Genomic DNA, 53,170 nt, shown 5'->3' with positions numbered 1-53,170 from the left:
CCGGAGCCGACATCGACGACGATGCCGGCACCCTCATGGCCGAGAATGGCCGGAAACAGGCCTTCAGGATCGGCGCCCGACAGGGTGAAATCGTCGGTGTGGCAGATGCCCGTCGCCTTGACCTCGACCAGCACTTCGCCGGCCCGCGGTCCCTCCAGCTGCACGGTCATCACTTCCAGCGGTTTTCCTGCCTGAACGGCAACGGCGGCGCGAACGTCCATCTTGATATCCTTCCTCTTAAATTGAATTCTGATGCTACATATTCCGATAGACCGGCTTCTCAGCGATCTGCTTCGCTGCGTGACCGCCGAGACTTCATGCTCTCGCCTTCGGCCTTTTCGTTCATCTCAGGCTCGTCGTTGCCAAGCACCCATCACGTCTCCCGCTCAACCTGGCACCAGACCGCAAGCAGAGGCCGGGCTGTGCATCTTATCGCGAAAGATTGGCCGGCGTCGTTCGCAAAGACCGTGCCGACACCGGCGGAGAACCACTCGGAATCGCCAAGGCGGATTTCGCCCGGCGACAGCAGAATGAAGGCGCGCGGCTGCGTCTGAACATGATCGGGGAAACGGGTGTAGCGATCCATATAGATCACGCCGACCCTGAGATCGGCGCGTTCCTCCATGCCGCCGGGGCCGACCACGACCGCATGGGAATGCGTATCGCCAAAATTCAGGCTTGCAAACGGACCGGAGCGGCCGCGTCTCCAGAGCAGTTTGTCGGCGAGACTATGGAACTGGCTGGCGATCGCCTCGTATTTCCGTCCCGATTTCGCAAGATGGCCGATGGCGTCATCAAGCCCTTCCGGCGCGCCGGGAAGAGACCCGCCCTCCGGGCGCACCTTGCCGGTCTTGAGCAGTTTCTGGAGAACCTTGCCCGCGACGAAGCTGGCGACGGCAGGAGCCTCCGCCGACAACATCAGCCCGCCGACATCGTTGAGGAATTCCTGCAACGGCCGAGAACGTCTTTCCCTGCCGATGTCGTGTAGCCGTATGTATGCCGGCTTCTCGTCATCGTTCAGGAGAAGGTCGGCACCAGGTTTGATTGGACGTCCCACGACGCGCGCCACGTTCGGTCTCCCCCGCTAGAGTGCCTTTTGCAATTCCGGCAGGGCGTCGAAGAGATCGGCGACCAATCCGTAGTCGGCGACCTGGAAGATCGGTGCCTCCTCGTCCTTGTTGATGGCGACGATCACCTTCGAATCCTTCATGCCGGCCAGATGTTGGATGGCGCCTGAAATGCCGCAGGCAATATAGAGCTGCGGCGCCACCACCTTGCCGGTCTGGCCGACCTGCCAGTCGTTCGGCGCATAACCGGCATCGACGGCGGCACGCGATGCACCGACGGCAGCACCGAGCTTGTCGGCAAGCGGCAGGATGACCTCCCTGAACTTCTCGGCAGAGCCGAGTGCCCGGCCGCCGGAGATAATGATCTTGGCAGAGGTCAGTTCCGGACGGTCGGAGGCCGACAGCGCGTCCCTGACAAAGGTCGACAGCCCCGGATCGGAAACCGCCGGGATCGCCTCGACGGTGGCCGAACCACCTTCCGGCGCGGAGGCAAAGGATGCGGTGCGCACGGTGATCACCTTTTTGGCATCGGTCGCCTGCACCGTCTGGATGGCATTGCCGGCATAGATCGGCCGTTTGAAGGTGTCGGACGAGATCACCTCGACGATCTCCGAGACCTGGGCGACATCGAGCAGGGCTGCCACCCGCGGCAGCACGTTCTTGCCGACCGAGGTGGCGGCCGAGATGATCGTGTCGTAGCTKCCCGCCAGCGAGACGATCAGGTCGGCCAGCGGTTCGGCSAGATTATTGGCSAGTTCGTCGCTTTCGGCGAGCAGCACCTTGGAGACRCCGGCAAGCTTGGCGGCGGCATCGGCAGCRGGYTTGGCAGCCTTGCCGGCAACSAGMAYRTGMAYRTCGCCGCCRATCTTGGTTGCRGCCGTCAGCGTCTTGGCGGTCTGGTCGGACAGGCTTTGATTGTCGTGGTCAGCCAGAAGAAGAATRGTCATGATGATGGTTCCTGTTCCAACCTGATTACAGYACGCCGGCTTCGTTTTTGAGCTTGTCGATGAGTTCGGCRACCGACTTGACCTTGACGCCGGCCTTGCGGCCCGACGGYTCCTCGGTCTTYAGGACYTTGAGGCGCGGCGTGGTCGASAYGCCGAAATCATCAGGGCTCTTCTTGTCGAGAGGCTTCTTCTTCGCCTTCATGATATTCGGCAGCGAGGCATAACGCGGTTCGTTCAAGCGCAGATCCGTGGTGACCACCGCCGGCAGCTTGATCTCGATCGTCTGCAGGCCGCCATCGACCTCGCGGGTCACCTGAGCCTTGCCATCGCCGATCTCGATCTTCGAGGCGAAGGTCGCCTGGGGCATGCCCAGCAGCGCCGCCAGCATCTGGCCGGTCTGGTTGCTGTCGTCATCGATCGCCTGCTTGCCGACGATGATCAGGCCGGGCTGTTCGGCATCGGCGACAGCCTTGAGGATCTTGGCGACAGTGAGCGGCTCGATCTGATCGTCGGTCTCAACCAGGATCGCCCGGTCGGCGCCCATGGCAAGTGCGGTGCGCAGCGTCTCCTCGGCCTTGGCTGGACCGATCGAAACGACGACCACTTCCTCGGCCTTGCCGGCTTCCTTCAGCCGCAACGCCTCTTCCACCGAGATCTCGTCGAACGGGTTCATCGACATCTTCACATTGGCAAGCTCGACACCCGTGCCATCCGGCTTCACCCGGATCTTCACGTTGTAGTCGACAACCCGTTTGACTGGGACGAGTATCTTCATGGGCAACCCCCCTTTATTTCTAAACTGCTGGCCGTCAGTTCGGCCGTTCGGCAAGCAATGCCCAGAAGGCGAAGAACGGCGTGTCAAGCGACCTCATGGCATGTTTGATGCCAGGGACATTATAGAAGGATCCGCCGATACCTGGCGAAAACCAGTCCCCTTCCCCCTGCTGGAACTCTCCCTCGGAAAGCACGAGATAGACTTCCTCAGGCGCATGGTCGTGATCGGGATAGCGCACGTGAGGCGCCATCAACGTCACGCCGATCCACAGGTCGCTCCGCTCCTCCAATCCTCCCGGGCCGATAATCATCGCATTGGCATGCCCATCGACAAAATTGTCGCTGGCCGTGTGGTCATACTTGGTGCGCCGATGCCATTCAAGCATTGGCTCGATGCCTTTGAACCCCTCGATCAAACGCGTCAGCGAAGGATAGGACGTATCGACGGAAAGCGCCACATCAAGGAGAGCGCACACAGGCAATCGGCCTCCCTCCCCCGCACGCGCCGTTCCCGGGCGCTCCAGCGCAGCAGAAATCTGACGAATCGAGCGGCGAGCCTCCGGGGTATTCGTGAACTGGTCGAAAGCCACAAAAATTGCATCCAGGAAAATCTGGAGGCTTTCATTGCGTAAACTCATGACATCACCTCCCGAGACGATCGGCCGACAAGCGGCCACTCTTGCAATCAGATATCTTTCGCGATGCGCAACCCGTCATAGACGGCTGCATGCGTGTTGCGTGCGGCAACGGCATCGCCGATCCGGAACAGCTGGAACTTGCCATCAGGATTGCGGATCACGGACTGAGGTTCTCCGGAAAGAAGCTGATCGTGCGACATTTCGCCGAGATTGCTCGAGCTGGGTTTCAGTTCGAAATAGAGTTCATCGAGCGGAATGGTCCCATGATTGACGACGATCTGGTCGAAGCTCTGCTGCTTGGCAATCCCGCCGTAATCGCTGCCGACATGGGCGACGAGCTGGTTGCCGCTCTTTTCGACGGCTTCCAGACGGTAGGTGACGGTGAAGGTCACGTCATGCTTCTGCAGAGACCGCATATAGGGCACGAGATTCATGGCCATGACCTCGGGCGCGAAGGACCGGTCCGGCGTCATGATCTCGACCTTGGCGCCTGCCTTGGCGAGAAACTCCGCCGCCTGCAGGCCGGCATGATCGCCGGCGTCGTCGAAGATCAACACGTTGGTTCCAGGCTTCACGTCGCCGGAGATGATGTCCCATGACGAAACCACCAGCTCGTTGCCGCTCGCCAGGACCTCGGTATGCGGCAGGCCGCCGGTTGCGATGATGACGACATCGGGATTCTCGGCCTCGATGGTGTCCGCTTCCGCCCAGGTGTTGAAGTGGAAGGTGACGTCGTATTTCTCGCACTGGCTCATGCGCCAGTCGATGATGCTGATCATTTCCTTGCGGCGCTCGCTTTGAGCGGTGAGCCGGATCTGACCGCCGGGATTGTTCGCCGCTTCGAAAACGACGACCTGGTGGCCGCGTTCTCCGGCGACGCGCGCCGCTTCCAGACCGGCCGGGCCGGCGCCGACGATGACGACCTTTTTCTTGGCGTCGGCCTTCGCCACGATATGCGGCATGGTCAGTTCGCGGCCGGTGGCGGCATTGTGGATGCAGAAGGCCGCCCCGCCCTGGTAGATACGATCGAGACAGTAATTGGCGCCGACACAGGGACGAATATCGTCTTCCCGCTTTTCGATGATCTTGCGGACGATATGCGGGTCGGTCATGTGGGCGCGGGTCATGCCGACCATGTCGACCTTGCCGGAGGCGATCGCGTAGCGCGCGGTGGCGACGTCAGGGATTTTCGCCGCATGGAAGGTCGGAAAGTTGGTTGCGGCGCGAATTTCGCCGGCGAAATCGAGATGCGGCGAATTCGCCATGCCCTGGATCGGGATCACGTCGGTGAGGCCCGCATCGGTATCGATGTGGCCGCGAATGACGTTCAGGTAATCGATGAGGCCGCTTTCCTTCAGGCGCCGGGAGATTTCCAAGCCTTCGGCTTTGCCGGTACCGCCGGGAAGACATTCGTCGGCGGTATAGCGCACGCCTAGAATGAAGTCGTTCCCCACTCTTTGCCGGATTGCCCTGAAGACGTCGAAACAGAAGCGCAAACGGTTATCGAGCGATCCGCCATAGGGGCCGTCGAGCTCGTTGGTGAGCGGCGAGGTGAACTGGTCGATCAGATGGCCGTAGGCCTCCAGTTCGACACCGTCCATGCCACCCGCCTTCATGCGTTCGGCAGCGTCGGCGAAATCCTTGATGATGCGCTCGATGTCCCAATCTTCCACCTTCTTCGGGAAGGCCCGGTGGGACGCTTCGCGCTGATGCGATGGCGCCACCACAGGCAGCCAGTCGCCCTTGTCCCAGCGTGTGCGCCGGCCGAGATGGGTGAGCTGGATCATGATCGCCGCTCCCTCTTCATGCACGGCGTCGGTCATCTCCCTGATCCAGGGCACGATCTCGTCCTTGTAGGCGAGCAGGTTGTTGAAGACCGGCGGGCTGTCCCTGGAAACCGCGGCCGAGCCGGCCGTCATCGTCAAGGCCACGCCGCCCTTTGCCCGCTCCACCGTATAGGCGCGATACCTCTCCTTCGGCATGCCGTCTTCCGGATAGGCCGGCTCGTGGGAGGTGACGATGATGCGGTTGCGCAGTTTCAAATGCTTGAGCTGGTAGGGCTGCAGAAGGGGATCGTTCGACATGGGCCGTGGTTCCGGATTAAAAACGTCAGAGCCGACGCTAAGCACAATGTACATATGTGTCAATGTTGAAAACATCTGGGTCGTCATTTTCGACACCAATGTACATTTTCCTTGTGCGCTGCCGTATAATTTGATAGGAGATAGCTTATGGATCAGGCTCTGAACGACACTGGCTGGCGGGGATCACAAGAGGGATGGCTGGAAGCAGCTTACCACTCGCTGCTGGATTCCGGCGTGGATTCGGTGAAAATTCTGCCGCTGGCGAAGAGGCTCAATCTCTCGCGCACGAGCTTCTACTGGTTCTTCAAGGATCGGGAGGAGCTGTTGGCCGGGCTCGTGGCGCGGTGGCGCGACAAAAATACCGGCAACATCGTCAAGCAATCCGAAGCCTACGCGGAATCGCTCGCCGAGGCGATGCTCAACGTCTTCGACTGCTGGCTCAACAATGATCTGTTCGACGCCAGGTTCGAATTTGCCGTGCGCAGCTGGGCGCTGCAGTCCGACGAGATTCTCGCCGAGGTCCGGCAAGCCGATCAGCTCCGGCTGGAAGCCCTCAAGCGCATGTTTATCCGGTTCGGGCTACCAGAAGCGACATCAGATGTCCGAGCGCGAACAACTTACCTCGTGCAGATCGGATATATCTCCATGCAAGCTAAGGAGGAACTCGCCGTCCGCATGAAACGGATTCCCGAATATATCGCGATCTACACCGGCGAAGTGCCGCAGCAGAGGGAGCTCGATCGCTTCTTCTCCCGGCATGGCTATAGGCCGGGTTAGGGAAAGCCGAGATGAGCGTTTCCTTGAGGATCGGTATAATTGGTGGCGGCGGTTGGCTTGGCGGAGCAATCGCCGGCTCGATCCTCGATGCCGGCCTGGTCGAACCTCAAAAACTCTCCCTCTCCTATCGCAGCGAAGAGCCGCGCCGCTTCCCGAATTCTTTCTTGACCACCGACAATCAGGCGCTTGCCGACCGTTCGGACGTGATCATTCTTTCCGTCCGCCCTGATGACTGGCATGCTCTTGATGTCGATGCCGGCGGCAAGCTCGTCATCTCAGTCATGGCGGGCATCCGCCTGGACGCACTTTCGGACCGCCACAACACCGGTCGCGTCGTCCGCGCCCTGCCGAATGCCGCCGCCGAATTGGCCAAGTCCTATACACCCTGGATTGGCGCGAGCGATGTCACCGAAGACGACCGGGCGCTCGTCCGCGCGATTTTTCAGGCATGCGGATCTGAGGACGAGGTCGCAAGGAAAAGCGACATCGATTACCTCACCGGCCTGTCCGGGTCCGGACCGGCTTTCCCGGCATTGCTCGCCGCCGCCATGATGAGCGATGCCGTCGCCCATGGCCTGCCGGCGGAGATTGCGCGGCGCGCCGTCAACACGGTGATGACAGGCGCCGGTCGCCTGCTGGAGCGCCGCGACGAATGTCCCGATGAGGTTGTTCAAACCTTTGTCGGCTATCGCGGAACCACGGCGGCGGCCATCGAAGGCATGCGCGCGGCCGGGTTCGACGCTTCGGTTGCGGAGGGACTATCGGCAGCATTCAAGAAATCGGTGAGTATGGGAGACGCTTCCTGACAACCGTTGGAGCGGGTCCTGCGGCGCCCCGCTCAGCAAAACTGGCCGCTAAACAGAGGGAACGAGAATGAAAAAACTACTCGCATCGACATGTCTGACGTTTGGCCTGATGGGCGGGGCGTCTTTCGCCAGCGCCGCCGAATGCGGCACTGTGACCATTGCCAGCATGAACTGGCAGAGTGCGGAGGTTCTCTCTAACCTCGACAAGCTCATCCTGAACGAAGGTTATGGCTGCGCCGCCGAAATCACCGTCGGCGATACCGTCCCGACGATTACCTCGATGGCCGAAAAGGGCCAGCCGGACATCGCGCCGGAAGCCTGGATCGACCTGCTGCCGGATGTCGTCAAGAAGGGGACGGATGAAGGCCGGATCGTCCAGGTCGGCTCTCCGCTGCCCGATGGCGGCGTACAGGGCTGGTGGATTCCCAAATATCTGGCCGACGCCCATCCCGATATCAAGACCATCGGTGATGTGCTGAAGCATCCGGAACTCTTCCCCGATCCTGAGGATTCGAAGAAGGGCGCCATCTACAACGGGCCGCAGGGCTGGGGCGGCACCGTGGTGACCACGCAGCTCTACAAGGCCTTCGAAGCCGAGAAGGCAGGCTTCACCCTCGTCGACACCGGTTCAGCTGCCGGCCTCGACGGTTCGATCGCCAAGGCCTACGAACGCAAGGAAGGCTGGGCCGGCTATTACTGGGCACCAACCGCGCTGCTCGGCAAGTATCAGATGGTCAAGCTGGAAGCCGGCGTGCCGAACGACGCTGCCGAATGGAAGCGCTGCAATACCGTCGCCGATTGCCCCGATCCGAAGCCGAATGCATGGCCGGTCGATCACGTGGTGACCCTGGTTGCCAAGCCTTTTTCGGAAAAGGTCGGGCCTGAGGTCATGGACTACCTGACGAAGCGCTCCTGGAGCAATGAGACGGTCAACAAGCTGATGGCGTGGATGACCGACAACCAGGCAACCGGCGAGGATGGTGCCAAGCACTTCCTGAAAGAAAACAAGGACCTGTGGACCAAGTGGGTCTCGCCTGAGGCAGCTGCGAAGATCGAAGCTGCTCTTTAAGACCGACTATTGCGGTGCGCCTAAAGCGCACCGCCTCTCGCTGCCGATAAAATCAAAAAGACTGCCGCGGCTCTTTGAAGAAAAAGGGGAACCGAATGGAATGGTTTTACAAATTCCCGCATATGGATGACGACGCCCTTCGCAATCTGAAGAAGGCGATCGATGACGGCTTTCGCACATTTACCCGCACCTATGGCGACGCAATCGAAAGCCTCTTCTCCCCGCTGCAGCATTTCCTCATCGCCGCCGACCGCTTCATGACGCAGACGCCGTGGCCGATCATTACTGCAATCATCCTTGTCATCGCATGGTTTGCGAGCCGCAGCCTGAAGATCGTCTTCGGCTGTCTCGTCACGCTGCTGCTGATCGGCTATTTCGACATGTGGGACGATACGATGCGGACGGTCTCGATGATCTTCGTCTGTACCGTGCTCTCCATTGCCATCGGTATCCCGATGGGGATCTTGATGGCGCGTTCCGACCGGCTGCAGCGCATCATCAATCCGATCCTCGACGTCATGCAGACGATGCCGAGCTTCGTCTATCTCATCCCTGTCGTCATGCTGCTCGGCATCGGCAAGGTGCCGGGACTGATCGCAGTGGTCATCTATGCGATACCGCCGATGATAAGGCTGACCGACCTCGGCATCCGCCTGGTCGACAAGGACGTGCTGGAGGCGGCCGACGCCTTCGGGACATCGAGTTCGCAGAAACTGTTCAAGGTCCAGCTGCCGTTGGCGCTTCCCACCATCATGGCCGGCATCAACCAGACCATCATGATGGCGCTCGCCATGGTGGTCGTCGCCTCGATGATCGGCGTCCAGGGCCTGGGCCAGCCGGTTCTGAAGGCCATCGCCAACCAGTACTTCACGCTGGGTATTTTCAACGGCCTTGCCATCGTCGGCATCGCCATCATCTTCGACCGGGTCAGCCAGGCGTATGGCAAGAGGCTCCAGAAGCATCGGGAGATCGTCCATGGCTGATCAACGTTTCGGCGGCATCAAGATCCGCCACCTTTACAAGATCTTCGGTCCCAACCCTGCCGCTCATGTCGATGCCGTCAAAAAGGGATTGTCGAAGACCGAGCTCAACGAAAAGCACGGCCACGTGCTGGGCCTGAAAGATATCAATGTCGAGATACCCTCGGGCCGCATCCAGGTCATCATGGGCCTTTCGGGTTCGGGCAAGTCGACGCTCATCCGCCACATCAATCGTCTGATCGATCCGACCGCTGGCGAAGTGCTTGTCGACGGCGTCGATGTCGTGAAAATGAACGAGACCGAATTGCGGACGTTTCGCCGGCACCAGACGGCAATGGTGTTTCAGAAGTTCGCGCTTCTGCCGCATCGGAATGTTCTCGACAATACCATCTTCGGCCTCGAAGTGCAGGGCATGGAGCGCTCGAAAGCCGCCGACGTCGCCATGCGCTGGCTGGAGCGGGTCGGCCTGAAAGGTTTCGAGAGCAAATACCCCAATCAGTTATCGGGCGGCATGCAGCAGCGCGTCGGGCTGGCCCGAGCCCTCTCGAACGATGCTCCCGTTCTGCTGATGGACGAGGCCTATTCGGCGCTCGATCCTTTGATCCGCACGGATATGCAGACGGTCCTTCTCGATATTCAGAGGGAGATCAAGAAAACCATCGTCTTCATCACCCACGATCTCGATGAAGCCCTTCGCCTGGGCGATCAGATTGCGATCCTGCGCGATGGCGAAGTCATCCAGCAGGGCACCAGCCAGGACATCGTTCTGCGTCCGGCCGACGCCTACATCGCCAACTTCGTCAAGGAGGTCAATCGAGGCCGGGTCATCCAGGTCGATGCCGTCATGACACCCTTGCATTCCGGTGCTGCGCCCGGCGGATTGACGATTGCATCAGGTACGACCGTCGAAGAGGCTGTGCGGATGTTGGCATCGGCGCCGGACGACGATGCCAGGGTGCTTTCACCATCAGGAGAAGCTTTGGGGCTTGTCACCTTCCGCCAGCTCGCGGGTGCAATGGTGAACTCGCAGGAGGTGGCTCCCCGACGCGATAGCGCCCTTTCAGTCGCCCTCTGAAGTGCGTCGCAATCAACATGCCGCCATCTCTGCAGCGGCCAACTGGCTGGGTGAGGAACTGTGTTCGCACGGTTGCGATGTCGTCGAAATCGGAGACTGCGCCGCGCCAGGCACCTATGCCTTCTATGAGGGTAGACGAGCCGCATTGGAGCTGTGATGGCAAAGCAGAGGATGAGAATGCCGATCGACGAGCTCCGCCAATTGGCGCTCGAAGCCTGCCTCGCCTGCGGCAGCAGCCCGGCCATGGCGAAGGCGCTCGTCGATGCAACGCTTTCGGCCGCCTGCTTCGGTCGTACCGAGCTGGGTTTTCCGCATTTCGTCGATTATCTCACCAGCCTGCGCGACGGGCGGATCAACGGAGACGCCAAGCCCCGCTTCGACCACGTGCTGCCGGCCCTGATTTACGCCGATGCGGACGGCGGCATAGCGCAGCTCGGGTTTGACCTGATTTACGACGACTTCGTAAAGCGCGTGAAAACCTTCGGCATTTCAGTCTTCACGCAAAGAAACAGCTATACCGCCGGGGAACTGGGATATTACGTCCGGCGCCTCGCTGAGGACGGGTTGATAGCCATCGCCGCCGCCAACGGACCGGCTTTGATGGCCGCCGCCGAAGGCGGGGAGCGCGTCTACTGCACAAATCCGCTCGCTTTCGGCGCGCCTTTGCCGGAACCCTTGCCGCCCCTCGTCATCGACCAGGCGACGAGTGCGACGGCCTTCATAACTCTTGCCGAGGCGGCAAGGGAACAGTCGCCGATTGCGCACGGCATAGCCATCGACGAGACCGGCGCAATCACCACCGATCCTGTCAAGGCGATGCTCGGCGCCCTCCTGCCCTTCGGCGGCTATAAGGGCGCCAACATCGCTCTTATCGTCGAGATGCTTTCCGCGGGTCTTTCCGGGGCCGCCTGGTCGCTCGATGCGGGCCACTTTTTCTCGGGCGAGCACCCGGTGAATGCGGGAATGACCGTGATCGCGCTATTCCCCGCGGCCGTGGATACAGGTTTCCCGGAGCGCGCCGAGGCCCAATTGGAACGGCTGCGCTCCAAGGGAGTCCGTATCCCCGGAGACAGAGCAATGCCCGCGAGCGTCACGGAAACCGATAGTCTTGACGTCGATATAGGCGTGTTAGAAACGATCCGTCGCTTGTGCCTTCGGTGAGAAAATCATTGCTCAGCTCAAAGAATCGAATGCATCGTGCCCGGCGGCAGCATGCCGAAGTTCCCATCGTTCGTGCTAAATGAGAAATTGAAGATCTCTATCCACTCTGCGCAGGCCATGACGCGGAACACGCGGCTTCCACGAAGCGCTTGCCTATACATTTTGCGCAAGGTCAGTCCAGACTGCGTCACGAAAAGCCGGTTGGCCGACAATATCGGGGCCTGACAATTGCTCCATAGCTAAGGAACAGTAAGATCAATCTCGACCAAGGCCATGATGGTTGACGGTCCCAAAACCAAGCCCTTCCATCCGTTACCCCCAAAGGATGAAAGGGATCATACATACGCACTCCATCCCGTGCGTATGCTTGCATGCCTGTCTGCCTGCCGAAGGCCATCTTTAAGCGGTCCACTAAGAACCTTCGGCAGGCGACTGCGCAGCTCGCGAATTGGGGCGCTCTCTATCGGCTACAGCTGTAAAATCGCTCCTTCAGCGTAATCGTTTTATCAGCGGGTTGTCATCATCGCCGGCAGCGTGACGTCTTGCCAATGGCCGCGGGTTCTGTCAGTTCCTGATCTGGATGGGAACTAATGCATTCAACGGGTTGGTCTTTTTGACGTCTACCATACCCGAATTCGGCCTGCATCAGCTGGCACAAGCCGCTGATCTCGATGCCGGTATGACGCGGAGATCCACCTGCTCCGTTGCAAGCTGCTGCACTCTATCCAACAATCGTCTAATATACGTCCTAGGCCGCTCATCCATGCCGTCTACAGGCTCTGATGAAGCGCCGCAGCGCAGGACGACCATCCATGACGACTGGCAAGGCTGGCAGAGGTACGTGCACCAATCCGACACTCTCGCCGGCCGCGCGTCACGCTGGCACCTGCGAGCGCTGGAGAAAAGCATGTCGAAACAGTCACATCGAACAATGGGAGCAGCATGACGGAAAATAGCACTGCGCCATTCTCATTCCGATTTAGCGGTTCGTCCTTCGACAACATGGTCGAAACGCTCGGGGGGGCTTTTGGCGCATTTGATGCCGAGCCTGTCGGCCGCGCCCAGGACTTCCATTGGGGATTGGATTTCTCGGTATGTGACACCGCCGTCCTGCTCACCGGTTATCATGAGGCGGAGTTTCAGTTCAATATCGAGCCGACCGTCGATACGGCCGAATACCTGTCGATCGTCGTGCCGCGCAGCGGCGGCATGGGGGTAACCTATGGGTCCCGCGTCGCCGAGGCCGGGCAAGGAAAACTGCTTCTTTATAACAATTTCGAGCCCAATAGCGTCATCATGCATGGGCGATCGAACGTCATCGACGAGTTGCTGATCAACTGGCCTCTCATCCTGCAAACGATCGGCCAGACGTTCGAGATGCCGTTCAGCGGCTCCCTTGACCTGCTGCCCGAACTGGATCTGTCCAAACCGGAAGGCCGGTTGATCAACAATCTCACGGAAACGATCATCTCAGGCATGCGCGACGATGGCCCCTTGCTGCAGTCGCCGATCGCCATGGCGCATATGACGCAGGCGCTCGCCGATCTGGTTGTGCGCCTGGTGCCGCACCGGCTGTCGCATTTCCTGGAGAATGGCCCCGCCCTGATCGCCCCGCGACATGTGCGCCGGGCGATCGAATTCATGCACGCCAATATCGATCAGCCGATCACAATGCCGAAGGTGGCCGAAGCGGCCGGCGTATCCAGCCGGGCGCTCGAAACCGGTTTTCGTGCCTTCAGAGGAACCTCTCCCGCTGCCTATCTGCTGACGCTTCGGCTGCGTGCCGCGCGCCAGGATCTGCTCGATCCCGAGAGCAAGGAGACCATGAAGGCCATCTGCCTCAAATGGGGCTTCTTTCATTTCGGCCGGTTTTCCGCAGTCTATAAGACGACATACGGAGAATACCCTTCCGACACCAGGAAGCGCGTGATGCGGCGATAACGCATGGGGGTTTACGTCTCGTCTCGCGGCGGCAATGTGTAATGCACTCTCATTGTCCTCAGATCCCGCTTCACGATCTGCAGCATCCCTTCGCGTTCCGCCAGGGCGTTGAGCTCCCTGAGCACGAGAGAATGCGCGATCCCCAGCATGCGCGCAAAGGTGCGACTGTCACGGGCAATCCCCAAATCTGCGGCGACAAGGAGACCGGCCTGGATGGGTGTCAGCCTGTTATCCCTGCCTTGCGCCGCAGCGACGAGGGCGAGAAAGCGATCGGCCTCCGACGCTTCTTCGCTCACGCGGCTTTTCGTCGGCGGAAGGATACCATGATCGATTTCGAGGTGGGCGTATCGCTTTCCCTACCCGCGCTGCCAAGCGGCACGAGCACGTTCAGCTCGGGATAATATCCCGCTATGCTTCCCCTCGGAATATCATAGGGCACAAAGCGGAAATCCTCTGCGACACGCTCGATGCCGTCATCATGCTCGCCGATCACGTCGACCCGGTCGCCGGCCTTGGCATTCATCGCCGTCAGGTCGGCTGGGTGAATGAAGATGACCTGCCGCTCCCCATAGACGCCGCGATATCGGTCATCGAGACCATAGACCGTCGTATTGTATTGATCGTGCGATCGGAACGTCTGCAGGGCGAAACGCCCCTCTCCCTTTCGCGCCCGCTGATGCACCGTCTCCTCCGGAAGCGCCTCCGAAGAAAATGACGCCTTGCCTGCCGGTGTATGCCACTCCCGATGGGCGGCCGTGTTGCGCAGGTGGAAACCGCGCGGCTTGCGCAGGCGCGTATTGTAGTTTTCGAAGCCGGGAATGGTCGCCTCGATGTGATCGCGGATGCGGTCGTAGTCGTCGGCGAGCTCTGCCCAGTCGACCACGACGGAGCCGACCGTCGCCTGTGCAATGCCGGCAATGATGGCGACTTCCGAGAGGAGATGCGGCGAGGCAGGGCGATTGATACCGGCAGAACCATGCACCATGCTCATCGAATCCTCGACGCTCACGAGCTGTGAGTTGCCCGCTGCATTCATATCCATCTCGGTGCGCCCGAGGCACGGCAAGATAAAGGCCGTCTCGCCGGGCATGAGATGCGAATGATTGGGTTTGGTTGCGATGTGCACCGTCAGCTTCAGCCGCCGCAGCGCCTTTTCAACGAGTGCGCTGTCAGGCGTGGCGCGCGCGAAATTGCCGCCAAGCCCGATGAAGGCATCAGCCGAGCCGTCGAGCATCGCTCCGATCGCGGCAAGGACATTGTGGCCATGTTCGCGGGGAACGGTGAAGCGGAAGTGCTTTTCCAGCGCATCGAGGAAATCCTCCGATGGCTTTTCGTTGATGCCGACGGTGCGGTCACCCTGCACGTTGGAATGGCCGCGAACCGGGCAAAGGCCGGCACCCGGCCGGCCGATATTGCCGCGCAGGAACATGAAATTGGCGATCTCGCGGATCGTCGCCACGGAATGCAGATGCTGGGTTACACCCATCGCCCAGGTGCAGATGACCCGCTCGGCGTTGACATAGACATCGGCCGCCCTCTCGATCTCCTGCCGGCTCAGTCCCGATTGGTCCTCGATGTCAGCCCAGTTCGTCGCCTCGACCGCTGCCTTGTATTGCGCAAAACCCGCGCAGTGTTCGGCGAGAAATGCATGGTCGAGTACGGAGGGCAGACCGGCGGCGACCGCTGCATCCTCTGCAGCCAGCACGACCTTCGCCATCCCGCGCACCGCAGCCATGTCGCCGCCGAGTTGCGGCTGGAGATAAAGGCTGGCGATGTCGGTCGAACCGCCGCGCAGCATCTCGATCTTGTCCTGCGGGTCGGAGAAGCGCTCCAGGCCGCGTTCGCGGATGGGATTGAAGACGACGACGCGCGCGCCGCGGATCGCCGCCCGGCGCAAGTCGCCGAGCATCCGTGGATGGTTGGTGCCCGGGTTCTGCCCAATCACGAAGATCGCGTCGGCCTCTTCGAAATCCTCCAGCAGCACGGTGCCCTTGCCCACGCCGACCGCCTGGCGCATGGCGATGCCGCTTGCCTCGTGGCACATGTTGGAGCAGTCGGGAAAATTGTTGGTGCCGTAGACGCGCACGAACAGCTGGTACAGGAAGGCGGCCTCGTTGCTCGCCCGGCCCGACGTGTAGAATTCCGCCCGATTGGGATTATCGAGGCCCGTCAGAATGCTGCCGATCTCGGCAAAGGCATCCTCCCACGCGACCGGCAGGTAACGGTCGCTCACCGCATCGTAGCGCATCGGATGGGTGAGGCGGCCGTTGAGTTCCAGTTCATAGTCCGTCAGCCGGCGAAGCTCAGATACCGTATTGTCAGCGAAGAAGGCGGGCGTTGCCCGCTTTTCCGTCGCCTCCCAGGCGACGGCCTTCACGCCGTTCTCGCAGAACTCGAACGACGATCCGTGCTCCGGATCGCCCCAGGCGCAGCCCGGGCAATCGAATCCATCCGGCTGGTTCGCCTTCAGCATCGTCCGCGCGCCTGAAATGGGCATGCCGCTTTGAAGCAAACGCTTGCCGCAGCTCTTCAAAGCGCCCCAGCCGCCGGCTGCCGCCGATTTCTTACCAATGAATTTTGTGTCCATGCGCCCTGTATTGTCGAAGCGAGGAAAACATCAAGGGCGCACGAGCGATGGCTCGATAGGAAAAACCTATCAAGGATCTAACCGGCGTCCTTCATGGCATGCCGTTCGTCGGGCGAATGTGCCAGGATGCGATTGCGACCTTGGGTCTTTGCGTCGTAGAGGGCGGCATCGGCCTCGGTCAGGAGGCGGTTAGGGTTGACCCTCAAGGTGGCTCCCGTCGCGCAGGATATGCCGATGCTGGCGGTCACCCGTCCGAATTCGCTGCCGGAATGAACGATATTCTCCTGGCTCAGCAGACGTGCGAATTGCTCGGCAACGATCATTGCCCCTTTCGCACTGGTTGCTGGGAGCAGAACCACGAATTCCTCTCCGCCGTAGCGAGCGACGATGTCTGCCGGCCGGCTTACCGACTGCCGCAGACACTTGCTGACGACACGCAGGCATTGGTCTCCGGCGGGATGGCCGTAGGTATCGTTATATGCCTTGAAGCGGTCGATATCGACCATCAGAAGGCTGAACGGCGTGTTTTTCCTGGCGCTGCCTGCGGTCTCACGGGCGAAAGCTTCGTCGAAGGCCCGGCGATTGACCATGCCGGTGAGCCCATCGGTCTCGGCCAGATTCTTCAGCTGCTCCGCCGACAGCCTGAGCGCGATTTCCGCCTGCTTCGTCGCAGTGATGTCCGAGACAACGGCCATCGCCGTGCCGTCTTCCGCAAGCCTTGTCCGGATGCTGCGCCAGTCGCCGTTGTGAAGTTGAATCTCTTCGTCCTTGTTGCTGTGCAAGGTAGCACTGGCGGCCTTGATCCACTCTTCGCGGTCATTGTCCGGAATACCGGCCCGCTCGCCTGTTTCGGCGACGCGGCGAAGAATGTCGCTGATATGCGCGCCAACCACGCGGGCGTCTCCGGACAGCGGAAACGCGGTGCGATACTGTTCGTTACAGAAAACAAGAAAACCCTTGCTGTCGTACATCGCGATACCATCGGACATGCCGGCCATCGCATGCGACAGCAGGTTCTTGCTTTCGCGCAGTTCCCGCTCCAGAGCAGCACGCTCCGTCACATCACGCGTTACCCCGGCAAGGCCGATCACCCGCCCCTGTCTATCCCTCAGCGGCACCTTGGAGGCGAGCAGGTATCTGCCTTCGATGCGCTCGGTGGAGTCGATCAGAGGCACGCCAGTGTCCATGACCTGCTGTTCGAGATAATACAATTCTTCGGCGAGCGGCCGTGACAGAAGATTGAAATCCGACAATCCGGTCATCTCTGCCGTCGTCTTGAAACGATAGAGGCGGATCATATTTTCATTGACGGTGATGAACCGGCTGTTTCGGTCCTTCACGTAGAGATAGTCGGGCGACTGCGAAAACGCGGTCACCAATATGCTTCGCTCCAGGTCCCATTGCTGTGTCTTCAACAGCACGAAACCACAGAGCACGGTCGCCAGGCAGTTCAAAACGGTCATGGGCAGACCGATGATGGCCAATACACGGGCGTGCACCAGAGTGGGAAGCACCGCCATCAAAACAACAAGCGCGGCGCCGAGCGCGAGGCTCAGCAGTGCAATGTCCATGAACCCGGGAGATCTCTTCCGGATCCAGAAATTGGCAGCCAGGCCGATGCCGGTCGCGACAGCAATTGCGATCAGACCATCGACCATTGCCGTGCCGCCGACACAGAAGCGGAAGGCCATCGCCAGCGACGCCGCAAAGGCCGCCGCGATCGGTCCACCAAACATGCCCGCCAAAGCAAGCGGCGAGAAGCGCATGTCGATATAGATGCCGGGATTGACTTCGACGGCCAGCAAAATGGATCCGATGGAGGCGCCGCCGGCTATGATTCCGAAGGCGATTTTTTCCTGTATGGCCGAACGACGCTGAAATTGGATCGAGAAATGCGCCCATAGCGAAATCGCCAGGCACACGAATGACAAGTTGCCACCGAATTGCGTCCAGATGCCATTCACTGCGTTGGATCCACCTTCCAATACATGTACCGAACCAATCATAGGGCAACACTGGTTTGAGCTTCGTTAAATTGAAGACCTATCAGGCTATACTCGTTTGCTTATGCGTCTCCAGCCCGGTCGGCAGCAATACGGCGACAGGAAAGCGGCGACTGCCGCGACGATGCGGTATGGGCACGCAGGGCCTGCTGCCAGATTTGATCACATGAGAAATAGGCGAAACCGGAATTAAAGGTCATGCTCCAGGACGGCAGGAGACATCATGTCCGCTACGCCTGCCGTTCAACGGCTAGCACCTGATGCATAAGGCATGTTTAACAACGGCATCCTCTGCATCAGGACACGTAGCCCAATGACGCAATATCGCGTTATCCGGATAAGTCTGCGCAATCGGGCCATTCCTTGAGGTGAAAGCAGTCGCGAACCCACAGCGCCCGCGTCATGCCGTCAGCAGCCGAGGCTGCCGACGGCATCGCCGCCACTTCTCTTCTACTTGCAGATCGCCGCCGCCAAGAAGCCGCGCATCGCCTCGCCATAAGGCGGCCGCATCATGTATTCCGCTTCGACCATCCTGCTCTGATGATAGACGGCGCGCGGGTGCGAGAAGGCGAGGAAGCCGAACTTCCCATGATAGGCTCCCATGCCCGAATGGCCGACGCCGCCGAAGGGCAGGCCTTCCGCCGTGACGTGGCTCATGCAGTCGTTGACCGTCACCCCGCCGGAGGTCGTGTTGTCGAGGACGCGGCGTTCCTCTTGCTGATCCTGGCTGAAGTAGTAGAGAGCGAGCGGGCGCGGCCTGGCATTGATACGGTCGATGACGTCGGCGATATCGCGATAGGGAAGGACCGGCAGCACGGGTCCGAAGATTTCCTCCTGCAGCACGCGCATGTCTTCTGTGGGATCGAGGATCAGCGTCGGAGGTATACGGTGGGCCGATTGCTGGGAGAAATTCTCTGCCGCCGGGTTGATCTCGACGACACGAGCACCCTTGGCCCTGGCATCGTCGATCAGGCCCTGGACGCGGGCGAGATGGCGGGCATTGACGATCGAGGTGTAATCAGGATTTTCCTTCAGTGTCGGATACATCGCGCCGACTGCCGCGACCGCGTGTCCGGCAAAGGCCTCGACGCTTTCCTCGGGCACATAGACATAGTCCGGCGCAAGGCAGATCTGGCCGGCGTTCAGCGTCTTGAAGGTCATGACGCGCCGCGCCGCGTCTGCGAGATCGGCCGCGCGGCCGACGATGACGGGTGATTTTCCGCCGAGCTCAAGCGTCAGCGGTGTCAGGTTTTCCGCCGCCGCGCGCATGACATGATGGGCGATCGCAGTTCCGCCGGTGAAGATCAGATGGTCGAAGGCAAGTGATGTAAAGGCCGTGCCCGTCGCCGGCCCGCCCTGAACGACTGATATTTCCGTTTCGTCGAAAGAGCCGGCGATGAGTTCCGCCATGAAGGCTGATGAAGCCGGCGTCACCTCCGACGGCTTGATCATGGCGCGGTTGCCGGCGGCAAGAATGCCGGCGAGCGGCGCAAGGGCGAGCTGATAGGGGAAATTCCAGGGGCTCAGGATCCCGACAACCCCTTTCGGCTGATAGACCACTTCTGCCACCGCATCCGGGAACAATGCCTCGTGCTGCTCGGGCTTCAGCCATTCGGCCAGATGGGCCTTGGCATATTTGAGCGAACCGACGCAGGTGAAGACGTCGAGAAGCAGGCTCGCCTCGACGCTGCGGCTGCCGAAATCCTCCGACAGGGCCGCGGCAATCGCATCCTTATGGTCGACGAGAAGGGCGATGACGCGGTCGATGCGATCGATGCGGGTCTCAATGCTTGGCGGCCCTTCCCTCAGGAAAGACGCCCTTTGCCGGTCAAGCAGCGCCTTCATCGCATCGGGACTGGTATCGGTGGCGATTGGGGTGACGGTGTTCATTGTTTCCTCCCTCGAACGGTGTCAGACGGCCGGCTGGCGCACGACCGGTTTCAGCACGATGCCCTTTTCCGAATCCTCCACCGCCTGGTTGATGTCGGCAAAATCATAGAAGGTGACGAGCCTGTCGAAGGGAAAGCGGCCCTGCCGATGCAGGTCGATCAACAACGGGATCAGCACGTCCGGATTGGAATCGCCCTCGACGATGCCGCGGACCCGGCGCCCGCCGGACAGGATATGGGTGAGGTCGAGCGTCAGCGTCGCGCCATGGGGCGAGGCCCCGACGATGCCGCAGGTGCCGCGCGGCGCCAGCACACGCACGCACTGGTCGATGACCGCAGGCACGCCGGAGGCATCGATCGAATAATCGACGCCGGCGCCGGTTAGCGCCATGATCGCGGCAACCGCGTCGCTCGCCCTGCCGTTGACGATATCAGTCGCGCCGAGCTCCGCTGCAAGCGCCAGCCGCGTCTCGTTGACATCGACGGCGATGATCCGTGAAGCACCGACGATCCGCGCCGCCATTACCGCGGCAAGACCGACGGAGCCCATGCCGAACACCGCGAGCACTTTTCCCGGTTCGATCTTGAGCGCGTTCATCACCGCGCCGGCGCCGGTCTGGATGCCGCAGGCGAGCGGCCCGAGCAGTGCCAGATCCGCATCCTCAGGCACTTTCACGATATTGCGTTCATGGCACAGGGCGTGGCTGGCGAAGGAGGATTGCCCGAAAATATTGCCGTGAACCCGCTCTCCCTCGCATGAGAGCCCGCTCGAACCGTCAGCGCGCGCACCGAAGAAATTGCGCGGGAAGAATTCGTGGCAATAGGTCTCCTCGTGATCGTTGCAGCTCGGGCAATGACCGCAGGAATTGAAGGTCATGACCACGTGATCACCGGGCTTGACCTTGGCAACGCCCCGCCCGACACGCTCGACGATGCCGGCGCCTTCATGGCCGAGCACGACCGGCTGCGGCACCGGCAAGTGCTGGTCACGCATGACGATATCGGTGTGGCAAACCCCTGTTGCCACGACGCGAACCAGGATTTCACCCTCACGCGGCTCCTCCAAATCGAGCCTTTCCAGCGAAAACGGCGTATGGGGCGCACGCGCCACCGCGGCATGAATTTTCATTGCTTTCCTCCTCCCGATGATCGGCTCGTGAACGGCCCGGCATGCCAGGCCCGTCCTCAGCGGCCGCGCTTGTAGGCGCCGAGCCCCGGCTGATAGGTCTTGTCGTCGAGGAACTGCTTCAGCCCCTCGTCGCGCCCCTTGGTCTTGTCGAGAAACAGCATCTGCTCCAGCTTGGCGTAGATGTAATCGTCGGCGAGATCCCATGGCAGGTTGCGCACCCGCTTGTAGGTGTCCTTGGCGGCCTTCAGCGTCACCGGGTTCTTTTCGAGCAGGCTGGCGCAGATCTTGCGGACCCGGATTTCCAACTCCGCCAGCGGCACCGCCTCGTTGACGAGACCCATTTCGGCGGCCTTGCGCCCGCCGAACAGTTCGCCGGTCATGATGTAATAGAGAGCGTCGCGATGGCGCATCACTTCGGCGACCGCACGGGTGACGTTGCCGCCCGGCAGAATGCCCCAGTTGATCTCGGAGAGGCCGAAATTTGCCTCCTCGGCGGCGATGGCGAGATCGCAGGAAACCAGCGGCGTGAAGGCGCCGCCGAAGCACCAGCCGTTGACCATGGCGATCGTCGGCTTTTCGAAATACATCAGCCGGCCCCACCAGTTGCCGGACTGGCGCCGCGCCTTCAGCGTGACGTCACGCGGCTTGTCGTCATTGTCGCGGAAATATTCCTTCAGATCCATGCCGGCCGACCAGGATTCGCCGGCGCCGCGCAGGACGAGGACGCCGCAGCGCTCGTCGCCCTCGAGCTCGTCGAGCACCTCGAGCATCCTAATATTCAGGGCCGGATTCATCGCATTGCGCTTTTCCGGACGATTGAGGGTCACGAAGGCGATGCCGCCATCGAATTCGACCAGAACCGGCGATTTGTCTTCAGTCATAGGGTCACTCCATTGGTTTCGGCGTGAATGCCGGGGCCGCTTCACAGGGGCTGTCGTTGAAGGGTTTCGTCGGAATGGAACTGGCGCAGGACATGTTTCTGCACCTTGCCGGAGGCGGTTCGGGGAATGGCCTCGACGAAGAGGATGCGCGCCGGACGCTTGAAGGCGGCGAGCCTAGCCGCGCAATGGCCGGCGATCTCATCGCCCGTTGCCACGGCACCCGGCCGCAGCACGATATAGGCGAGGCCGCATTCGCCCCATCGGATATCGGGAATGCCGACGACCGCGGCGTCGAGGATATCGGGATGACTTGCGAGTGCCGCTTCGACCTCGGCGGGATAAACATTCTCGCCGCCGCTGATGTACATGTCCTTCAGCCGGTCGACGATGCGATAGAAGCCGTTCGCTTCGCGTCGGCCGAGATCACCGGTGCGGTACCAGCCGTCGGCGAAGGCGGCAGCGGTTTCCTGAGGCTTGTTCCAGTAGCCCGGCGTCACCGCCGGCCCGCGCAGCCAGAGTTCGCCGATCTCGCCTTCGTCAACCTCGCGGCCGTCCTCGCCGACGATACGAATGTCGAGCAATGGCGCGGGAAGACCGACGCTGCCGGGATTATCCTGCACGGCGCGCCGGTCGATCGGTATATGCAGCACCGTTCCCGCCTCGCTCATGCCGTAACCGTTGACCAGCGCAACGCCGTCATCGAGATAGCTTTCGATCAGCGCCTGCGTCAGCGGTGCACCGCCGACGAAGAGCGCATGCAGGCCGGCGAGCGCCGCGGCGCTATAGGCAGGGTCGTTGCGCAAGGCGAGCACGATCTGCGGCACGGCGAAATAATGGGTGATGGCACGCTGCCGGTCGGCAAGGGCTGCGAGTGTGCGCGCCGGCGTGAAGCGATCGGAGACGACGAGTGTGCCGCCCAGCATCAATGTGGTTCGTGCGACGGCGATCAGACCGATCGTGTGGAAGAAAGGCAGGTCGCATAGGGCGACGGATCTCGGCCCGATCTCGCCGACCACGGAAAAATTGATGGCGGCGAAAAAGGCGTTGCGGCGGGTGATGACGACGCCTTTCGGCTGTCCCGTCGTGCCCGAGGTGTAAAGAAGGACGCAGGGTCCATCGGCATCGGCGGGCACGGGAGCGGCCGGAAGGCTCGCCTCGATCACCGCGGCGAGACCGGCCGAACCGTCTGCCGTCGATATCACCGCCATCTCGGGATCGGCGTTCGCAACGCTGGCCACCGTTGCCGCGAACTCCTCGTCATGAACGAGCAGAGCCGGCGCGCAATCGGCAAGGATCGGCCGAAGCTCGGCGGCGTTGAGGCGCCAGTTGAGTGGCACGTAGATGGCGCCGGCACGCTGGCAGGCAAAGGCAAGCACGATCGAATCCATCGAGTTGCGCGCCAGCATGGCGACACGCGCCCCATCGCGGCGCACTCCGAGCACATCGCTCAGGAAGCCGGCGCAGCAGGCGATCCGCGCATCGAGCTCGGCATAGGTGAGCTGCCTGTCGGTAGCGATTTCGAACAGAGCCGGACGGTCCGGTGCGACGCCGGCGCGGTAAAGGATCGGATCATCCGTCACCAGCCCGCAATCCGCCGACGAAGCCATCCCGGAAAAGGAATGCGCCATTTTCTCCTCCCATGCCTACCGCTCCCCGCAACAGGCATCAATTTTGTATGTAACACATACTAATATCTTTTCCCCGCGATGCAAGAGGCTGTTTGAGGCAAATCCGATCGATCGAATGGCGCGGGGAAATCCGCACTACGGATATTGACTAACCTGCTGATTTTGATGGTTATGGCGCCTGGACGAGGCGAGAACGAACGATGGCGATAAAATCACCGCAGGACGATTTCGAGGGCGAAGATGCGCCCGCGACGCCAGGCCTCGACGTCGGCCGGCTGGGCGATCTCTTGGGGTTTCATCTACGCATGGCGCATGTCGCAATCTATCGCGACTTCGCCGAAACCATGGAGGAGCTGGCGCTGACGCAGAAGCAGCTGGCGGTGATAGAACTCGTCGCCGGCAATCCGGGCGCATCGCAGATCGACCTTGCCAACACGCTCGGCACCGACCGGGCAACGATGATGGCCCTCGTCAACCGGCTGACGGCCCGCAACCTGATCGAGCGCCGTCCCTCCGCGGCGGACCGCCGGCGCCAGGAGCTTCATCTGACGAAGGCCGGACGCGCGATGCTCGCGCGGGCGCGTGCGCTGATCGACAAGCACGAGCGGCGTTTCACCGACCTGTTTTCGCGCGACGAACTGGATGCGCTGCTGGTGGCGCTGAAGCGAATATACAAGGGGAAATGAACCCGCTTCGCTGGGCAGCAGGCAGCTCCAAGCCTATAGATTTCTATTGGGAAGTTCCCGTGTTATGATCCCGATCCTGGCGTCGTCCGCCGTGGGTTCTGCACACGGAGACTTGTCTAATGAGCGAAGTGGACGTCCTTTTTGCCTCCCTGCGACAGGCGGCTGACCCGCCGACGGTTGAGTGCATCGAGAAGGTCGTCACGCATGGCTCGGATCGCGAGCTTAATCGCATCAATGCGCTCGCTTTCGCCGATAAGCACCATCTCGATCAAGAGAAAACCATCGCCGCGTTTCTCCATGCAGCCCGCATAGGCGCGTTCGAGATGACCTGGAATGTCCTTTGCCCAGGATGCGGCGGCGTCCTCGACAGCGGCGCAACCCTCAAAACCGTCGTCCACGAGACGTACCATTGCGCGCTCTGCGCAGCCGGATACGAGCCGACCCTCGACGAGATGGTCGAGGTCACGTTCACGGTCAGTCCGCGCGTGCGCAGGATTGCCGCTCACGATCCCGATCGGTTGCCGCCGCTCGAGTACTATCGCCAGATCTTCTTCAGCTCCGGAGTGGACCTGCCTGACGATCTCGAAGCGAGGTTTTCGCGCATCCAGCTGGAGATGATCGAGTTGGCTCCGGGCGAGAAGGCCTTCGTCTCCCTGCAACTGCCGGCGCAGTTCGTCATCATCTTCGATCCGGTGACACACTCGGCGCAGTTCATCGACGTGCAGGGTGAGCCCACCGACGAACGGCAAACCCTCTCGATGATCATCAGTCGGACGCATGCGCTGAACGAAACGCTGACCCTGCGCCCGGGCTCACTGCGGCTCACCCTCGAGAACCACACCGACCGCAGAGTGGTGCCGAACGTCTGCATCGCAGGAGACGAACTGCACGACCTCTTGGGCCGCAGGCGGCCTTTCCTGACAGCCAAGCGTCTGCTGACGAACCAGAGCTTCCGCGACATCTATCGGACCGACACACTCGACGTCGACCAGCGCCTCAAGATCACCAGCCTGACTTTCCTCTTCACTGACTTGAGGGGCTCGACCGCTCTCTATGAGCGCGTCGGAGATCTTGCCGCTTTCGATCTAGTGCGAGCGCATTTCCGGGTTCTTCATGAGATCGTCGCCACAGAGGCCGGAGCGGTCGTGAAGACTATAGGCGATGCCGTAATGGCGACCTTCCCGAGCCCGGACCGTGCGGTAGCGGCCGCACTCAAGATGCGGGAGGCGATGCTTCGCTTAAATGCCGAACACGGCAGCGACGACCTTCTGCTGAAGATCGGCATCCACGAGGGCCCATGCCTCGCAGTCAACCTCAACGACCGGCAGGACTACTTCGGCCAGACGGTGAATATCGCCTCCCGCGTCCAGGGCCTTGCCGATCCCAATGTCATCATGACGACGGAGGCGATCGTCGAGGATGCCCAAGTTTCAGAGATCCTGCGTGACAGCGGCATCTCATCGGCCTCCCGGATGGCGGAGCTTCAGGGCATCGGGAGAGAGGTGAGGATTTTTGCGCTGTCGTGAGTTTGGTCTTCGTGGTCAAATTAACTTCAGCAGTTTCCGGTAACGGTCGGCCCTAAGTGGACTTTTTTCGTTGTCGAAGGACACGGCTGCTTTGCGCCTAATTTTGCCGTTGAAACAGACCTTGCACCTGCCGGAAAGCAGCCATTGTCTAGTTTCAAGGTAACGGCATCTTTGCGCCGCCGATAGCGGAAGCAGGCGTCGTGGCCTTCATGTCTCGGCGAAGCTGCTTAAATGTTTTGCAAAGCATCCTGTCTTCATTCTGGGCTACGGGCTCATCGCCACCACGATGCAAGGCGGTTCAGCGGAAAAGTCATGTAAGACTGGGGCTGATTGACGCGTTTTGTGAAGCGTCTGAAGAAGCTTGGCACTGCGATCGAGACCGCCGTTCTCGCGCAGCGCATATCCGTCGATCAAGTCCTCGAACGCGTCGGAATTGTCCCCACCCGCTGTCACATCTCTGGCAGGCCGGCCTTTCGGAAGCCGTCAACAAAGTGGTCTCGTACAGATGCATCGCGCAGCGGCTGGGAGCTGAGCCAATGCCCAATCGTGAAATGAGGGTGGGCGATCAGGAACAATTCTGCTTCTCGCAGCGCCTCCTCATGGTGGCCCAACTGTGCAAGCGTAGCGGCCAGGAATTTGCGTGAGTTGGTACGATACGTGTCTTCCCTGCGGAGTGTAGCGGCTGCCGCCTCATAGTCACGCGCGGCGTATTGCGCTTGCCCAAGATGACAAAGATACCAGCACGCTGGATAGGGATTGAGCCGCAGAGCTTTTTCGATCTGCGCAAGTCCGTCGGCAACCCTGCCGTCCAGCACTGATACGTCCGACATGGCGGCCCAGGTGTCGGCGTGGTTGGGGTCCAGCTCCAGGGCCTTGGCGAAGGCGGCCTCCGATTCCTCCCATCGCCGCTCATAAGCCAAAATGGTCCCCAGAACGTAACGGCAGCCGGCATCGTTGGGATCCAGGTCGACCGCCTTCTGCGCGGACGTCACCGCCATCCGACGGTTGGGATCTTCGGGCTCGCCGAAATGAGTCCAGGCAAGCCAACGATTATAGGCGAGCAGACCAAGCGCCTCGGCATATGATGGCTCGAGCTTGACCGCGCGTTGGAGCAGCATATAGGCCTCACGCTCAGTTTGCGGCGACTCTTCCGTCAGGAGGCGGGCGCGCACACACAGGTCGTACGCCTCAAAGTTCTTCGGCCGATTGCGCTGCGGCGGGATGGTCAGTCGGCCGACGAGGGCTTCAACAATCTTGGCGTTAACTTCATCCTGTAATTCGAAAACATCTTCCACCGTCCTGTCAAACCGGTCGGCCCACAAGTGCCGGCCGCCAAGCGCGTCGACCAATTGGGCATTGATGCGGACACGGCCCATTGCGCGTCTGGCGCTCCCCTCCAGGACGTAGCGGACGCCGAGTTCCTGGGCGACCAGCCGTACGTTGACCGGCTTGCCCTTGTAGCCGTACACGGAATTGCGCGCGATGACGAACAGGCCAGCCGTTCGGGAAAGGTCAGTGATCAGGTCTTCGGTCAAGCCGTCGACGAAAGGCGCGTCCGCTTCATTCCCACTCATATTCGTGAACGGCAATACAGCGATCGAGGGCATTTCGGGCAGCGGCAATATGCTCTGCAGCGCATCCGGCCAATGCCACACGTGGACTGGGCGAGTCAGGTTCTTCAGGTAGCGTTCGCCTGCATCGAAGAACCGGTCGCCGATCTTGCCGACGATCTCGCCGTGAACGCTGGCTGAAATGCAGATACCTCCCGGCGCGGCCTGCGTCTCGAGGCGCGCCGCGACATTGACCCCGTCGCCGAGGACGTCTGAACCGTCGTCAATGACATCACCCAGATTGACGCCGACACGCAAAAGCAGGCGCCGGTCGGAGGTCTCAACAGCGGTGGTGGCCCGTTGCATTTCCAACGCTGCTGCGACCGCTTCCACCGCGCTACTGAATTCGATCAGGAAGCCGTCGCCCACAACCTTGAAGATGCGGCCGTTGTGGCGCATCACAGCCGGCTCGATAACGCCAGAACGGAGTTTCCTGAGGTTCGCCAGCGTTGCGCCTTCATCAGCCTCCATCAGGCGTGTATATCCCACCACATCGGCAACGACGATGGCGGCAAGGCGACGCTGAATAGATTGATCCGTCATGTGAGGACAAGCCTAATGACCAGATTAGCAAGTTATTGTTCAACCGCAGGTGAGTCAACAAATCGTAAGAGGTAATATCCAGGCGATCTCCACCTTCCGGCCCCAAATCTGTCATGCCTTCACGCCGGGGCAACGACCGCTTCTTGGCGCATCGCAGGCCTACGCCGGCTTGGAGTTCCGCATCAGCATGATCTCCGATCCAAGTCTGGCAAATTCCAGCCTTGACCAAATGAGCCCGAGCCTAAGGCCAATCGGCGTAACCTGAGGACAGCATGCTGTTTTCCGAGCCGGCCGACGCGCGGGCGATCTCGCGGTAGCCGGCGGGTGAAAGGCCGGTCTTGCGTTTGAAGAAATGGCTGAAATAGGTCGGGTCGCGAAAGCCGAGGCTGTCGGAGATTTCCTGGATATTGCGGGCCGAACGCTCCAATCTCAGCTTTGCCTCCTGCACAACGCGCTCGTGCAAGAGCTGGATCGGCGAGCGGCCGAGCGCCCTTTGGCAGATGGAATGCAGCCGGTCGGCCGTGACGCCCAGCTCTGCGGCATAATCGCTGATCGGCCGGTGCCGGCGGAAGCCGGCCTCGACCAGCTGCCGGTATCTCTGCAGGATCGATCCGGTTTCGCCCTGCCCGCGCTGCTCGCTTCTCTCACCATCGGAACCGCGCCACAGCGCCATCAGAATGAGCCTGATATAGGCGGATGCGACCATCCAGGAGGAGCGGGTGGGATCGCCCAATTCCCGCACGAAGCCCGAAATCAGCGGACTGATTTCGGCCACAGCTGAGGGATCCAATGCCTCGACCAGCTTGCGCTGCTCGGTGAAGATGCGCAGCGAATAGGATTCCACCTTGTCGCCGATCGCATCGACCATGATCTGCGGCGAAGCTCCGACCAGATGGGCCGCGGTTCCGGCTGATATCGACAGGTCGCATCGCGCCTGCGGAGGCAGGAAGGCAAGCAGCGGCCCGTGTAGCGGCCGATGGTCGCCATTGTCGAAATGAAGCTCCCCGCTTCCCTCGCCGAGCAGAAGGAAATGATGGAAATCGGCATAGAGTCCTTTTTGAAAACGGATACGCCGGTGCGACAGCGACGGCCCGTGCCACTCGCCCCTGGCATAGTGATGAATCCCTCCGTCCGTTGCCAAGCTTCTCCTCCACTCCCCAAGTCAAACAATGCTGTAATCGCCGGATAATTACAATATTAACCCAATAAATCGCATTCCATCCGCGCCAGATCGGCGTAACCTTTTCTCATCAGCCTTTGGGAGGAGGCTCTTCAACAGATGCAGGAACCGTCAGGCGACCCTCGTGGCGCCGCGTCCGCTCGTTTTCTCCCATGGCAACAACGCAAACCGGCATGTGGCGCCAGTACGTGGCGCCAATGCCTGGCAAATGGATGGAACAGTGTTCGCGGCAAAGCTGATGATCAACAACGAGGCGATGGATGCTTCCGAAGGGGCCACCTTCGAACGCATCGATCCGCTGACCGGCGACGTCGCAACGATCGCTTCGGCAGGATCCGTTGGCGACATGACAAGGGCAGCCAATGCGGCCGCGGCCGCTTTTCCGGACTGGTCCCAGATCGGCCCGGGCGAACGGCGCAGGCTCCTGAATGCCGCAGCCGATATCCTCGAGGCCCGCACGCCCGAACTCATTGCCGCCATGACTGGAGAAACTGGCGCCACCGCGCAATGGGCGGCGATCAATTGCGGCCTTGGCGCGGATATTCTTCGCGAGGCGGCGGCGATGACCACGCAAATATCAGGCGAGCTCATTCCTTCAGGCATTCCGGGAAGCCTCGCCATGGCGGTCCGCCAGCCGGCAGGCGTCTGCGTCGGCATTGCCCCCTGGAATGCACCTATCATCCTCGGCACCCGCGCCGTTGCCATGCCGCTTGCCTGCGGCAACACGGTTATCCTGAAAGCCTCCGAACTCTGCCCGAAGACCCATGGCCTGATCGGCGACATCCTCTGTGACGCCGGTTTCCCGCGCGGCGTCGTCAATGTCGTTTCCAATGCGCCGAGCGATGCCGCCGCCGTCGTCGACGCGCTGATCGCCCATCCGGCCGTGCGCCGCATCAATTTCACCGGCTCCACCCGTGTCGGCAGGATCATCGCCGAATCCGCGGCAAGGCATCTCAAGCGCTGCCTGCTTGAGCTCGGCGGCAAGGCGCCGTTCATCGTCCTTGCCGACGCCGATATCGATGAGGCCGTGAGTGCTGCCGCCTTCGGCGCCTTCATGAACCAGGGCCAGATCTGCATGTCGACCGAACGGATCATCCTCATGGACGAGATCGCCGACGGCTTCGTTGGCAAATTCCGAACGAAGGCCGCAACCCTTGTCGCCGGCAATCCCAAGGACGGCAACACGCCGCTCGGCACGCTGATCAACACTGAGGCCGTCCGGCGTGTCAGGTCGCTCGTCGATGATGCCCTGCAGAAGGGCGCGGTTCTCGTCTGCGGCGGCCAGGCCAACGGCACGCTGATGGACGCAACCGTCATCGATCACGTGACGCCTGCCATGCGCATCTACCGCGAGGAGAGCTTTGGACCGGTGGCGGCGATCATCCGGGTCGGTAGCGTCGACGAGGCTGTGACGGTTGCCAACGACAACGAATATGGGCTGTCGGCGGCCGTTTTCAGCGCCGACGTCAATACAGCACTTGCCGTTGCCATGCGGCTCGAATCCGGCATCTGCCACATCAACGAAGCCACAGTTTCCGACGAGCCGCAAATGCCCTTCGGCGGCGTCAAATCAAGCGGCTACGGCCGCTTCGGCGGCAAGGCCGCGATCGATGAATTCACCGAGCTCAGATGGATCACCATGGCCTCGGGAAAACGGCACTACCCGATCTGAATTGAGATCGGTCGGGATGAACACTGGGAACGGGCTGGGAGGCCCGCATCAAGAGGGAGGAATGAATTCATGAACGGCATTTTCCGCAGCGGAAAATTCAACGCGGCATCGCTGAGCCGCCGCTCTTTCATCGCATCGACCGTGGCGGGCGGTGCAGCGCTGGCGCTTTCCCGCCGCACGGCCTTCGCTCAGAGCGGCGATACGCTGAAGGTCGGCTTCATCAGTCCGCGCACCGGCCCTCTCGGCGGCTTCGGCGAGACGGACGGTTATGTGCTCGAACTGGCGCGCAAGGCGCTGGCGAACGGCCTGCAGGCGGGCGGCAAGACCTGGAAGGTTGATATTCTCGACCAGGATACTCAGTCTGACCCTTCACGCGCAGGCCAGTTGGCAAAGGACCTGATCAACAACCAGGCGATCGACCTGATGCTCGCCGTCTCGACGCCCGAAACCATCAACCCGGTGGCCGACGCCTGCGAAGCGGCCGGTATTCCCTGCCTCTCGACGGTCATGCCCTGGGAAGCCTGGTATTTCGGCCGCGGCGCCAAGCCGGGCGCGCCGTCGCCCTTCAAATGGACCTATCATTTCGGCTTCGGCGTCGAAGAGTTCCACAAGGCCTATGTGTCGCAGTGGAACCTGATCGAGACCAACAAGAAGGTCGGCGTCATGTATCCCAACGACGCCGACGGCAATGCGATCCGCACCCATCTGGCGCCGGCGCTTGCCAAGGCGGGCTTCACCATCGTCGATCCGGGAGCCTATGAAACCGGAACCACCGACTTTACCGCGCAAATCGCTCTCTTCAGGCAGGAGGGCGTGGAGATCTTCAATTCGTTCCCGATACCGCCTGACTTCGCCGCCTTCTGGCGCCAGGCTGCGCAGCAGGGCCTTACCCAGCAGATCAAGATCTGCCAGATCGCCAAGACGGGCCTGTTTCCCTCCGACATCGAGGCGCTCGGCGACCTCGGCCTGAACATCGGCAGCGCCGCCTATTGGCACAAGGCCTTCCCCTACAAATCCACGCTGACAGGCGTATCCGGAACCGAACTCGCCGACGGCTATGAGACGGCCAGCGGCAAGCAGTGGACGCAGCAGCTCGGCGCCAGCCTTGCGCTTCTCGACGCCGGCTTCGATGCACTGAAGGCCAGCACGGACGTCAAAAGCAAGGAGGCCGTCGCCGAGGCGATCAGCACGCTGAAGACCACCACGATCGCCGGCAAGGTCGATTTCACCAGCGGCCCCGTCGCCAACGTCTCTCCCGGACCGATCATCGGCACGCAATGGGTGAAAGCGGCGGAGGGCTCGAAATTCGCGCTCGACTACGTCGTCACCGAAAATGCCACCGACCCCAATGTCCCGGTCGGCGCCAAGCTTACCGCTTACAATGGATAACCAAGTGCAGCGACAGGAAGCGCAAAGGCGGCCGGGGGGAGCCTTTCTCTCGGCCAAGGGGATCCACAAGCGGTTCGGCGCGCTTGTGGTGCTGGAGAATCTGGATTTTTCCATGGGCGATGGCGAGGCGGTCGGCATTGTCGGGCCGAACGGCGCGGGCAAGACGACCCTGCTCAACGTGCTCGCCGGCGCCTTCCCGCCGAATGAGGGAAGCATTACCTTCGACGGCGCCAACGTCACGAGCCGGACGGCGGCGGAACGCTGCCGCTCCGGGCTCGTCCGGACCCATCAGATTCCCAAGCCTTTCAGCGGCATGACGACCTTCGAAAATGTCTTCGTCGCCGCATCGCACGGCAGTGCCGCAAGCCGCGACGAGGCCTATGAGCGTGTGGTGGATTCACTTTCCCTTTGCGGCATGCTCGGGGTGGCTAACCGCCCTGCCGACACGCTCGGTCTGCTGGATCGCAAACGCCTGGAGCTTGCTCGTGCGCTTGCCACGCAACCGAGGTTATTGCTGCTCGACGAGATCGGCGGCGGCCTGACCGATGGCGAGGCGAGCGAGCTCGTCGAAACCATCCTCGAATTGCGCCGCCGCGGCATCGGCATCGTCTGGATCGAACATATCGTTCACATCCTCCTGCAGGTGGCGGAGCGACTGATCTGCATGGATGCCGGCAGGATCATCGCCGATGGCGAACCGAAAATGGTCATGAGCAATGCGGAGGTGGTCAAGGCCTATCTCGGAGGAACACCCGCATGAGCCTTCTCTCCATCCGCGACCTCGACGTTCGCCACGGCCTGCTCCAGGCAGTGCGCGGGGTCAGTTTCGATATTGGCAAGGGCGAGGTGCTGGCGCTGGTCGGCGCGAACGGCGCGGGCAAGACGACGCTGCTCAGATCGATCGCCGGCGCCCATCTGCCATCCTCCGGCAGCATCCTTCTTAACGACGAAGATCTGGCCGCCGTCCCGTCCCACAAGCGGATCGCCAAGGGCATCGCTCTGGTGCCGGAAGGCCGGCGCCTGTTTTCACAGATGACGGTGGAGGAAAACCTGCTTCTCGGAAAGACCTCCGGCCGCAAGGGCGATTGGGACATCGATCGTGTCCTCGACGCCTTTCCGAACCTGAAACCCCGCCGTCACGCCAAAACCGGACACCTCTCGGGCGGGGAACAGCAGGCGACCGCCATCGGCCGGGCGCTGATGAGCAATCCCGATATTCTTCTCCTGGACGAGGTCTCGCTCGGACTTTCGCCTCTGGTCGTCGATCGCGTCTATGCCCAGTTGCAGTCACTGCTCACGTCGGGGACGACCATCGTGCTCGTCGAGCAGGATCTCGCCCGCGCCATGAGCGTGGCGAGCCGTGTCATCTGCATGCTGGAAGGACGCATCGTCCTCGACAGGCCGGCGGCGGCCGTCACGCGCGAGCACGTCACCCAGGCCTATTTCGGATTGCACCGGGCAGCCGGCGAAAGGAGCGCATCGTGATCAACACCCTGCTCCAGGGCATCCTGCTCGGCGGCTACTACGCCGTCATCGCCTGCGGACTGTCCTTCATGTTCTCGGTGATGCGGATCATCAATCTTGCGCATGGCAGCCTGGCGGTCGCAGCCGCTTACGGACTGTGGCTGCTCGCCGCCAAATTCGGCATTCCGCCCTTCGCCGGCCTGCTGATCGTGCTGCCGGTCATGGCGGCCGTCGGCTGGCTGTTACAGCGCTTCATCCTGGAACGAAGCGCCCGCGGCGGCACGCTGCTGCCGATCCTGACGACCTTCGGCCTGTCGATCGTCATCGACAACCTGCTGTTCGAGCAGTTCGGCGCCGACACCCGCTCGCTCGCACCGTTCATCGGCAACCTGTCCTATGCATCCTGGCAGCTTCCGGGCCACATCTTCGTCGGCAAGCTTGCCGTCCTGATGATGGTGACGGCGATGCTCATTCTCGGCGGGCTGCAGTTCTTCCTGAGCCGCTTTGCGCTTGGTCGCGCGATCCGCGCCACGGCCGAGGATCCCGATACGGCCGGGCTGGTCGGCATCGATGCCCGCAGGGTAAACGCCGTCGCCACGGCGATCACCATGGTCACGGTCGGGATCGCCGGTGCTTTTCTCGGGATGCGGGCAACCTTCAGCCCCTATGCCGGCGGCCCACAGCTTCTCTTCGCCTTCGAGGCGGCCGTCATTGGAGGAGCGGGATCACTATGGGGGACGCTTGCCGGCGGCATCGTTCTCGGTCTTGCCCAATCGCTCGGCGCGCAATTGCATCCGCAAGGCTTCCTGATCGGCGGCCATGCCGTGTTCCTGCTGGTGCTTTTCGTCAGGCTGTCCCGGTTCGGCATGCCGGTTCTCGATAAATTTGGCGCCTCTCTCAAACTGCGCACCCGTCTCCGGAGCCCGACATGAGCCCCAACGCGACCCTTGCCTCCACCGGAATATCGATAGAGCGCTGGACGAAATCGTCGCGGGTGGCGCTTGGCTGCATGGCCGCGGTGCTCGCCCTGCTGATGTTTGCCCCCGCCGTGCTCGGCGCCGGTGCGATCGACCGGATGACAGCCCTGTTCATCTACGTGATCCTTGCCGCCATGTGGAATGCGCTTGCCGGTTTCGGTGGGCTCGTCTCGGTCGGCCAGCAGGTGTTCTTCGGCCTCGGCGCCTATTTCACCATCCGGCTGGCCGATGCGGGGCTCAATCCCTTCGTCGCGCTGTTTGCCGCCGCGGTCGTGACCGGCGTCCTGTCAATCCCGCTTTCGCTGTTCATGCTGCGCCTGAAGGGCGGCGAGTTCGCGATCGGCATGTGGGTCATAGCCGAACTTGCCCATCTGCTCGTCAATCTCGACCGGCTGATCCAGGGGGAAACGGGAACCTCGCTGATTTCGCTCAATGTCTATGACGGCAACATGCGGCGGGCAACGATCTACTGGCTCGCCTTGATAGCCATGGCCGCCCTGCTCGGCGCTCTCTTCCTCCTGATGCGCAGCCGCGCCGGTGCCGCCATGCAGGCGATCCGCGACAATGAGGAGGCGGCAACCTCGCTCGGCGTGCGCGTGATCGCCACCAATCGGCTGCTCTTCGTGCTCGCCGCCTTCGGCATCGCGGTCGCCGGAGGCCTGTGGCTGGCGACCGCCACCACCTTCCAGCCGAAGACCTATTTCAGCGTCCAATGGACGGCCTACATGATCTTCATGGTGCTGGTCGGCGGGATCGGCAAGTTCGAAGGCGCGATCCTTGGCGCCATCCTGTTCTTCGTGATCGAGACCTTCTTCGGCGCAGCCGGCGTCTGGTACCTGATCGGCCTCGGCGCCACCGCCGTGATTTTCTCGCTCTACCTGCCGCGCGGCCTTTGGGGCGAAATCGAGCGCCGTTTCGATTTTCAACTTCTGCCCGTCGGCTATCGGCTGAAATTGCCCGGTCCGCATAAAATCCAATGGGAAGAATGAGCCGGCTTGCGTCCGGATCTCTTGCGAAAGGTGACGTTCATGCTTTTTGGTAAAACGATCCTGGTGACCGGCGTGGCTTCCGGCATCGGCGCCCGCACGGCGGAACTGGCCGGCCAGATGGGCGCCGAGGTCATTGGCGTCGATGTCCGCGAGCCTGCCAGTGGAAGTGCCGCCTTCATCAAGGGTGATCTGTCCACCGCATCAGGCGTTGCCGACATCGTTGCGCAGCTTCCGGTGCGCCTCGACGCGCTCGCCAATGTCGCCGGCCTTTCCGGCAGCACCGGCGTCGTCTCGACGCTCGCCGTCAATTTCTACGGGCTTCGCGCCCTCTCCGAAACCGTGGCACCCCGCCTGCGCGAAGGCGGCGCCATCGTCAACGTCGCCTCGATCGCCGGCTACGGCTGGCGCGCCAATCTCGAGCGGGCAAAGTCGCTCGCCGGCATAGACGGCTTTCCCGAGGTGGCGGCGATTGTCGCCGAGCACGGCCTCAAGGACGAGGAAGCCTACCCGCTCTCCAAGGAACTGCTGCTGCTCTGGACCATGCGCGCCGCCCATCAGCCGCTGTTCAAAAACCGTGGCATCCGCGTCAATGCCGTCAGCCCCGGGCCGGTGGAAACGCCGATCCTCAAGCAGTTCCGTGCCGTGCTCGGCGACGCCAGGGTCGATAGCGACATCACCCGCGTCGGCCGCGCCGGCACCTCCGCCGATATCGCACCCGCCGTGCTCTTCCTCTGCTCGGATGGTGCGCGCTGGATCAACGGCACCAACATTGCCGTCGACGGCGGCCTCGAAGCTTCCATCAACGCCGAAGTTCTCGGCTTCTAGTTCTTGTCCCCAGGAGATCTCCGATGAATATTTCCCTCCTCATAAATGGCGCCGACCGCGCAGCCTCCGGCGGCCGGACCTTTGATCGCATCGATCCCTTCACCGAGAAGCTCGCAAGCCGCGCCGCAGCGGCAAGCCTGGACGATGTTGCCGCGGCCGTTAATGCCGCCTCCGCTGCCTTTGGCGCCTGGTCGAAGACCGGCCCCGGCCAGCGCCGCGCCATCCTGATGAAGGCTGCCGACATCATGGATTCCAAAGTGGGCGAGTTTACCCAGTTGATGATCGAGGAGACGGGCGCTACCGCGCCCTGGGCCGGTTTCAATGTCATGCTCGCCGCCAACATCCTGCGCGAGGCCGGCGCCATGACGACGCAAATCACCGGCGAAATCATCCCTTCCGACAAACCCGGCACGCTCGCCATGGGCGTTCGCCAGGCCGTCGGCGTCTGCCTGGCAATTGCCCCCTGGAACGCGCCCGTCATCCTCGCCACCCGCGCCATCGCCATGCCGATCGCCTGCGGCAACACCGTCGTCCTCAAGGCATCCGAACAATGCCCCGGCACGCACCGGCTGATTGCCACAGTGCTGACCGAAGCAGGCCTGCCGGCCGGCGTCATCAACGTTCTCACCAACGCGCCGGAAGATGCGCCCGAGATCGTCACCGCGCTGATTGCCCATCCGGCCGTCAGGCGCGTGAACTTCACCGGGTCGACCAAGGTCGGCAAGATCATCGCCGAGACCTGCGGCAAACATCTCACGCCCGCCCTTCTTGAACTGGGCGGCAAGGCGCCGCTTGTTATCCTCGACGACGCCGATATCGACGGTGCCGTCAATGCCGCCATTTTCGGCGCCTTCATGCATCAGGGCCAGATCTGCATGTCGACGGAGCGGATCATCGTCGACGAGACCATCGCCGATCAGTTCGTCGCCAAACTGGCCGCCCGCGCCAGCCAGCTCCCGGCCGGCGATCCGCGTGGCCACGTCGTTCTCGGTTCGCTGATCAGCCTCGACGCCGCGAAAAAAATGGAAGAGCTGATCGCCGATGCGACGGCCAAGGGTGCAAAGCTCGTGGCCGGCGGCAAGCGCTCGGGCACCGTGGTCGAGGCGACGCTGCTCGATCATGTCACGCCCGAGATGCGCGTCTATGCGGAAGAATCCTTCGGCCCGGTCAAGCCGATCATTCGTGTTGCCGGCGAGGAAGAAGCCATCCGCATCGCCAACGACACCGAATACGGCCTGTCCTCCGCCGTCTTCAGCCGGAATGTCCAGCGGGCAATGACGGTTGCAGCGCGGATCGAATCCGGCATCTGCCACATTAACGGCCCGACCGTGCACGACGAGGCGCAAATGCCCTTCGGCGGCGTCAAGGGCAGCGGCTACGGCCGCTTCGGCGGCAAAGCGGCAATCGCCGAATTCACCGACCTGCGCTGGATCACGGTTGAGGACTCCGCCCAGCATTATCCCTTCTGAGCGGCGGGCAAATTCCGCTACGGATGGCAATCAGCTCCCGAGGCATCATCGCGCCACGCCGGCTTCACGTTTGTGGCGCGATCAGACTTAGACCGGCGACATGCGCCGATGCCCCGCGTCGACCTTTCAGATCGAGAAACCGTCCAGGGCGTCAGCAAGCTTCAGCCAAAGATCATGGGGAGGCGAGGGAATTGGCCGCGAATCTTCGTCAGAGATCCGAACTCCGAAGGCACTCCCCTTCGATCGCTATCCACAAAGTGTTATCAGACACACTGTCGAGACCGATGATCTGTGTCTTGCCGTCCAGCTTTCCGCTCGTGAGCAGTCTCACACGAGAACCTTCGAGCACATAGAGGCCGTGCAAGGTTCCTAAATGAGTCCTCCCTTGGAAGCTGCTGGAGGAGCTGAAACGCCAGATCGGACAAGCGGACACGACGCTTCTCTACGCTGCGAAAGACGTGGACCACAATCACGCTATCGTGCTTCAGCGCTTCATCGGCAAAGACTGACGCGTCGGTGACCGACGTCGATGACACACGCCCTTTCCGTGTCCGAAATTTCCGGGAACCTTTTCGACGAACCTGCATCCAATGTTCGCTTCCGAAGGCGCACCACCGTTGCCGCCGGAAGGCATCGGTCACGACACAAGGGAGACAGATCATGTTGAAGCGAATTCTCGGCGCCACTCTGATGGCAGCCTCACTCGGCACGGCTTCGATCGCCGCCGATGCCAAGCCGACCGATCCTCAGATCGCCCACATCGCCTACACAGCGGGACAGATCGATGTCACCGCGGCAGAACAGGCGTTGAAGAAGAGCAAGAATGCCGAAGTCATTGCATTCGCCAAAACCATGGAGCGCGACCACAAGGCCGTCAACGATCAGGCGCTCGCTCTCGTCAAGATGCTGAAGGTGACACCCGAAGACAACCCCGTCAGCCAGTCCTTGTCGACACAAGCAGCTAAGGAACTGACGACGCTGGAGGCGCTCGACGGCGCGGCGTTCGACAAGGCCTATGTCGAAAACGAAGTCGCCTATCACAAGTCGGTCAACGACGCGCTTGCCAACATCTTGATCCCGTCGGCTGGGAATAAAGAGCTCAAGTCGCTGCTGGAAACGGGCCTGACCCTGTTCAAGGAGCACCAGATGCATGCCGAGCATCTGGCTTCGAAGACCAAATAGACATGGCAATGGGCTTGCTGATGAAATCCCTACGGCTCCCGCTGCTCTTTGCACTACTTTGGGCAGGCAACGGGGTTGCCTCGGCGGCGGACTATCAGATCACCATCACCGGCATGAAATTCAGCTCGCCGCCTCCCGAGCTGCATGTGGGCGATGTGATCGTCTGGAGAAACGATGATATATTCCGGCACACGGCAACCGCTCGCGACAAGAGCTTCGATATCGACCTGCCGCCGACATCGGAAGCCCGCATGACGGTCGCCCAAGCGGGAGCGATTGATTTTTATTGTCGTTTTCATCCCGCTATGACGGGCAAGCTGGACGTCCGGCCATAGGCCGGGCTCCAATCGAAAGATGCGCGAGCGGGCGGAGAATTCCCCATGATAGCCATTCCGATTCCGGCCGAGCGACACCGGCAGCAGATGTCGATACTGTCCGACGCCGATCTCGTGCCCTTGGCAAAAGCAGGCGACGAGCCCGCCATCCGCACCATAGTTCAGCGTCACAATCAGCGCCTGTTCCGGACGGCGCGCGCCGTCATCCGTAACGATGCGGAGGCGGAAGATGTCGTCCAGGCCGCTTACATCAAGGCATTCACTAATCTGGCGACGTTCCGGGGCGAGGCGCAACTTTCGACATGGCTGACCCGCATTACGCTCAACGAGGCGCTGGGTCGCGTGCGGGCCCGAAAGAACACCACCGGGCTCGAGGAAATCGATATGCAGACGATGGCGCCAGGTGGCGAAGTGTTACAGTTTCCCTCCTCCCTGTCAGCAACCAATCCGGAAACCGAGCTCGCCAGGAGCCAGGCGCGGCATCTCCTCGAGAATGCGGTCGACGAACTCCCGGATGATTTTCGCGCCGTGTTCGTGCTCCGGGATGTCGAGGGCATGAGCACAGACGAGGCCGCGTCTTACCTCGGCATAAGACCCGAAACCGCCAAGACCCGGCTGCACCGGGCGCGCAAGATGATGCGCCATTCGATCGAAAAGCAGCTCTCCGGCGCATTCTCGGCCCTGTTCCCGTTCGATGGCGCCCGTTGCGCTTTCATGGCCGACCGCGTCATCGCTGCCCTTCGTCACAAGACGTTATGATGTCTCGCAATATCAGCGGGCAGCTTGCCACGCACGCCTGCCATGGTAGTCGCGGGGCGCTAAAACATGCGGAGGTTAATCGTGGTATCGAGCGCGTAACCCGCGCCATAGACAGTGCGAATCCTCAGATTGCGGAGTCCTGCAAACGCTTTTCGCAGCCGGCCAATGTGCACGTCAACGGTCCGGCTTTCTACAGCGTGCGGAACTGGCCAAACGGCCTCGATGAGTTGCTTGCGGGTACTGATCTGCCCTTGCCTTTCGATTAGGAATTTAAGGATTCTCATTTCAATAGGCGCAAGCGCTACAATCTTGCCTGAAACCACGACTGCGTGCGGCCCGAAGACAATCTCGGCGGCGGAAGCGCAATTTGGCAGAGTCGAAACCGCCGGCCGAGGGCTTATGTCGTGCAGAAAGGCGAGAAGCTTTGCAGGCGACAGAGGACGCGTGATGCCTTCGTCGAGGCCCGCCTTGATCAATTGCAGGTGCTGCGTGCGCATATCCTCGCCGATGAGTGCACCCACGGAAAGCCCCGAGCCCTTCAAGAGCGCACACAGGGGCGCAACGTCACTCGGCCAACCTGCACAATCCAGTACGACGGCGGAAAGCTCTATTGATGTGCAGGCGTCCACCACATCGTCGTCACTTGCAGCAAGACGAGCCTCAAAGCCTTCACTACGCAGAATATGCGCGAGGAGCAGATAAAGCTCGGCGTCCTGTGAGCAGACCAGAATGACCGGGGTCATGTCTATCGCCTCTTCTGTCGGTTGACGATGCGGCAAGCCCTAACTCGTTGCGAACTCGCCGCCATTGACATCTATGATGGCTCCGTTGACGAACTGTGCATCCTCCGATGCCAGAAACGCGATCACCGCGGCGACGTCGTCCGGTGCACCGAGCCGCCCCGCCGGAATACGGGCGAGCGCGTCGATGTTGGTCTTGCTTTGCGGGGAGCCTGTGAGTGGCGTCAGGATGCGACCTGGCGCCACGACATTCGATGTTATGCCGTAGGAGCCATATTGAGAGACCAGCACGCGGGATAATCCTGAAAGTGCGGCTTTGGACGTCGCGTAGCTCGCGCCGGCGATCCGCGGTATCGTCCGGCCGGCAAGAGATCCAACGAATATGACCCGTCCAAAACCGCTTTCCTTCATGGCGGGCAGAGCGGCTCGGCAGCACAACATCGTCCCTGTCAGGTTGACGGCGAGCACGTCGTTCCACTCTTCAAGGGTAAGGTCGGCGACGTGAAGAGGGCCGTCAGGACTTTTCGGCGAAATCCCCGCGTTGCAAACGAGGATCCCAGGTGCGCCTAGGACACGGGTGACTTCGCCGAAAAAGGAATTGATCGCCGCCGGTTCGCGGAGATCGACCTTTCTCGTAAGCGAGCGCTCTGGCCCGAAAGCCTCGGCAAGCGCAGAGCCCGCGGCCATGACGCTTGCTTCACCATGGCTGAAGACCGCAACCCGATGACCGGCCCTGAGAAGTCGAAACGCAGTGGCAAGACCGATCCCAGTCGTGCCACCGCTGATGACCGCAACATGCGAACTGCCACCAGGGCTCATGCCGCTTGATCCATTCCAGTAAACAGCGAAAGGGGCGGATGGGCGGCGGCCTCTGTTATTACCTCAATCAGCAAGGGCCCGTCTCCAGAGAGACCGCGCTCAAGGTATTGAGAAAGGTTGGCGGGATCCGAGATGCGTACTGCTGGGCAGCCGCAAGCTTCCGCAATTCGCCGATGATCGACGTCCGCGAAACTGCAGGCAGTCGTGAAGCTGCCGAACTTGACAGTTTCCGCATCACGTTGGAAGCCAAGGATACCGTTGTTCAACACGATGATGAGTACCGGAAGCTTGCTCCGCACCATGGTCTCCAACTCCGCCCAGCTATGCGCGAAACCGCCGTCCCCGACGATGACAACGACCGGCTTGTCGGGCTTTGCCACTTTCGCGCCGAGCGCAAGTGGCAGGCCCCACCCAAGTCCGGCAAGGCCCCGCGGCGATAGGAAGCGCATGCCGGCCGAAAGGGCTCGGAGCTGGCCCGCGACCCACATCGAGGAATAGCTCGCATCGGCAACAACGGTCGTCTCTGCCGTCAATACTTGTTGCAGGTCGGACATGACTCGCTCGGGACGGATCGGACTGTTCTCCGAACGGGCAATAGATCGTCGCTCCATGTCAAACGCGCGCCAGAAACCCGCAATCCGAGCCGTCAACTTGTCGCGCTGCGATGCGCGGTAAGAGAGATCGCGTCGGGCAAGCGCGCGGCGAAGCGCGCTGATAGTTTCGGCCGCATCGCCTGCTAATCTGACCGCTTCGTAGGTACGTCCGATTTCGGTGGGATCGACATCGATGTGGATGACTGACGCGGACCGGGGAATTTGGCGCCAACTGTCAGTGCCATTCTGATTGGTTCGCGTCCCCACCAGAATGACGAGATCGGCTTCTTCGACGAGGGCAAGCGCGTGCTGTCCAAGCGATCTCGGCCCGACGAGAGCACCGAGAACGCCAGCTGACAGCGGGTGGTATTCGTCGACCGCGCCTTTTCCCATATTGGTCGTCAGGACGGCAAGCGAGGCTTCGTCCTGTAGCGCCGAAAGCTCGCCGGCGGCATGGCTTGCATGGACGCCTCCTCCGGCGATGACGATGGGCGCCTGGGCTGCGGCGATCATCGAGGCTGCGTGCTCGATGTCGCTATCGCGTGGACGCAACCGATCGAGTGGCCAGTGGCCAAGCACAGCCTCACGACGAAACAGCGAAGGGGAGATCTGCTCACGCAAGAGGTCGGCGGGGAGCAGGAGAGCTGCCGGTCCCGGCCGGCCCGAGGCGGCTGCCGTGAAAGCAGCATCGACATAGTCGTCGATCCGCTCAGCAACGAGCACCTTGCGCACCCACTTCGTGCATGATTGGAACAGGGTGAGATGATCGAGTTCCTGGAATGCATTGCGATCAGCCTGATCTCGTTCCACATCCTGAACGAGAGCAACGACCGGAACGCTAGCCTTCAGCGCTTCGGCCAGCGGCGGAACGAGAAGCGTTGCCGCAGGTCCGTTCTGCGCTGCTACAACGCCGACCTTGCCTGACAGCCGCGCATACCCGTCGGCCATGGTCCCGCCCATGTTTTCCTGACGGTAGGCGATTTGACGTATGCCGATTGCTTCGGCCGCAAGGATAACCGCCGAAGGCAGACTCTGAGCAAAGATATGGGTGACGTCGTGCCTCTTCAGGGAAAGAGCGATCCGCTCGGCGACGGTTAGATGATCAGTTGCCATGGTCACATGCCTGCTTCGGTTGAAGTTGCTTCGAGGATTGAAAGGAAGTCTGCGAAGGCTGAGACGACCGCATCACCGTCCGCAGTTGTCATTGCCGTCGAAAGGCACGCCGCAGCGCCATTGGGAAGCAGGATGCCGCAACTGAGGAAATGCCTGGAGAGCCGCCCCATCAACTCGGCCTCTTCCGGGGCGAGATACGCCTCGCGGAAGTCCGTTGGCTGCTTTCCTTTCGGATGGATACGAAACAAGGATGCCGCCCCCGTCACGCTGAAGGCTGCCCCGTGGCGCGCGATTTCCTTTCGAAGTCCAGCCCGGATTCTATCGCCAAGGCTCTCGAGTGCAGCGAAAGCGCCATCCGTCATCGCCTCCATGGCAACCCGGCCCGCAACCATCGATACGGGATTTGCCGAAAACGTGCCGCCTTGCGGCAGCAGCGGCTTGCCGCTGTCGCTTGCGAACACCCGCATCACGTCCTTGCGCCCGCCGATCGCCCCGACGGGAAAACCTCCGCCGATGATTTTGCCGGCGGCGACCAAATCGGGGTGGAGACCATAGCGGGCCGACGCCCCAACATATGACTGCCGCAGATTAAGGACCTCATCGGCCACGATGAGAATCCCGTATTGCTTCGCGATCGCCTCGACAGCGGCAAAAAAGCTTGGCTCAGGCGCTATCAGCCCGGCGCGGCTTGGCATCGGGTCGATCAAGATACAAGCCAGTGAAGGGGCAGCCGAAGCAATTCGGCGCTCTAGATCCGCGATGTCATTGAAGCGGATAACCGTTACCTCGTCCCTTACCGAACGGGGCATTCCGCGATAGGCCGGTACGGCCTGAGACACCGAGGGATCGTTCCATATAGCCGGCGACACCGCCTGCCCCGTTTCCGCCCAGTCGTAAGCGCCGTGATAGGCGCCTTCAATCCGTGCGATGCCGGGCCGGCAAGTGAAGGCGCGAGCGGCCTTGATCGCAAACATCACAGCCTCGGTCCCGCTGCTGACAAAGCGAATATGTTCGATAGCCGGAATGCGCTCGATCAACAGCTCGGCCAGCGTGATTTCGTGCTCGGTCGGGTTAGAGAAACATGTGCCGCGATGAAGAAGATCTGCAACCGCGTCGGCAACTGGAAGAAAACCATGGCCGTGAATCAGCGTCGTGAAATTATTGTTTAGGTCGAGTAGGCGATTGCCGTCGACGTCGATGAGATAGGCCCCCTCCCCGCGCGAAATGTAGAGCGGGCTGGGCTCATGATCGACGGTGACGCGCGTGATCCCGGTTGGAAACACGCGGCGACCCTTTTTGAAGAAATGTTCGGACCTCGACCGGGGAAATCCCCGGCCGTCGCGCAAGATATAAGGGTGAAACATTCGATCTTCTCCGGCAAATGGGTCACGGCGCGACCCTTCATAATTTTGTTATTACAAAAATCATGAACCCGAAGAAGTTGCAACAAAAAAATCCGGCCACGATGTTATTGCCGCTTGAGACGCTCCTGCGCTGCTTTCTTGAGGCGCCGATAGCCGTCTCGAATGTCGTTTTCCATTGCCGCTCGGACGGCGGAGGGATCTTTATCCACCAGAGCCTCAATCGCGGCCAGGTGGTTGTGGACACCGTATTTCGCTTCCGCAAACTCAGGATAGAGGTCGTGGAACGAGGCGCCGATCCTTAACCATAGGGCCTCGATGGTCGAAAGAAGGTGCGGCATCTCGCACAGTCGATAGATGGTAAAGTGGAATTCTTTATTGTCGTGAAGAGCATCGCCGTAGCGCTTTTCCTCGAGCGAAAGTGTGATTTTTTCCTGTATTACCAATAGCTTGTCAAGCACATCATTGGTCGCACGAAGTGCGCCTTTTTCGGTCGCTAATCCTTCGAGGGCAAGCCGCATCTGCGTGACTTCGTAAAGCGCCGAAAGATCGAGATGCGGGACGATGACGGTTTTAGGACCCACCATGACGAGCGCACCCTCAAAGACCAGGCGGTTAATCGCCTCGCGCGCCGGCGTCGCACCAACCTTCAGCATTTCGGCAACCGAACGGATCGGCAACTTGTGACCGGGCTTGTATACGCCCCGCGTAAGTTGCTCCTTGATGGATGAATAGGCGAAGTCGCTGAGACGCCCGGAGTGCAATTCCGACGCCGGCGATTCCTCTTCAGTTGTATTCTCGTTCAAAATTAACTCCCCACGAGTTGACTTCTTCACATTTTTGTTGCAACAAAAATGCATTGTGTAAAAATTGATCACGCAATGTGACAGCATAACGGGATCGTGAATATTAGCAACGCCTTGGCCCCGTGCGGCCATGCCTGAACAGATGCCGGCCTTGTCGGCACGACACTCACACCACCTGGCGCCGCGCGGGCGGAGTCGGGAGGGATCAATGCATCTTAAAGCAAAGGAGATATCAGTTTGATTGGTGCGCCTGTTTTTATCGATCGCATAGGAAAGGCCTACGGCAGCCAGACTGCCGTAGGCGCAGTGACCTTGGACATTTCAGCAGGCGAATTCCTGTCGATCCTCGGTCCATCCGGATCGGGCAAGACGACGCTTCTGACAATGATCGCCGGTTTCGAAAGTCCGTCTGCCGGACGCATTATCATTGGTGGGCGCGATGTCACCGCCGTATCGCCCGATCGCCGCAATATCGGGATGGTCTTCCAGCGTTATGCTTTATTCCCGCATCTGACCGTCGCCGAAAACATCGGCTTTCCCCTGAGGATGCGCGGCATCCGCAAGGACCTCAGGGCAGAACGCGTTAGCCGGGCGCTCGACCTCGTCCAACTCCCGGACTATGCCAAGCGCTATCCCCACGAACTTTCCGGCGGCCAGCAGCAGCGGGTTGCAGTCGCGCGAGCAATGGTGTTCGAACCGCCTGTTCTCTTGATGGACGAGCCACTCGGGGCACTGGACAAGAAGCTGCGCGAATCCATGCAGATCGAGATCAAGCAGCTTCAGCGGCGCCTCGGTGCAACGGTCATCTACGTGACGCACGATCAGGAGGAGGCGTTGACGATGTCCGACCGGATCGCTGTCATGGCAAAGGGGCAACTCGTGCAGCTTGGAAGCCCGGCGGATCTTTACTGTAATCCGGAGAGTGCCTTTGTCGCCGACTTCATCGGCAAGATGAATTTCCTAACGGGAGAATTCCTGGGCAAGACCGCTGGTCGTCACACCATCAGACTGGGTGACGACGTGGTTATTGATACGCCCGGTGCCGCCCATAATTTCGAGGGTTCGGCAAAGATAGGTGATCGCGTTCGGCTCGCGCTGCGCCCTGAGCGCCTCGGCCTTGCAGCGCGGGGCGCAGGAGGACAGAACGCCCTCCCCGGTCGGATCGAAACGTCGGTCTTTGCCGGCTCCTTCGACCTTCATCTCGTTCGCACTGATTTCGGAAGCGGCGAGATCATTCAGGTGCAGATCCCTGCTGATGGAAAGAGGGAGCCCTTCGCAATGGGGGCACTCGTGGACGTCGTCGCCGAACGCGACGGCCTCCGGCTCTTTACGGTTGAGGAGGGATGAAATGACCACGACCGTCGATAATCCACGCGTTGTACCAACCCGTCCAGCGAGCTGGTTTTTCTCACGCTCGGCGCGCCAGTATTCGCATGCGCTGACGTTCCTGCTTATTGCGCCGTTGATGCTGTTACTGGCCGGAGGCTTCATCTATCCGATTGGACGGCTCGTCTCTTTGAGCTTAATGGCGCCGGGATTCACGCTGGAGCATTACGAGCGGATCGTCACCGAGCCACTCTACATGGAAGTCCTGCTTCGGACGTTGCAGACGGGCGCCATCGTAACAGTGACGAGCTTGCTGCTTGGATTTCCGGTTAGCTTTCTCATGGCGCATGCCAAAGGCAGGATGGCGATGCTCGTATCGGCCGCGGTGTTGGTCCCACTATGGACCTCAGTGCTGGTGCGATCCTATGCCTGGATCGTGCTGCTGCAGCGAAACGGCATCGTTAACGGTCTGCTGATCGAGAGCGGCCTCATTGGCAGTCCGTTGAAGCTAATCTACACCGAAGGCGCGGTGATCCTTGCGATGACGCATGTTCTCATGCCCTTCATGATCCTGCCGGTCTACAACGTTCTTCGCACTATTCCTGCAGAGTACACTCAAGCCGCCCGCAATCTCGGCGCCGGCCCGATTAGCGCGTTCTGGCGCGTGACCTTGCCGCTCAGCTTGCCTGGAATCTTTGCCGGATGCGTCATGTGCTTCATCCTGGCGATCGGTTTTTATATCACGCCGGCACTCGTCGGCGGGCCTGGAGCATTGATGATGGCAACGCTGATCGGCCAGCAAACCACCGTTCTGCTTGACTGGCCATTTGCCGCAGCGCTCGCGACCGTCCTTCTGACCACGACGCTGATCTTTGTCCTTGTGTTCCGCAAGGCGCTTTCCGTCAGCAAAGGAATGAACAGTGTCAATTGAGCCCGCAGTCACCGCCTCATTCGCCCCCTCTCCCGTCAACAGCACCCATCGGCCTTACGGCAAAGCGGCATTGCGGCTCCTTGGGGGCTTCCTGATCGGGGAAATCCTGTTCTTCCTGGTTCTGCCGACGTTGCTCGTCATCCCGATTTCGCTGAACGACAGCAGCTATATCGAGTTCCCGCCGAGGGGCCTGACGCTTCGCTGGTATATCGACTTTCTATCCGATCCGGACTGGCGCGCAGCAACGATCTTCAGTCTGCAGATTGCGCTGGCGACGACGGTCGCTTCGACGGTTATCGGTACATTGGCCGCCATCGGGCTCGTTCGCGGTAATCTGCCGGGAAAGACGCTTCTGCGGGCATTGTCGTTGGGGCCAATGATCGTTCCCCATGTTGTCTTTGGCGTTGCCCTTTATCTGGTTTTTTCCCCGCTCAGTCTGACCGGCAATTTCGCTGGTTTCCTGATCGCGCACACCGTACTTGCTGTTCCCTACGTGATCATCACCGTGTCGGCAGCACTCGAGCGCTTCGACACGTCACTCGAGCTTGCCGCACTGAATTGCGGGGCAAGCCGGAGCCGCGCCTTTATCAGCGTTGTGCTTCCTAACATCGCCCCGGCGGTGGCTGCGGCTTCGGTCTTTGCGTTTCTGGCGTCGTTCGATGAGGCAACAGTCGCCTTCTTCATTTCCGATACGGGCGGAAAAACGATCAGCCGCAAGATGTTCGAGGACATCGATTTCAATCTCACCCCGGTCATAGCGGCGGTTTCGACGCTGCTCGTCGCGGTATCGCTGCTGCTCATGGGGACCATTCATCTCCTTACCGGCCGCGGGGAGGATTAACATGATCACATCAATCGGAGAGAGGAAGAACCGATGAAAAAGCGAACGAAGATCAAGCCACTGCTTGCGGCTTGCCTCATGCTTGCCGGTGCGGGGGCGGCGCAAGCCGAGGAGCAGGTCATCATTGCGACCACAGGCGGCGCCTACGATGCCGCGCTTCGAAAATTCTGGTTCGAGCCGTTTACCGAAAAGACCGGCATCAAAGTTGTTTCCGTCGCGGCAACGAATGCCGAGATGCGGGCGAAAGCGGCGGCCATGGTCAAGACCGGCAACGTGACCTGGGACCTTTATCCGGACGGCGAGATCCAGGCGAGCGCTGAAGCGCATCGGCTTACATCTGAAGACCTGACCGACTTTTGCAAGTCTTTCCAGAGCCGGCCAGATCTGGTCGAGGATGCCTGCGTCAGCGCTGGGGCCAGGCTTTTTTCAACCGCAACGCTGATGGCCTACGACCCGACTGCCTTCAAGGATGGGAATCCGTTGAGCTGGGCCGATATGTGGAACCAGACAAAATTTCCTGGGGGTCGCTCGTTTCCAAATTTCGACGATCCGTGGAGGGTAATGGCTGCCGCGCTCCTCGCCGATGGTGTTCCGCGCGACAAACTCTTTCCGCTCGACGTTGATCGCGCCCTTAACAAGCTCGACGAGATCCGCCCGGCGATATCGCTCTGGTGGAAGACCGGTGACCAGAGCGTTCAGGGCTTTCGCAACGGCGACTACAGAATCGGGCAGATCTGGCTGACGCGCGCAAATACACTGAAGGCGGAAGGACGCCAGATCGCCTGGTCCAAACAGGCCTCGTTCCTCGTCGGCGATCGCTTGACGATTATCAAGGATGCGCCGAACCGCGCAAACGCGTTGAAGTTGATCGGCTACTGGCTTGATCATCCGGAGGCGCAGGCCGGGGTGTGCAACGAACTCCTTTGCACGCCGCCGAGCCGCAAGGCGATCGATTTGATGTCGCCGGCTGCACGCGCGGCACTGCCGAGCGACGAGGACATCCGGGATTACATCGTCATCCCGGACGCCAAATGGATCAACGACAATGCTGCGATGATGCTCGAGCGTTGGAATGCCTGGATCCGATAACGATCCCCCTTTGGCGGTGGTTCCGCCCGAAGGGGCGGAGACAGATCTTTATCCCTTGAGAGCACGATTGACGGCAGCTGCGACGTCGCGCAATTCGGATGCCGTGTGGCCGGCAGTCGGACATATTCGCAGCCCCGCCCTTCCCTTGGCCACAGTCGGGAAGAAAATGGCCGACGTGTAGTAACCAGAATCAAGTACAAGTCTGGCAGCGCCGATTGCCGCAAGCTCGTCACCGACGACGACGGTCCTGATCGGGAGTCGGGACCCTGCCTGTGCGGTCGGCACCAGCTCGTCGAAAAGAGAGATGTGTTCTGCGAGCGTCCTTTGCCGCACACCAAGTTCCGGTGTGCGGTGAATCGACTGAGAGGCCAGAGCTGCACCGATCGCCGCAACATTGATGGAGGCCGAGAAGGCATGCGCGAGAGCAAAGCGCCGGAAGATCTCTTCCTGGAACGCCGTTGCGAGCATCAGCATGCCGCCCGACGCTCCGAAGCCCTTCCCGAGCGAGGCGGCGATGATCGTCCGTTCACCGAGACCTTCTGGCATCTGTGAACGGGCAAACCCCTCGCCTCTTTCCCCGAAAATCGATATACCGTGAGCATCATCGATGTAAAGGAAGAGGCCGTATCGCTCCTGAAGCTCCCGCAACTCCTTGATCGGGGCACAGCCACCCATGGAATAGACACCGTCGCAAACATAGGCGACCGCCTCGTTCTGGCGGCAAATTTCTTCGAGCGCCTGAAGATCGTTGTGGCCTATAGTGCGCACCTCGCATTCTTCAGCAACGACGGGCTTGTTGAAGGCGAGCGTTGCATGCGCGAGACGGTCGAATACCATGACTGGTTTTTTGCCGCCCGTCAGAACGCCGGACGCAATCAGCGGAAGCGCGCTTAAGTTGGCGGCAAGCACTGTTGTGTAGGTGATAGCCCTCGCGCCGAAGAGATCAGAAAGAGCATCCTCGAGGTCTCCGAGGACTGCAAAATTGAGCCGCGTCCGGGCGCAGGACCAGTGTAGTGTTCCGTAGCGCCGAACTGTCTCTATTGCGCCTTCGATGATTGAGGGGTGATTGTCGAGCCCGAGATACGAGCAGCGGACGAAGTCGACGACGCGCTTCAATCGGCGATCCGAAACCGGCAGCTCCACCGCTCGACCGTCAGACGGATGGACATAGAGGGCCATCAAGCCGTTGAGCTGGGCGGCGGCAAAGTGGGGACTCGCGTGGCTGATCAGGCCCGCGGTGTTTCTGTGGGATGTTTTCGCCGATCCGGCGCCCGAAGCTGCCTCTTGCATGTTGTGCTCCCAAATGTTCAACGGACTTCAAGCTATGCGCGTGATCGTCGTTTATGCAACGAAGGCGACAGCAAGTTTTCGGGAAGTTTCGATGAACATGTGAACGTGGGGAAGTCACATACTTTACGCAACGTCGATTGCATATCCTTCCTTTGGCACGGTGCGGATCAAATCGCGGCCAAGCGCCCGCCTCAATGCACGCCGGAGCCGGCCGATATGAACATCGACTGTCCGAGGCTCGACGAAAGCTGATTTCGGCCAAGCGACCGCGATCAGTTCCGCGCGGCTTAGAACACGCCCCGCGTCACCCATAAGAGCGCTCAGCAGACGAAACTCGATCGGGCTGAGATTAACCGGCATACCCCTTACCAAGACACGCCGGCCGCTGACGTCCAGCTTCAGATCGTCATATATTGGAACGAAGCGGCCAGACGCTTCGTCGGAGGAATTGCCTATTTCACCGTGGAGATAAGACAGCAGCCGTTCCGGAGGCATCGGCCTTGTGAAGCTCTCATCGACGTCGGCTTTCAGGATGTCGAGATAAGCGGCCTTTTCGGCGACGAGTGCGATGAGTGTGAGTTCGTCGGCAAGCCCCTTTTCTCCCAGGCTCGACGCGATATCAGCCAGAATTTGTGAACCCGGCTGGCAGTCGACGATGATAGCTGCAGCGCCGCGCTCCTCGGCGATCGCCACGGCCTCGTTTGGAATATCGACCAGCACCGTCCTGTATCCGGCCCCCCTCAAGATGTATGACAGCATCAAATAATAGTCGGCATCCCGGGATACGATCGCCAGAAGTGCGCTCATCGGCTCGCACCGCCAGCTGTTGACCCCACCATTTCTACGTTTGCTACGACAAAACTCTCACCGGATTGCCTCATTCTAAGTGACACCTCAAGCCTGATTCGTAAAATATCGCGAAAATCGCTCTCATTGCGGGTGTTTTTATAGCTTGCCTTTCGGTTTTGTTACAACATAATGTTGAGCATGAGAAGCACTTCGCACTGAAGCGCGTATTTGCCAGGGACGGCACGTGATCGTGGCCCACTCGGTGGGATCGACGTCCGGCATAATTTGATGGCCTGTTTCCGGACGGTAACGGGGCTTTTTAATGCGCGAAATGTTCGAAAGGTTCTCAGCCGGCTGCGCCGCAACCGCACCGGATTTTTGGAGTGATGCAGATGTTGGGGACATAAGTACTGCTGTCCGTTCGCTTTACGGACAACATGCGAAAACCGCGGCAGCCTGGTGTGCCATAAGCGCTCGCTCCGACGGTCGCTCAGGCGATTTCAAGTTTTGGGTCCGAGTTTTCCAGCAGTTGGGGAAATTCGAAAACAAATGCGAGGGCCATCGGCTTTGATGTCGCACGCATGTTTACTCCGACAGCATTCCGACACTACGAATCTGTCCGGCCTTATAGGTCGGACAGATTCGCGGTGATCATGCCAGCCGCTCGGTTGAACGCAGATTTCGGGAGCGGGACGTGTAGGGGCAGACAGGGTGTCCCCACAGCGAAGGGTTCATGATCAACACGCAGAGCAGGGGGACTAGTTTTATCTGAATACGATGGCTACAAAAGTCCTGTCATGAAAGACGCCTGCCGCATCCTGCACCAGGAGTTTCAGACGCGTTGAAGGGCAGCTCGGCTGAGTTCGAGGAAATGGGGCGCATCCTCAAAGTCAGCTTATTTGAGTCATGCACCCGCGATCGACACGCTGCTTGAAGCCGTTCGCTGCCTCCGCCAAGTAATTGGGTTGACAGAATACTCCATGAGCCGAGGGATGGCCCACAGCTGACGGGCGAGCGAGCGACCGCGCGCCTGGTTCTTGATCTCGATCGCGATATAGGCGCGGGCGATCGCATTGCAGCGATTTCCTGCCGTCCATAATCTCTCCCGCAGCTCATTCATTGGTCTCAGAGACTAATGCCACGACTGACAGCCCGCTGGTGCCGTTCCGAGATGATCTGTTCGCTGCTTTCCATGCGCACCGTCCGCTGCAGGACCTTCAACCTGTCCTGCATCGCCTCGAAAGCATTGCGCTGCGCTGGTGGCACACGATTGATGAGATCCTTTTCGCCGCGAATGATGGCATTGCGACCAAAGCGCTCGTCGAGTGCCCGGCTGACGGCGGCGAACTCCCGGCGAATGCTGGGATCGAGAGGGGCAGCGGAAGCCGTCAGCTTGCGGTCGTTGTTCTTCGCCTCGGCAGTCAGTCGCA

The 53,170-nt window shown here is 60.8% G+C and carries 47 protein-coding genes and 1 pseudogene; 25 read left to right on the top strand and 23 right to left on the bottom strand.

Annotated elements, in window-relative coordinates:
* The 6 genes from AC1D2N_RS31790 to AC1D2N_RS31765 form a co-directional block, all read right to left on the bottom strand.
* On the bottom strand, nt 1–221 hold a 221-nt coding region (locus AC1D2N_RS31790; RefSeq protein ID WP_477982683.1), incomplete at its 3' end, for an alcohol dehydrogenase catalytic domain-containing protein.
* Between the two features lie 152 nt (nt 222–373).
* The gene (locus AC1D2N_RS31785; protein ID WP_018246035.1) at nt 374–1,069 is read right to left on the bottom strand and encodes a dimethylsulfonioproprionate lyase family protein; all 696 of its coding nucleotides are present in this window, start codon (nt 1,067–1,069) and stop codon (nt 374–376) included.
* A gap of 15 nt (nt 1,070–1,084) precedes the next feature.
* Nucleotides 1,085–2,014, bottom strand: coding sequence for an electron transfer flavoprotein subunit alpha/FixB family protein (locus AC1D2N_RS31780; protein ID WP_477982681.1), 930 nt, complete (start codon nt 2,012–2,014; stop codon nt 1,085–1,087).
* A gap of 25 nt (nt 2,015–2,039) precedes the next feature.
* Nucleotides 2,040–2,789 carry an electron transfer flavoprotein subunit beta/FixA family protein gene (locus tag AC1D2N_RS31775; RefSeq protein ID WP_477982679.1) on the bottom strand — a complete coding sequence of 250 codons (750 nt, stop codon included), beginning with the start codon at nt 2,787–2,789 and terminating at the stop codon, nt 2,040–2,042.
* 34 nt (nt 2,790–2,823) lie between these two features.
* On the bottom strand, nt 2,824–3,426 hold the full coding sequence (locus AC1D2N_RS31770; RefSeq protein WP_018246037.1) for a dimethylsulfoniopropionate lyase: 603 nt from the start codon (nt 3,424–3,426) through the stop codon (nt 2,824–2,826).
* A gap of 47 nt (nt 3,427–3,473) precedes the next feature.
* Nucleotides 3,474–5,510: an NADH:flavin oxidoreductase gene (locus AC1D2N_RS31765; RefSeq protein WP_018246038.1), complete on the bottom strand. Its 2,037-nt coding sequence runs from the start codon at nt 5,508–5,510 to the stop codon at nt 3,474–3,476.
* Between the two features lie 147 nt (nt 5,511–5,657).
* Here AC1D2N_RS31765 and AC1D2N_RS31760 point away from each other — a divergent pair, with 147 nt between their 5' ends.
* The 7 genes from AC1D2N_RS31760 to AC1D2N_RS31730 all read left to right on the top strand — a co-directional run bounded on the left by AC1D2N_RS31760 (nt 5,658) and on the right by AC1D2N_RS31730 (nt 13,319).
* Nucleotides 5,658–6,287, top strand: coding sequence for a TetR/AcrR family transcriptional regulator (locus tag AC1D2N_RS31760; protein WP_018246039.1), 630 nt, complete (start codon nt 5,658–5,660; stop codon nt 6,285–6,287).
* A gap of 11 nt (nt 6,288–6,298) precedes the next feature.
* Nucleotides 6,299–7,093 (top strand): pyrroline-5-carboxylate reductase family protein, encoded by a 795-nt coding sequence (locus AC1D2N_RS31755; protein WP_018246040.1) that lies wholly within the window; start codon nt 6,299–6,301, stop codon nt 7,091–7,093.
* 67 nt (nt 7,094–7,160) lie between these two features.
* Entirely contained in the window at nt 7,161–8,162 is a 1,002-nt protein-coding gene (locus AC1D2N_RS31750; protein WP_018246041.1) for an ABC transporter substrate-binding protein, read from the top strand.
* A gap of 95 nt (nt 8,163–8,257) precedes the next feature.
* Nucleotides 8,258–9,145: an ABC transporter permease gene (locus AC1D2N_RS31745; protein ID WP_018246042.1), complete on the top strand. Its 888-nt coding sequence runs from the start codon at nt 8,258–8,260 to the stop codon at nt 9,143–9,145.
* Nucleotides 9,138–10,217, top strand: a complete 1,080-nt coding sequence (locus AC1D2N_RS31740) for a quaternary amine ABC transporter ATP-binding protein (protein WP_018246043.1) — start codon at nt 9,138–9,140, stop codon at nt 10,215–10,217. The genes AC1D2N_RS31745 and AC1D2N_RS31740 overlap by 8 nt, the downstream gene beginning before the upstream one ends.
* Before the next feature lie 156 nt (nt 10,218–10,373).
* The gene (locus AC1D2N_RS31735) at nt 10,374–11,378 is read left to right on the top strand and encodes an Ldh family oxidoreductase (RefSeq protein WP_018246044.1); all 1,005 of its coding nucleotides are present in this window, start codon (nt 10,374–10,376) and stop codon (nt 11,376–11,378) included.
* A gap of 942 nt (nt 11,379–12,320) precedes the next feature.
* Nucleotides 12,321–13,319, top strand: a complete 999-nt coding sequence (locus AC1D2N_RS31730) for an AraC family transcriptional regulator (RefSeq protein ID WP_018246046.1) — start codon at nt 12,321–12,323, stop codon at nt 13,317–13,319.
* Between the two features lie 11 nt (nt 13,320–13,330).
* Here AC1D2N_RS31730 and AC1D2N_RS31725 read toward each other — a convergent pair whose 3' ends face one another.
* From AC1D2N_RS31725 to AC1D2N_RS31695, 7 genes are all read right to left on the bottom strand, one after another.
* A complete protein-coding gene (locus AC1D2N_RS31725) occupies nt 13,331–13,615 on the bottom strand; it encodes a hypothetical protein (protein ID WP_018246047.1) in 285 nt (94 codons plus the stop codon).
* Entirely contained in the window at nt 13,612–15,906 is a 2,295-nt protein-coding gene (locus tag AC1D2N_RS31720; RefSeq protein WP_018246048.1) for an FdhF/YdeP family oxidoreductase, read from the bottom strand. The genes AC1D2N_RS31725 and AC1D2N_RS31720 overlap by 4 nt, the downstream gene beginning before the upstream one ends.
* Before the next feature lie 77 nt (nt 15,907–15,983).
* Nucleotides 15,984–17,912, bottom strand: coding sequence for a diguanylate cyclase (locus tag AC1D2N_RS31715; protein ID WP_018246049.1), 1,929 nt, complete (start codon nt 17,910–17,912; stop codon nt 15,984–15,986).
* 447 nt (nt 17,913–18,359) lie between these two features.
* On the bottom strand, nt 18,360–19,799 hold the full coding sequence (locus tag AC1D2N_RS31710; RefSeq protein WP_018246050.1) for a coniferyl aldehyde dehydrogenase: 1,440 nt from the start codon (nt 19,797–19,799) through the stop codon (nt 18,360–18,362).
* 21 nt (nt 19,800–19,820) lie between these two features.
* Nucleotides 19,821–20,927, bottom strand: coding sequence for an NAD(P)-dependent alcohol dehydrogenase (locus AC1D2N_RS31705; RefSeq protein ID WP_018246051.1), 1,107 nt, complete (start codon nt 20,925–20,927; stop codon nt 19,821–19,823).
* 56 nt (nt 20,928–20,983) lie between these two features.
* Nucleotides 20,984–21,808, bottom strand: coding sequence for a p-hydroxycinnamoyl CoA hydratase/lyase (locus tag AC1D2N_RS31700; protein WP_018246052.1), 825 nt, complete (start codon nt 21,806–21,808; stop codon nt 20,984–20,986).
* Nucleotides 21,809–21,849: 41 nt separating this feature from the next.
* Nucleotides 21,850–23,436 carry an AMP-binding protein gene (locus tag AC1D2N_RS31695; protein WP_018246053.1) on the bottom strand — a complete coding sequence of 529 codons (1,587 nt, stop codon included), beginning with the start codon at nt 23,434–23,436 and terminating at the stop codon, nt 21,850–21,852.
* A 200-nt stretch (nt 23,437–23,636) separates the two neighbouring features.
* Here AC1D2N_RS31695 and AC1D2N_RS31690 point away from each other — a divergent pair, with 200 nt between their 5' ends.
* Both AC1D2N_RS31690 and AC1D2N_RS31685 read left to right on the top strand, forming a co-directional pair.
* Nucleotides 23,637–24,122 (top strand): MarR family winged helix-turn-helix transcriptional regulator, encoded by a 486-nt coding sequence (locus AC1D2N_RS31690; RefSeq protein ID WP_018246054.1) that lies wholly within the window; start codon nt 23,637–23,639, stop codon nt 24,120–24,122.
* A 119-nt stretch (nt 24,123–24,241) separates the two neighbouring features.
* Nucleotides 24,242–25,648 (top strand): adenylate/guanylate cyclase domain-containing protein, encoded by a 1,407-nt coding sequence (locus tag AC1D2N_RS31685; RefSeq protein WP_018246055.1) that lies wholly within the window; start codon nt 24,242–24,244, stop codon nt 25,646–25,648.
* Between the two features lie 449 nt (nt 25,649–26,097).
* Here AC1D2N_RS31685 and AC1D2N_RS31680 read toward each other — a convergent pair whose 3' ends face one another.
* Both AC1D2N_RS31680 and AC1D2N_RS31675 read right to left on the bottom strand, forming a co-directional pair.
* Nucleotides 26,098–27,801, bottom strand: a complete 1,704-nt coding sequence (locus tag AC1D2N_RS31680; protein WP_018246057.1) for an adenylate/guanylate cyclase domain-containing protein — start codon at nt 27,799–27,801, stop codon at nt 26,098–26,100.
* 241 nt (nt 27,802–28,042) lie between these two features.
* Nucleotides 28,043–28,942, bottom strand: coding sequence for a helix-turn-helix transcriptional regulator (locus tag AC1D2N_RS31675; RefSeq protein ID WP_018246058.1), 900 nt, complete (start codon nt 28,940–28,942; stop codon nt 28,043–28,045).
* A gap of 247 nt (nt 28,943–29,189) precedes the next feature.
* Between AC1D2N_RS31675 and AC1D2N_RS31670 the strand changes: the two genes are divergently transcribed.
* From AC1D2N_RS31670 to AC1D2N_RS31615, 12 genes and pseudogenes are all read left to right on the top strand, one after another.
* Nucleotides 29,190–30,653 (top strand): aldehyde dehydrogenase, encoded by a 1,464-nt coding sequence (locus tag AC1D2N_RS31670; protein WP_026188727.1) that lies wholly within the window; start codon nt 29,190–29,192, stop codon nt 30,651–30,653.
* A gap of 69 nt (nt 30,654–30,722) precedes the next feature.
* Nucleotides 30,723–32,042, top strand: coding sequence for an ABC transporter substrate-binding protein (locus tag AC1D2N_RS31665; protein ID WP_018246060.1), 1,320 nt, complete (start codon nt 30,723–30,725; stop codon nt 32,040–32,042).
* 4 nt (nt 32,043–32,046) lie between these two features.
* Nucleotides 32,047–32,802, top strand: coding sequence for an ABC transporter ATP-binding protein (locus AC1D2N_RS31660; protein WP_018246061.1), 756 nt, complete (start codon nt 32,047–32,049; stop codon nt 32,800–32,802).
* Nucleotides 32,799–33,527, top strand: coding sequence for an ABC transporter ATP-binding protein (locus tag AC1D2N_RS31655; RefSeq protein ID WP_018246062.1), 729 nt, complete (start codon nt 32,799–32,801; stop codon nt 33,525–33,527). Before AC1D2N_RS31660 ends, AC1D2N_RS31655 begins: the two co-directional genes overlap by 4 nt.
* Complete coding sequence (locus tag AC1D2N_RS31650) at nt 33,524–34,438, top strand: branched-chain amino acid ABC transporter permease (protein WP_018246063.1); 915 nt, start codon at nt 33,524–33,526, stop codon at nt 34,436–34,438. The genes AC1D2N_RS31655 and AC1D2N_RS31650 overlap by 4 nt, the downstream gene beginning before the upstream one ends.
* The gene (locus AC1D2N_RS31645; protein ID WP_018517497.1) at nt 34,435–35,472 is read left to right on the top strand and encodes a branched-chain amino acid ABC transporter permease; all 1,038 of its coding nucleotides are present in this window, start codon (nt 34,435–34,437) and stop codon (nt 35,470–35,472) included. Before AC1D2N_RS31650 ends, AC1D2N_RS31645 begins: the two co-directional genes overlap by 4 nt.
* A gap of 39 nt (nt 35,473–35,511) precedes the next feature.
* Complete coding sequence (locus AC1D2N_RS31640; protein WP_026188728.1) at nt 35,512–36,297, top strand: coniferyl-alcohol dehydrogenase; 786 nt, start codon at nt 35,512–35,514, stop codon at nt 36,295–36,297.
* A 23-nt stretch (nt 36,298–36,320) separates the two neighbouring features.
* Nucleotides 36,321–37,766, top strand: coding sequence for an aldehyde dehydrogenase (locus tag AC1D2N_RS31635; protein ID WP_018246066.1), 1,446 nt, complete (start codon nt 36,321–36,323; stop codon nt 37,764–37,766).
* A gap of 395 nt (nt 37,767–38,161) precedes the next feature.
* Nucleotides 38,162–38,275 (top strand): annotated as a pseudogene (locus AC1D2N_RS31630) (DUF488 family protein); the annotation flags it as partial.
* Nucleotides 38,276–38,426: 151 nt separating this feature from the next.
* Nucleotides 38,427–38,948 carry a DUF4142 domain-containing protein gene (locus AC1D2N_RS31625; protein WP_026188729.1) on the top strand — a complete coding sequence of 174 codons (522 nt, stop codon included), beginning with the start codon at nt 38,427–38,429 and terminating at the stop codon, nt 38,946–38,948.
* 8 nt (nt 38,949–38,956) lie between these two features.
* On the top strand, nt 38,957–39,283 hold the full coding sequence (locus AC1D2N_RS31620; RefSeq protein ID WP_018246068.1) for a cupredoxin domain-containing protein: 327 nt from the start codon (nt 38,957–38,959) through the stop codon (nt 39,281–39,283).
* Between the two features lie 45 nt (nt 39,284–39,328).
* Complete coding sequence (locus tag AC1D2N_RS31615) at nt 39,329–40,042, top strand: RNA polymerase sigma factor (RefSeq protein WP_018246069.1); 714 nt, start codon at nt 39,329–39,331, stop codon at nt 40,040–40,042.
* A gap of 59 nt (nt 40,043–40,101) precedes the next feature.
* On the opposite strand, the gene AC1D2N_RS31610 is transcribed toward AC1D2N_RS31615, so the two are convergent.
* The 5 genes from AC1D2N_RS31610 to AC1D2N_RS31590 form a co-directional block, all read right to left on the bottom strand.
* Nucleotides 40,102–40,785 (bottom strand): response regulator transcription factor, encoded by a 684-nt coding sequence (locus tag AC1D2N_RS31610; RefSeq protein ID WP_018246070.1) that lies wholly within the window; start codon nt 40,783–40,785, stop codon nt 40,102–40,104.
* A 39-nt stretch (nt 40,786–40,824) separates the two neighbouring features.
* Nucleotides 40,825–41,601, bottom strand: a complete 777-nt coding sequence (gene fabG / locus AC1D2N_RS31605; RefSeq protein WP_018246071.1) for a 3-oxoacyl-ACP reductase FabG — start codon at nt 41,599–41,601, stop codon at nt 40,825–40,827.
* Nucleotides 41,598–43,307, bottom strand: coding sequence for an acetolactate synthase catalytic subunit (locus AC1D2N_RS31600; RefSeq protein WP_018246072.1), 1,710 nt, complete (start codon nt 43,305–43,307; stop codon nt 41,598–41,600). Before AC1D2N_RS31600 ends, fabG begins: the two co-directional genes overlap by 4 nt.
* A 2-nt stretch (nt 43,308–43,309) precedes the next feature.
* Entirely contained in the window at nt 43,310–44,671 is a 1,362-nt protein-coding gene (locus AC1D2N_RS31595; RefSeq protein ID WP_018246073.1) for an aspartate aminotransferase family protein, read from the bottom strand.
* A gap of 104 nt (nt 44,672–44,775) precedes the next feature.
* Nucleotides 44,776–45,474, bottom strand: a complete 699-nt coding sequence (locus tag AC1D2N_RS31590) for a GntR family transcriptional regulator (protein WP_018246074.1) — start codon at nt 45,472–45,474, stop codon at nt 44,776–44,778.
* Between the two features lie 237 nt (nt 45,475–45,711).
* Here AC1D2N_RS31590 and AC1D2N_RS31585 point away from each other — a divergent pair, with 237 nt between their 5' ends.
* The 4 genes from AC1D2N_RS31585 to AC1D2N_RS31570 all read left to right on the top strand — a co-directional run bounded on the left by AC1D2N_RS31585 (nt 45,712) and on the right by AC1D2N_RS31570 (nt 49,661).
* Nucleotides 45,712–46,821: an ABC transporter ATP-binding protein gene (locus tag AC1D2N_RS31585; RefSeq protein ID WP_018246075.1), complete on the top strand. Its 1,110-nt coding sequence runs from the start codon at nt 45,712–45,714 to the stop codon at nt 46,819–46,821.
* 1 nt (nt 46,822) lies between these two features.
* A complete protein-coding gene (locus AC1D2N_RS31580; RefSeq protein ID WP_018246076.1) occupies nt 46,823–47,731 on the top strand; it encodes an ABC transporter permease in 909 nt (302 codons plus the stop codon).
* 70 nt (nt 47,732–47,801) lie between these two features.
* A complete protein-coding gene (locus AC1D2N_RS31575) occupies nt 47,802–48,572 on the top strand; it encodes an ABC transporter permease (RefSeq protein WP_018246077.1) in 771 nt (256 codons plus the stop codon).
* A gap of 33 nt (nt 48,573–48,605) precedes the next feature.
* Entirely contained in the window at nt 48,606–49,661 is a 1,056-nt protein-coding gene (locus AC1D2N_RS31570; protein ID WP_018246078.1) for an extracellular solute-binding protein, read from the top strand.
* A gap of 48 nt (nt 49,662–49,709) precedes the next feature.
* Here the strand turns inward: AC1D2N_RS31570 and AC1D2N_RS31565 are convergent, their stop codons facing one another.
* The 3 genes from AC1D2N_RS31565 to AC1D2N_RS31555 form a co-directional block, all read right to left on the bottom strand.
* The gene (locus tag AC1D2N_RS31565; RefSeq protein ID WP_018246079.1) at nt 49,710–50,951 is read right to left on the bottom strand and encodes an 8-amino-7-oxononanoate synthase family protein; all 1,242 of its coding nucleotides are present in this window, start codon (nt 50,949–50,951) and stop codon (nt 49,710–49,712) included.
* 123 nt (nt 50,952–51,074) lie between these two features.
* Nucleotides 51,075–51,758 carry a winged helix-turn-helix transcriptional regulator gene (locus tag AC1D2N_RS31560; protein WP_018246080.1) on the bottom strand — a complete coding sequence of 228 codons (684 nt, stop codon included), beginning with the start codon at nt 51,756–51,758 and terminating at the stop codon, nt 51,075–51,077.
* Nucleotides 51,759–52,865: 1,107 nt separating this feature from the next.
* The coding region (locus AC1D2N_RS31555) for a hypothetical protein (RefSeq protein ID WP_131704063.1) at nt 52,866–53,170 on the bottom strand (305 nt) is incomplete at its 5' end.

It is taken from the genome of Rhizobium sp. P1_B8 (assembly GCF_056406515.1).
Note: the sequence above shows the minus strand (reverse complement) of the source record. Positions and strands in the feature narration are given on the sequence as shown.

Excerpts from the sequence above, each read along its gene's own strand:
- AC1D2N_RS31695 (WP_018246053.1), bottom strand. The coding sequence starts at position 23,436 with ATGGCGCATTCCTTTTCCGGGATGGCTTCGTCGGCGGATTGCGGGCTG.
- AC1D2N_RS31685 (WP_018246055.1), top strand. The coding sequence starts at position 24,242 with ATGAGCGAAGTGGACGTCCTTTTTGCCTCCCTGCGACAGGCGGCTGAC.
- AC1D2N_RS31625 (WP_026188729.1), top strand. The coding sequence starts at position 38,427 with ATGTTGAAGCGAATTCTCGGCGCCACTCTGATGGCAGCCTCACTCGGC.
- AC1D2N_RS31710 (WP_018246050.1), bottom strand. The coding sequence starts at position 19,799 with ATGAACACCGTCACCCCAATCGCCACCGATACCAGTCCCGATGCGATG.
- AC1D2N_RS31740 (WP_018246043.1), top strand. The coding sequence starts at position 9,138 with ATGGCTGATCAACGTTTCGGCGGCATCAAGATCCGCCACCTTTACAAG.
- AC1D2N_RS31655 (WP_018246062.1), top strand. The coding sequence starts at position 32,799 with ATGAGCCTTCTCTCCATCCGCGACCTCGACGTTCGCCACGGCCTGCTC.
- AC1D2N_RS31715 (WP_018246049.1), bottom strand. The coding sequence starts at position 17,912 with ATGATTGGTTCGGTACATGTATTGGAAGGTGGATCCAACGCAGTGAAT.
- AC1D2N_RS31760 (WP_018246039.1), top strand. The coding sequence starts at position 5,658 with ATGGATCAGGCTCTGAACGACACTGGCTGGCGGGGATCACAAGAGGGA.
- AC1D2N_RS31560 (WP_018246080.1), bottom strand. The coding sequence starts at position 51,758 with ATGAGCGCACTTCTGGCGATCGTATCCCGGGATGCCGACTATTATTTG.
- AC1D2N_RS31570 (WP_018246078.1), top strand. The coding sequence starts at position 48,606 with ATGAAAAAGCGAACGAAGATCAAGCCACTGCTTGCGGCTTGCCTCATG.
- AC1D2N_RS31705 (WP_018246051.1), bottom strand. The coding sequence starts at position 20,927 with ATGAAAATTCATGCCGCGGTGGCGCGTGCGCCCCATACGCCGTTTTCG.
- AC1D2N_RS31615 (WP_018246069.1), top strand. The coding sequence starts at position 39,329 with ATGATAGCCATTCCGATTCCGGCCGAGCGACACCGGCAGCAGATGTCG.
- AC1D2N_RS31730 (WP_018246046.1), top strand. The coding sequence starts at position 12,321 with ATGACGGAAAATAGCACTGCGCCATTCTCATTCCGATTTAGCGGTTCG.
- AC1D2N_RS31700 (WP_018246052.1), bottom strand. The coding sequence starts at position 21,808 with ATGACTGAAGACAAATCGCCGGTTCTGGTCGAATTCGATGGCGGCATC.
- AC1D2N_RS31565 (WP_018246079.1), bottom strand. The coding sequence starts at position 50,951 with ATGCAAGAGGCAGCTTCGGGCGCCGGATCGGCGAAAACATCCCACAGA.
- AC1D2N_RS31665 (WP_018246060.1), top strand. The coding sequence starts at position 30,723 with ATGAACGGCATTTTCCGCAGCGGAAAATTCAACGCGGCATCGCTGAGC.
- AC1D2N_RS31640 (WP_026188728.1), top strand. The coding sequence starts at position 35,512 with ATGCTTTTTGGTAAAACGATCCTGGTGACCGGCGTGGCTTCCGGCATC.
- fabG (WP_018246071.1), bottom strand. The coding sequence starts at position 41,601 with ATGAGCCCTGGTGGCAGTTCGCATGTTGCGGTCATCAGCGGTGGCACG.
- AC1D2N_RS31610 (WP_018246070.1), bottom strand. The coding sequence starts at position 40,785 with ATGACCCCGGTCATTCTGGTCTGCTCACAGGACGCCGAGCTTTATCTG.
- AC1D2N_RS31595 (WP_018246073.1), bottom strand. The coding sequence starts at position 44,671 with ATGTTTCACCCTTATATCTTGCGCGACGGCCGGGGATTTCCCCGGTCG.
- AC1D2N_RS31745 (WP_018246042.1), top strand. The coding sequence starts at position 8,258 with ATGGAATGGTTTTACAAATTCCCGCATATGGATGACGACGCCCTTCGC.
- AC1D2N_RS31765 (WP_018246038.1), bottom strand. The coding sequence starts at position 5,510 with ATGTCGAACGATCCCCTTCTGCAGCCCTACCAGCTCAAGCATTTGAAA.
- AC1D2N_RS31680 (WP_018246057.1), bottom strand. The coding sequence starts at position 27,801 with ATGACGGATCAATCTATTCAGCGTCGCCTTGCCGCCATCGTCGTTGCC.
- AC1D2N_RS31620 (WP_018246068.1), top strand. The coding sequence starts at position 38,957 with ATGGGCTTGCTGATGAAATCCCTACGGCTCCCGCTGCTCTTTGCACTA.
- AC1D2N_RS31635 (WP_018246066.1), top strand. The coding sequence starts at position 36,321 with ATGAATATTTCCCTCCTCATAAATGGCGCCGACCGCGCAGCCTCCGGC.
- AC1D2N_RS31690 (WP_018246054.1), top strand. The coding sequence starts at position 23,637 with ATGGCGATAAAATCACCGCAGGACGATTTCGAGGGCGAAGATGCGCCC.
- AC1D2N_RS31755 (WP_018246040.1), top strand. The coding sequence starts at position 6,299 with ATGAGCGTTTCCTTGAGGATCGGTATAATTGGTGGCGGCGGTTGGCTT.
- AC1D2N_RS31600 (WP_018246072.1), bottom strand. The coding sequence starts at position 43,307 with ATGGCAACTGATCATCTAACCGTCGCCGAGCGGATCGCTCTTTCCCTG.
- AC1D2N_RS31750 (WP_018246041.1), top strand. The coding sequence starts at position 7,161 with ATGAAAAAACTACTCGCATCGACATGTCTGACGTTTGGCCTGATGGGC.
- AC1D2N_RS31580 (WP_018246076.1), top strand. The coding sequence starts at position 46,823 with ATGACCACGACCGTCGATAATCCACGCGTTGTACCAACCCGTCCAGCG.
- AC1D2N_RS31720 (WP_018246048.1), bottom strand. The coding sequence starts at position 15,906 with ATGGACACAAAATTCATTGGTAAGAAATCGGCGGCAGCCGGCGGCTGG.
- AC1D2N_RS31770 (WP_018246037.1), bottom strand. The coding sequence starts at position 3,426 with ATGAGTTTACGCAATGAAAGCCTCCAGATTTTCCTGGATGCAATTTTT.
- AC1D2N_RS31670 (WP_026188727.1), top strand. The coding sequence starts at position 29,190 with ATGGATGGAACAGTGTTCGCGGCAAAGCTGATGATCAACAACGAGGCG.
- AC1D2N_RS31735 (WP_018246044.1), top strand. The coding sequence starts at position 10,374 with ATGGCAAAGCAGAGGATGAGAATGCCGATCGACGAGCTCCGCCAATTG.
- AC1D2N_RS31645 (WP_018517497.1), top strand. The coding sequence starts at position 34,435 with ATGAGCCCCAACGCGACCCTTGCCTCCACCGGAATATCGATAGAGCGC.